The sequence below is a fragment of the Rhizomicrobium sp. genome, assembly GCA_037200985.1.
Classification (GTDB): domain Bacteria; phylum Pseudomonadota; class Alphaproteobacteria; order Micropepsales; family Micropepsaceae; genus Rhizomicrobium.
Window position 1 is genome coordinate 1,408,109 of record JBBCGJ010000001.1, and the last position, 57,671, is coordinate 1,465,779.

General features: G+C 66.0%; 48 protein-coding genes (2 of these 48 running past the window's edge). 26 read left to right on the forward strand and 22 right to left on the reverse strand.

Annotation, left to right across the window (positions count from 1 at the left end; genetic code table 11):
* Both WDN01_06830 and WDN01_06835 read left to right on the forward strand, forming a co-directional pair.
* Positions 1–142, forward strand: the final stretch of a protein-coding gene (locus WDN01_06830; GenBank protein ID MEJ0025723.1) for an XdhC family protein. 188 nt of this gene lie to the left of the window's left edge; only the last 142 of its 330 coding nucleotides appear in the window; its start codon lies off the left edge, out of view; its stop codon occupies positions 140–142.
* Positions 139–819: an XdhC family protein gene (locus WDN01_06835; GenBank protein ID MEJ0025724.1), complete on the forward strand. Its 681-nt coding sequence runs from the start codon at positions 139–141 to the stop codon at positions 817–819. Before WDN01_06830 ends, WDN01_06835 begins: the two co-directional genes overlap by 4 nt.
* A gap of 42 nt (positions 820–861) precedes the next feature.
* Here WDN01_06835 and WDN01_06840 read toward each other — a convergent pair whose 3' ends face one another.
* Positions 862–1,827, reverse strand: a complete 966-nt coding sequence (locus tag WDN01_06840; GenBank protein ID MEJ0025725.1) for a hypothetical protein — start codon at positions 1,825–1,827, stop codon at positions 862–864.
* Between the two features lie 70 nt (positions 1,828–1,897).
* Between WDN01_06840 and WDN01_06845 the strand changes: the two genes are divergently transcribed.
* From WDN01_06845 to WDN01_06860, 4 genes are read left to right on the forward strand one after another with little or no spacing between them, the layout of a single operon-like run.
* Positions 1,898–2,719 (forward strand): response regulator, encoded by an 822-nt coding sequence (locus tag WDN01_06845; GenBank protein MEJ0025726.1) that lies wholly within the window; start codon positions 1,898–1,900, stop codon positions 2,717–2,719.
* Positions 2,716–4,101 carry an ATP-binding protein gene (locus WDN01_06850; protein MEJ0025727.1) on the forward strand — a complete coding sequence of 462 codons (1,386 nt, stop codon included), beginning with the start codon at positions 2,716–2,718 and terminating at the stop codon, positions 4,099–4,101. The genes WDN01_06845 and WDN01_06850 overlap by 4 nt, the downstream gene beginning before the upstream one ends.
* Before the next feature lie 9 nt (positions 4,102–4,110).
* Positions 4,111–5,739 carry a molybdopterin-binding/glycosyltransferase family 2 protein gene (locus WDN01_06855; GenBank protein MEJ0025728.1) on the forward strand — a complete coding sequence of 543 codons (1,629 nt, stop codon included), beginning with the start codon at positions 4,111–4,113 and terminating at the stop codon, positions 5,737–5,739.
* Complete coding sequence (locus WDN01_06860) at positions 5,736–6,173, forward strand: iron-sulfur cluster assembly scaffold protein (protein MEJ0025729.1); 438 nt, start codon at positions 5,736–5,738, stop codon at positions 6,171–6,173. Before WDN01_06855 ends, WDN01_06860 begins: the two co-directional genes overlap by 4 nt.
* Here WDN01_06860 and WDN01_06865 read toward each other — a convergent pair.
* The 6 genes from WDN01_06865 to WDN01_06890 all read right to left on the reverse strand — a co-directional run bounded on the left by WDN01_06865 (position 6,147) and on the right by WDN01_06890 (position 11,354).
* A complete protein-coding gene (locus WDN01_06865) occupies positions 6,147–7,748 on the reverse strand; it encodes an alpha-amylase family glycosyl hydrolase (GenBank protein ID MEJ0025730.1) in 1,602 nt (533 codons plus the stop codon). The genes WDN01_06860 and WDN01_06865 overlap by 27 nt on opposite strands.
* 148 nt (positions 7,749–7,896) lie before the next feature.
* Entirely contained in the window at positions 7,897–8,499 is a 603-nt protein-coding gene (locus WDN01_06870; protein MEJ0025731.1) for an ATP-dependent Clp protease proteolytic subunit, read from the reverse strand.
* A gap of 136 nt (positions 8,500–8,635) precedes the next feature.
* Positions 8,636–9,394 (reverse strand): Sir2 family NAD-dependent protein deacetylase, encoded by a 759-nt coding sequence (locus tag WDN01_06875; protein MEJ0025732.1) that lies wholly within the window; start codon positions 9,392–9,394, stop codon positions 8,636–8,638.
* Positions 9,395–9,472: 78 nt separating this feature from the next.
* Positions 9,473–9,901 (reverse strand): DUF3617 domain-containing protein, encoded by a 429-nt coding sequence (locus WDN01_06880; GenBank protein ID MEJ0025733.1) that lies wholly within the window; start codon positions 9,899–9,901, stop codon positions 9,473–9,475.
* 141 nt (positions 9,902–10,042) lie between these two features.
* Complete coding sequence (locus WDN01_06885; GenBank protein ID MEJ0025734.1) at positions 10,043–10,765, reverse strand: alpha/beta fold hydrolase; 723 nt, start codon at positions 10,763–10,765, stop codon at positions 10,043–10,045.
* A 49-nt stretch (positions 10,766–10,814) separates the two neighbouring features.
* Entirely contained in the window at positions 10,815–11,354 is a 540-nt protein-coding gene (locus tag WDN01_06890; GenBank protein MEJ0025735.1) for an SET domain-containing protein, read from the reverse strand.
* Positions 11,355–11,459: 105 nt separating this feature from the next.
* On the opposite strand from WDN01_06890, the gene WDN01_06895 reads away from it, so the two are divergent.
* Entirely contained in the window at positions 11,460–11,879 is a 420-nt protein-coding gene (locus WDN01_06895) for a PaaI family thioesterase (GenBank protein MEJ0025736.1), read from the forward strand.
* Here the strand turns inward: WDN01_06895 and recJ are convergent.
* From recJ to WDN01_06925, 6 genes are all read right to left on the reverse strand, one after another.
* Entirely contained in the window at positions 11,876–13,663 is a 1,788-nt protein-coding gene (gene recJ / locus WDN01_06900) for a single-stranded-DNA-specific exonuclease RecJ (GenBank protein MEJ0025737.1), read from the reverse strand. The two genes, WDN01_06895 and recJ, sit on opposite strands and share 4 nt — an antisense overlap.
* Entirely contained in the window at positions 13,653–14,657 is a 1,005-nt protein-coding gene (glpX, locus tag WDN01_06905; protein ID MEJ0025738.1) for a class II fructose-bisphosphatase, read from the reverse strand. The genes recJ and glpX overlap by 11 nt, the downstream gene beginning before the upstream one ends.
* Positions 14,654–15,934 carry a homoserine dehydrogenase gene (locus tag WDN01_06910; GenBank protein MEJ0025739.1) on the reverse strand — a complete coding sequence of 427 codons (1,281 nt, stop codon included), beginning with the start codon at positions 15,932–15,934 and terminating at the stop codon, positions 14,654–14,656. The genes glpX and WDN01_06910 overlap by 4 nt, the downstream gene beginning before the upstream one ends.
* Complete coding sequence (locus WDN01_06915; GenBank protein MEJ0025740.1) at positions 15,931–17,139, reverse strand: LL-diaminopimelate aminotransferase; 1,209 nt, start codon at positions 17,137–17,139, stop codon at positions 15,931–15,933. Before WDN01_06915 ends, WDN01_06910 begins: the two co-directional genes overlap by 4 nt.
* A 95-nt stretch (positions 17,140–17,234) precedes the next feature.
* Complete coding sequence (locus WDN01_06920) at positions 17,235–18,944, reverse strand: hypothetical protein (GenBank protein MEJ0025741.1); 1,710 nt, start codon at positions 18,942–18,944, stop codon at positions 17,235–17,237.
* Positions 18,945–18,957: 13 nt separating this feature from the next.
* Complete coding sequence (locus tag WDN01_06925; protein ID MEJ0025742.1) at positions 18,958–20,229, reverse strand: OmpA family protein; 1,272 nt, start codon at positions 20,227–20,229, stop codon at positions 18,958–18,960.
* A gap of 192 nt (positions 20,230–20,421) precedes the next feature.
* Here WDN01_06925 and phaC point away from each other — a divergent pair, with 192 nt between their 5' ends.
* The 4 genes from phaC to WDN01_06945 all read left to right on the forward strand — a co-directional run bounded on the left by phaC (position 20,422) and on the right by WDN01_06945 (position 25,450).
* Positions 20,422–22,260, forward strand: a complete 1,839-nt coding sequence (gene phaC, locus WDN01_06930; GenBank protein ID MEJ0025743.1) for a class I poly(R)-hydroxyalkanoic acid synthase — start codon at positions 20,422–20,424, stop codon at positions 22,258–22,260.
* 256 nt (positions 22,261–22,516) lie between these two features.
* Positions 22,517–22,858: a hypothetical protein gene (locus tag WDN01_06935; protein MEJ0025744.1), complete on the forward strand. Its 342-nt coding sequence runs from the start codon at positions 22,517–22,519 to the stop codon at positions 22,856–22,858.
* 397 nt (positions 22,859–23,255) lie between these two features.
* Complete coding sequence (locus tag WDN01_06940) at positions 23,256–24,191, forward strand: hypothetical protein (protein MEJ0025745.1); 936 nt, start codon at positions 23,256–23,258, stop codon at positions 24,189–24,191.
* A gap of 17 nt (positions 24,192–24,208) precedes the next feature.
* Positions 24,209–25,450, forward strand: coding sequence for an aldo/keto reductase (locus tag WDN01_06945; GenBank protein MEJ0025746.1), 1,242 nt, complete (start codon positions 24,209–24,211; stop codon positions 25,448–25,450).
* On the opposite strand, the gene WDN01_06950 is transcribed toward WDN01_06945, so the two are convergent.
* From WDN01_06950 to argC, 3 genes are read right to left on the reverse strand one after another with little or no spacing between them, the layout of a single operon-like run.
* Positions 25,442–26,053, reverse strand: coding sequence for an FMN-binding negative transcriptional regulator (locus WDN01_06950; GenBank protein ID MEJ0025747.1), 612 nt, complete (start codon positions 26,051–26,053; stop codon positions 25,442–25,444). The genes WDN01_06945 and WDN01_06950 overlap by 9 nt on opposite strands.
* Positions 26,053–26,781, reverse strand: a complete 729-nt coding sequence (locus WDN01_06955) for a phytanoyl-CoA dioxygenase family protein (protein ID MEJ0025748.1) — start codon at positions 26,779–26,781, stop codon at positions 26,053–26,055. Before WDN01_06955 ends, WDN01_06950 begins: the two co-directional genes overlap by 1 nt.
* Before the next feature lie 7 nt (positions 26,782–26,788).
* On the reverse strand, positions 26,789–27,739 hold the full coding sequence (gene argC, locus WDN01_06960) for an N-acetyl-gamma-glutamyl-phosphate reductase (GenBank protein ID MEJ0025749.1): 951 nt from the start codon (positions 27,737–27,739) through the stop codon (positions 26,789–26,791).
* Positions 27,740–27,958: 219 nt separating this feature from the next.
* Here argC and WDN01_06965 point away from each other — a divergent pair, with 219 nt between their 5' ends.
* Entirely contained in the window at positions 27,959–28,330 is a 372-nt protein-coding gene (locus tag WDN01_06965; protein ID MEJ0025750.1) for a DUF805 domain-containing protein, read from the forward strand.
* Between the two features lie 137 nt (positions 28,331–28,467).
* Here the strand turns inward: WDN01_06965 and WDN01_06970 are convergent, their stop codons facing one another.
* Positions 28,468–29,523, reverse strand: coding sequence for an Ig-like domain-containing protein (locus tag WDN01_06970; GenBank protein MEJ0025751.1), 1,056 nt, complete (start codon positions 29,521–29,523; stop codon positions 28,468–28,470).
* Between the two features lie 212 nt (positions 29,524–29,735).
* On the opposite strand from WDN01_06970, the gene WDN01_06975 reads away from it, so the two are divergent.
* The 10 genes from WDN01_06975 to WDN01_07020 all read left to right on the forward strand — a co-directional run bounded on the left by WDN01_06975 (position 29,736) and on the right by WDN01_07020 (position 50,799).
* Complete coding sequence (locus WDN01_06975; GenBank protein MEJ0025752.1) at positions 29,736–36,290, forward strand: RHS repeat-associated core domain-containing protein; 6,555 nt, start codon at positions 29,736–29,738, stop codon at positions 36,288–36,290.
* Positions 36,287–36,625: a DUF1493 family protein gene (locus WDN01_06980; GenBank protein MEJ0025753.1), complete on the forward strand. Its 339-nt coding sequence runs from the start codon at positions 36,287–36,289 to the stop codon at positions 36,623–36,625. The genes WDN01_06975 and WDN01_06980 overlap by 4 nt, the downstream gene beginning before the upstream one ends.
* A 179-nt stretch (positions 36,626–36,804) precedes the next feature.
* Entirely contained in the window at positions 36,805–39,558 is a 2,754-nt protein-coding gene (locus WDN01_06985) for an RHS repeat-associated core domain-containing protein (GenBank protein ID MEJ0025754.1), read from the forward strand.
* Between the two features lie 349 nt (positions 39,559–39,907).
* Entirely contained in the window at positions 39,908–40,162 is a 255-nt protein-coding gene (locus WDN01_06990; protein MEJ0025755.1) for a hypothetical protein, read from the forward strand.
* 111 nt (positions 40,163–40,273) lie between these two features.
* Entirely contained in the window at positions 40,274–40,630 is a 357-nt protein-coding gene (locus WDN01_06995; protein MEJ0025756.1) for a transposase, read from the forward strand.
* Positions 40,627–40,974, forward strand: coding sequence for an IS66 family insertion sequence element accessory protein TnpB (gene tnpB, locus WDN01_07000; GenBank protein ID MEJ0025757.1), 348 nt, complete (start codon positions 40,627–40,629; stop codon positions 40,972–40,974). Before WDN01_06995 ends, tnpB (WDN01_07000) begins: the two co-directional genes overlap by 4 nt.
* A gap of 87 nt (positions 40,975–41,061) precedes the next feature.
* Positions 41,062–42,612 carry an IS66 family transposase gene (locus WDN01_07005; protein ID MEJ0025758.1) on the forward strand — a complete coding sequence of 517 codons (1,551 nt, stop codon included), beginning with the start codon at positions 41,062–41,064 and terminating at the stop codon, positions 42,610–42,612.
* Between the two features lie 37 nt (positions 42,613–42,649).
* Positions 42,650–45,853: an RHS repeat-associated core domain-containing protein gene (locus WDN01_07010; GenBank protein ID MEJ0025759.1), complete on the forward strand. Its 3,204-nt coding sequence runs from the start codon at positions 42,650–42,652 to the stop codon at positions 45,851–45,853.
* A gap of 630 nt (positions 45,854–46,483) precedes the next feature.
* Complete coding sequence (locus WDN01_07015) at positions 46,484–50,332, forward strand: RHS repeat-associated core domain-containing protein (GenBank protein MEJ0025760.1); 3,849 nt, start codon at positions 46,484–46,486, stop codon at positions 50,330–50,332.
* Between the two features lie 137 nt (positions 50,333–50,469).
* Positions 50,470–50,799, forward strand: coding sequence for a hypothetical protein (locus tag WDN01_07020; GenBank protein ID MEJ0025761.1), 330 nt, complete (start codon positions 50,470–50,472; stop codon positions 50,797–50,799).
* Here the strand turns inward: WDN01_07020 and WDN01_07025 are convergent.
* The gene (locus WDN01_07025) at positions 50,796–50,987 is read right to left on the reverse strand and encodes a hypothetical protein (GenBank protein ID MEJ0025762.1); all 192 of its coding nucleotides are present in this window, start codon (positions 50,985–50,987) and stop codon (positions 50,796–50,798) included. The genes WDN01_07020 and WDN01_07025 overlap by 4 nt on opposite strands.
* A 24-nt stretch (positions 50,988–51,011) precedes the next feature.
* Between WDN01_07025 and WDN01_07030 the strand changes: the two genes are divergently transcribed.
* The 4 genes from WDN01_07030 (at position 51,012) to WDN01_07045 (ending at position 53,567) form a co-directional block, all read left to right on the forward strand.
* Entirely contained in the window at positions 51,012–51,155 is a 144-nt protein-coding gene (locus WDN01_07030) for a hypothetical protein (protein ID MEJ0025763.1), read from the forward strand.
* 73 nt (positions 51,156–51,228) lie between these two features.
* Positions 51,229–51,585: a transposase gene (locus WDN01_07035; protein ID MEJ0025764.1), complete on the forward strand. Its 357-nt coding sequence runs from the start codon at positions 51,229–51,231 to the stop codon at positions 51,583–51,585.
* Entirely contained in the window at positions 51,582–51,929 is a 348-nt protein-coding gene (tnpB, locus tag WDN01_07040; protein ID MEJ0025765.1) for an IS66 family insertion sequence element accessory protein TnpB, read from the forward strand. The genes WDN01_07035 and tnpB (WDN01_07040) overlap by 4 nt, the downstream gene beginning before the upstream one ends.
* 87 nt (positions 51,930–52,016) lie before the next feature.
* Positions 52,017–53,567, forward strand: coding sequence for an IS66 family transposase (locus WDN01_07045; GenBank protein ID MEJ0025766.1), 1,551 nt, complete (start codon positions 52,017–52,019; stop codon positions 53,565–53,567).
* A gap of 748 nt (positions 53,568–54,315) precedes the next feature.
* Here WDN01_07045 and WDN01_07050 read toward each other — a convergent pair.
* From WDN01_07050 to WDN01_07065, 4 genes are all read right to left on the reverse strand, one after another.
* Entirely contained in the window at positions 54,316–55,434 is a 1,119-nt protein-coding gene (locus WDN01_07050; protein MEJ0025767.1) for a tail fiber domain-containing protein, read from the reverse strand.
* A gap of 645 nt (positions 55,435–56,079) precedes the next feature.
* Positions 56,080–56,517: a 30S ribosomal protein S9 gene (gene rpsI, locus WDN01_07055; protein ID MEJ0025768.1), complete on the reverse strand. Its 438-nt coding sequence runs from the start codon at positions 56,515–56,517 to the stop codon at positions 56,080–56,082.
* Positions 56,518–56,577: 60 nt separating this feature from the next.
* Positions 56,578–57,051 (reverse strand): 50S ribosomal protein L13, encoded by a 474-nt coding sequence (gene rplM / locus WDN01_07060; GenBank protein ID MEJ0025769.1) that lies wholly within the window; start codon positions 57,049–57,051, stop codon positions 56,578–56,580.
* A gap of 139 nt (positions 57,052–57,190) precedes the next feature.
* Positions 57,191–57,671, reverse strand: partial view of an alpha/beta hydrolase fold domain-containing protein gene (locus tag WDN01_07065; GenBank protein MEJ0025770.1) — the final stretch only. Its footprint extends 554 nt past the window's final position; only the last 481 of its 1,035 coding nucleotides appear in the window; its start codon lies off the right edge, out of view; the stop codon is at positions 57,191–57,193.

Here is a 57,671-nt window from a genome sequence, read left to right on the forward strand (position 1 = left end):
CGCGGTGATCGCGGAGGCGCTGGAGGCGATGACCGACGGCAAGGTGCGCAATCTCGAATTCGGCGTCAGCGACGAGACGGCCTGGTCGGTCGGCCTCGCCTGCGGCGGCCGCATCGAGATCTTCGTCGAACCGGTGCAGTGAAGCGCGAAACGCTGCAGGCCATCAACGACGCCCGCCGCGCGGGCCGCGCCATCGTGCGCGCCATCGACCTCGAAAGCGGCGAGGAGACTCTGATCGATCCGGCGACCGACGCCTCGCCGCTCGGGCTGGCCGCCGCCGGCGCGGCGCGGGCCGACACCTCCGGTCCGGCGCAGATCGAGGGGCGGAGCTGGTTTCTCGCCGTGTTCAATCCGCCGCTCGATCTCGTCATCGTCGGCGCGGCGCATATCGCCCAGCCGCTGGTCGTCATGGCGCGGGAGGCGGGCTATGGCGTGCGGATCGTCGATCCGCGTACGGCGTTCGCGACGCCGGCACGCTTTCCGGGCGTCGCGATCAGCCATGACTGGCCGGACGAGGCGCTGGCGAAGACGCCGCTCGGGCCGCGCAGCGCCATCGTCTTCCTGAGCCACGATCCCAAGATCGACGATCCCGGCCTGATCGCGGCGCTGAATTCGGATTGTTTCTACATCGGCACGCTGGGGTCCAAGAAGACCCAGGCCGCGCGCGCGGCGCGGATGACGGCGGCCGGCTTCGACGACGCGGCGCTCGCACGCATCCACGGGCCGGTGGGATTGAACATCGGCGCCAAGAGCCCGGCCGAAATCGCGGTGTCGATATTGGCGGAGATGACGCTGGTGCTGCGGGGAGAGCGGCACTGATATTTCCTCCCCCGCTGTTGCGGGGGAGGAAAAAAGAAGCCTTTACTCGTCCCCGTGCGGCGGGGTGCGATCGTTGTCGCGGCCCCTGCCCCAGCTGCCATGGCCGTGGAAATGCGGGCGCATCTCGTCGGCCGTGATCACGCCGTCATGGTTGCGGTCCATCCGGTCGAACATCTTGAGCGGCGGCGCGGCGAATTCGGCCATCGTCAGCTTGCCGTCGCCGTCCTTGTCGAGCCGCTTGAACATCTTGTCGTTCATCGCGCGATAGCGCACCGACAGATCGGCGGTGAACGCCGCCAGCGTCATAAAGGACGCGCCATTGGTCGCGCTCTGGAAGTGCTTCGACATGATGGTGTCGAATTCCGCCCGCGTGACCTTGCCGTCGCGGCTCGTATCGCTCTCGCCGCAGAACGCGGCCCGACCGAAGCCGCCGCCGAAACCATGCCCGCCGAAGCCGCGATGCCCGAAGCCATGGCCGCGCTCGCCGAAGCGGCCCCAGCCGCCATGGCCGCGCCTGTCGTCGTCCCCCGACGGCGGAGGCGGCGCATCGGGCCGGAAATCGGCATGCATCACGGGATTGCAGGTCACCGTGCCGGTGCCCTCGCGGTCCATCATCTGGAAATGCGCCCTCTGCGGCGCCTCGAACTCGTCGAGCGTGAGCTTGCCGTCGCCGTTCCAGTCCAGGCGGCGGAACATATCGGCGGTGTGCTGCTGGAATTCGCCCTGATGGATGGCGATGAACTGGTCCTCGGTCATCGTCTTGGCGCCATGCGTGGCGGCGGCGAAGCGCGTGCCGATCTGGTTGTTGAACTCGGCCCTGGTGATCTTGCCGTCCTTGTTGCCGTCGAATTCGCCGAGCAGCCGGTCGGACAGCTTGTTGCGGTGAAGCAGGCCCTGCATCGGACCGTCCGGCGGCACGGGGCCGTCCATATGGGCGAAGGCGAGGGTCGAGCCGCCGATCACGACGGCCGCACCCAGAAGAAGGGCAATCTTGGTGTTCCTGGTCATGTCGGTTCCCTCCGAAACGAGCACCCGCAGCTAACGCCGGGCGCTTCCCGAAACTATGCCGGAACAAAACGTGATCGTCGCAAAGTATACCGCCGCCGTGACACCTGCAAACTTTGCCAAGACCCGGTTTGCAGGCGCCCGCCCGAAGGACCAGATTGCCGCCATGATCAAGGAAGAGACCAAACCGCACATTCTTGTGGTGGAGGACGCGCGCGACATCCGCGAGCCGCTGGCGCGCTATCTGCGCGACCAGGGCTACCGCGCGACGACCGCTGCCGACGCCGTCGCGGCGCGCAAGGTGATGAAGGGCTCGGCCATCGATCTCGTCGTGCTCGACATCATGATGCCGGGCGAGGACGGGCTGTCGCTCTGCCGCTCCATCCGGGAGACCTCGCAGATCCCGGTGATCCTGCTGACCGCCCGCGGCGAGGAGGTCGACCGCATCATCGGGCTCGAAATGGGCGCCGACGACTACATCCCGAAGCCTTTTTCGCCCCGCGAGCTGATCGCCCGGGTCGCCGCCGTGCTGCGCCGCACCCAGGCGCTGCCGCCGCGCCAGAAGCCGCCGGCCGCCGAGCGCATCCGCTTCGGCGAGTGGCTGCTCGACACCGGCCAGCGCGAGCTGATCGGCGGCGACGGCGTCGCCCTGCCGCTCTCCAGCGGCGAATTCCGGCTGCTCACGGCGCTCCTGGAGCGGCCCAAGATCGCGCTCACCCGCAACCAGCTTCTCGACCTGACCAAGGGCCGCGACGCCGACCTGTTCGACCGCTCGATCGACAATCACGTCAGCCGGCTGCGCAAGAAGATCGAGCCGGACCCCAAGAATCCGCGCTATATTAAGACCGTATGGGGTGGCGGATACATTTTCGCGTTGGATCCGGAAGTGCAATGACGTTGTGGCCGCGTACGCTGGGTGTCCAGCTCATCGTCGTCACCGCCGCGGCGGTGCTGATCTCCAATATTGCCGTCGCGGCCTGGTTCCAGCTCGGCAGCGAACGGATGAGCGAGCGCGATCTCAACGAGCGCCTGCTCGACCGGTCGGCGTCGACATCCACCTTGCTCGCCGCGATCCCCGCCAAGTCGCGCGAGAGCGCGGCCAATGCGATGAGCTCCGGCTTCTGGACGTTCACGCTGCACCACGGCAAGGCCGCGCAGCTTCCGATGGACGACGAAGAGATCAAGCTCGCCAATCGGCTGCGGGAGCTCCTGCCGGACGACAAGGCGAAGCTGCCCGTTTCGGTCAAGCGCGTCGTCGGCGCGCCGCCGGAGGACGGGCGGGCGCGGCCGCACAGCACACCCGGTCCCGCGACCCAGTTCGTCCTGCCGGTGGTCCGCGGCACCCAGCTTATCGCGACCTTCTATCACCAGCCCGCGCCGCCCTGGCCGACCGAGATCATCATCGCCGCTTGCATGGCGATCTTCGTGGCGTCCGCGGCGGCCGCCTATATTTCCAGCCGCGTCGCCCGTCCGCTGACCGCGCTGGCGGCCGCCGCCTCGGTCGCGGCCGGCGGCGGCACGGCGCCACGCGTGCCGGAGGAAGGTCCCGACGATGTGCGCAACGCGGCCGTCGCGTTCAACGCCATGACCGACCGCGTCTCGCGCACGATGGAGAGCCAGCGGCAATTGCTCTCCGCCGTCGGACACGACCTGCGCACCCCGATCACCGCGATGCGGATCAACCTGGAATTCATCGCCGACGACGAGCTGCGCGAGCGGCTGGAGACCAATCTGGCGGAGCTGCAGGCGCTGACCGAGTCGGTGCTGTCCGCGGCGCGCGGGGCCGGCGGCGAGTCCAAGCGCAATATCGACCTGTCGGCCCTGATCGAGAGCCTGTGCGCCGATCTCGACGATCTGGGCGAACCGGTGACCTGGCGGGCCCACGGACCGGCACCGATGGCCTGCCGGCCGGACGAAATCCGCCGGGCGGTGCGCAACCTGGTCGAGAATGCCGTCGCCTATGGACGCCGCGCCGACGTGCAGCTTCGCGAAACGCCGGCCGCCTATGAGATCGTCGTCGAGGACGAAGGTCCGGGCATTCCCGACGGCGAGCAGGCGCGGGTGTTCGAGCCCTTCGTGCGGCTGGAGAGTTCGCGCAACTCCGACACCGGCGGAACCGGGCTCGGCCTGACCCTCGTCAAGGCCATCGCGCACGGCCATGGCGGCGGCGTGTCGCTTGAAAATCGTCCGGAAGGCGGTCTTCGCGCGCGCCTCAGCCTGCCGCGGGAAGGCTTGTCGGCCGGCCTGCCCTCGCCCATGAAGAGCGAGAAGAGCTAAACTCGCGCGATGCAATTCGCGTTCATCCCCGTGGCCGAGGCCGAGGGCGCCATTCTCGCGCATGGCGTGCGCGCGGGCGGCAGGCGCTTGCGGAAGGGGCGCGTCCTCGCCGCGACCGATCTTGCCGACATTGCCGCGGCCGGGACCGCGACGGTCGCCATCGCCCGGCTCGAGCGCGGCGATATCGGCGAGGACGAAGCGGCGACGCGGATCGCGGCACGGATCGGCGGCGCCGGCGTGCGGACCGGCGCTGCCTTTACCGGCCGGGTGAACCTCTATGCCCTGAGCGACGGCCTCGCGGCGGTGGATGCTGCGGCGGTGGAGGCGCTCAACGCGATCGACGAGGCGGTGACGCTCGCCACCGTCGCGCCCTTCTCGCGGGTCGCCAAGGGCCAGATGGTGGCGACGGTCAAGATCATCCCCTTCGCCGCTCCGGGCGTGGCCGTCACCGCCGCCGAACGGCTCCTCGGGGCCGGCGGGGCGCCGGTGCGGGTTCATCCCTTCGCCGCCCACCGGGCTGCGCTGATCTCGACCATCCTGCCGGGCACCGGGCCGTCCCTGCTCGACAGGAACCGGACCGCCATCGCCGAGCGGCTCGCGGCGCTCGGTTCGGCGCTGGTCTCGGAACATCGGGTGGCGCATGAGGTGGAGGCGCTGTCGGCCGCCATCGCTGCCGCGGCGGATGCCGACCCGATCCTGGTCTTCGGCGCCAGCGCCATCACCGACCGGCGCGACGTCATCCCGGCCGCGATCGAGGCCGCCGGGGGAACGGTCACCCATTTCGGGATGCCGGTGGACCCGGGCAACCTGCTGCTCCTCGGCAGCCTCGAGGGACGCACGGTGATCGGCCTGCCGAGCTGCGCGCGCTCGCCCAAGCTCAACGGCTTCGACTTCGTCCTGTGGCGGGTTCTGGCCGGGCAGCCGGTCGGCCGGCGCGAGCTGGCCGGGATGGGGGTCGGCGGCCTCCTGACCGAGATCCCGTCGCGGCCGCAGCCGCGCGACGAGACGCCCGCCGAGGTCCCGCGCCTGCCGAAAATCGCGGCCATCGTGCTGGCGGCCGGGCTGTCGTCGCGCATGGGCTCCAACAAGCTTCTGGCAGAAGTGGACGGCAAGCCCTTGATCCGCCACGCGGTCGAGGCGGCGCTGAGCAGCGCCGCGGCATCCGTTGTGGTCGTGACCGGCAACGCCGGCGACGAGGTCCGCGAGGCGCTCTCCCCTCTCGCTCCCCTGTTCGTCGATAATCCCGATTTTTCAAAGGGTTTGAGCGCCTCGCTCAAGTGCGGCCTGAGGGCGCTGCCGGACGATTGCGACGGCGCCATCATTCTTCTGGGCGACATGCCGTGCACCTCTGCGGCGCTGATCGACAAGCTGATCGCGTCCTTCGATCCCTCGGAGGACCGCGCCATCTGCGTCGCGACGCGGCACGGCAAGCGGGGCAATCCGGTGCTGTGGGCGCGGCGGTTTTTCCCGGAAATGCTGGCGCTGGAGGGCGATGTTGGCGCCCGTCAACTCATCGGGCAGAACGCCGAACTGGTCTGCGAGGTCGAGGCCGGCGACGACGCGCCGCTCACCGATATCGATACGCCCGAGGCCCTTTCGGCCTATCGTGCCGCCAGAGAAGCCGTGAGCGTGAAATGAGCGACCCCCTCTACAAGCGCGAACTGCTCCGCCTCGCCGCGAACGCGACCGGCTCGGGCCGCCTGCCGGACCCCTGCGGCACCGGGACGGCCCACAACCCGACCTGCGGCGACAAGGTGGTGATGGATGTCGTCCTGGACGATGGCCGCATCCTGGCGCTGGCGCACCACACCATGGCCTGCGTGCTGACCCAGGCATCGGCGGCGGTCCTGGGCGCCTACGCCGCCGGCATGAGCCGGGACGAGGTCGAAACCTTGCATGCCGCGGTCAGCACCATGCTGGAGGGCGGCCCCACCCCGCACGCCCCGTTCGACTCCTATGCGGTGTTCGACGGCGTGGCCGATCACCCGGCCCGCCACAAATGCGTGCTCCTGCCGATCGAGGCGGCGCTGGCGGCATTCGACGTGTCAGAGGACGGCGAAGCGGCAGGCTAACGGACCGAGACGGAGGGTGTCGCCGCGGTCCAGCGTATTGCCGCAGCCGAGCCCGATCACCCTGCCCCGGCCGACCAGCGGATGGGTGAACGCCGCGTCCTCGCGGCCGAGATTGAAGATGCACAGGACGCGCGCGTCCCCGTGCGCGCGCGTAAAGGCCAGGACGGGCTTTTCGGCATCCAGGAAGGCGAGCTCGCCGAGCCGGAGGGCGCCATGCTTCTTCCGCTCGTGCAGGAAGTGCCGGGCGAATTCCAGCGGCGAGTCGGCATTGCCGGCCTGTTCGGACACGGCCAGGGCCCGGTGCGCCGGACCCATCGGCAGCCAGGGCGTGCCGCCGGAGAAGCCGAGATTCTTCGCGCCCGCCTCCCAGGGCATCGGCGTGCGGCAGCCGTCGCGGCCCTTGGCGATGGGATAGTAGAGGTCGCCGACCGGATCCTTGAGCTGGTCGCGGCGCAGATCGACTTCCGGCAGGCCCAGTTCCTCGCCCTGGTAGATCAGGGTCGTACCGCGCAGCGAACAGAGCAGCGCGAAAAGCAGCTTCGCGAGCGCCGGATCGCCGTCCGCGCCGCCGCCGAAGCGGGTTACGGTCCGGGTCACGTCGTGGTTGGAAAGCGAAACGCAGGGCCAATGGCGCGGAAATCGCGCCAGGTCCTCGAAGTATTTCCGGAAATAGGTCGGGGACAGCTTGCTCGCGATCAGGAGGCCGAACGTATAGCCGGCATGCAGTCCCTCGTCCGGGGCGAGATACGCACCCGAGCGCTCGAACTCTTCGGAGAATTCGCCGAAGACGAAGCGGTCGTCGAACGCGTCCACCGTACGGCGGATAACGTCGAGTTCACCGCGGTTCTCGAACAGGTTCGAGTCGTGCAGGTGATGCTGCATGTTCGCCGCATGCGACCAGTTATAGGCCGTGCGTTCGGCCGGGAGCACGGGCGGATTGTCGGTCAGGGCGGCGTCGTGGAGATAGGCATTGGCGACATCGAGGCGGAAGCCGTCGACGCCGCGGCTCAGCCACAGCTCCAGCACGTCGAGCGCGGCGCGTTTCGCGGCCGGCTCGGTCCAGCTCAGCTTGGGCTGCTGGCGCAGGAATTTGTGGTGATAGTATTGCCGCCGCTCCGGCCGGTAGGCCCAGGCCGGCCCGCCGAACACCGCCAGCCAGTTGTTCGGCACCGTGCCGTCGTCCTTCGGATCGGCCCAGACGTACCAGTCCTTCTTGGGACCGGCGGCATCGAGGCTGGCCTGGAACCAGGCATGCTCGTCGGAGGTGTGGCAGAGCACCTCGTCCAGGATGATCTTGAGCCCGCGGTCGTGCGCCGCCTTCAGCAGCGCCTCGAACTCGGCCAGCGTGCCGTAATCGGGGTGCACGCCCTCATAGTCCGAAACGTCGTAGCCCCAGTCGCGGTTGGGCGAAGGATGGATCGGCGACAGCCAGATCGCATCGACGCCGAGGCCCTGGATGTAGTCGAGTTTCGATTCGAGCCCGGCGAAATCGCCATGGCCGTCGCCATTGCCGTCGCAGAAGCTGCGGATATAGACTTGATAGACGACGGCGCCGCGCCACCAGGGGATATTCACGTTTCCTCCCCCGCTACGGCGGGGGAGGTGCTGAGCGAGCCCTTCGCGAGCGAAGCGGAGGGGGGCCGCCCAGTCGTGCCCCCTCCACCGCTTCGCGGTCCCCCTCCCCCGCTACGGCGGGGGAGGAAAGGGGTCGGCAACATTGCCCTTAAACCTCGCTCGCGCGGGCGACGACCTTGTGCACCAGGCCGTATTTCACGGCATCTTCCGCGCCCATCCAGAAATTGCGCTCGGTGTCCTTGACCACGCGCTCATAGGGCTGGCCGGTCTCGGAGGCGATCTCGCGGATCAGGCGCTCGCGCATCTTGATGATCTCTTCCGCCTCGATCGAGATGTCCGACGCCTGGCCGCGCACGCCGCCCAGCGGCTGGTGCAGCAGGAAGCGGGTGAACGGCAGGCAGAAGCGGTTCTCCTTCTTGGCGCCCAGGAAGATGTGCGCGCCGGCGGATGCGACCCAGCCCGTGCCGATCATCTTCACGCGCGGTCCGACGAAGCGGATCATGTCGTGGATCGTGTCGCCGGATTCGACATGGCCGCCCGGCGAGTTGACGATCACGCGGATGTCGCCGTCGCCTTCCGCCGCATAGGCGAGAAGCTGCGCGCTGACGCGCTCGGCCATCTTCATGTCGACTTCGCCGAAGATCAGCACCGTGCGCGACTTGAACAGCGCGTTCATCACCGGCGTCGACTGCGGGTCGGGCGCCTTCTTGTCGTTCTTTTCGTCTTCGTCTTCTTCGTCGAGGCGGCGCAATTGAGCTACTCCTGAAACGGTGGGGGAATCCGGGGCGCATACTACCCCCTCGAAGGCCAGCGTCCACGTCCTTTCGCGGCGTTAACGGCGGCAAAAAGCCTTATTTTTCCAGAGGTTTTCGCAAGCGGAACCCTAGTCAAGCCGGCGGCAGGGCGGCCATCGCGGCGCTCAAGGTGGGGCCGATCTCGTCGTGCAAGACCAGATCGGCATAGGGGTCCTGGTCGGTCGCCTCCCGGTTCAGGATGGCGAGCCTGGCGCCGGCGCGCTTGGCGAGCAGCGGAAATCCGGCGGCCGGGTAAACGACCAGCGAGGAACCGAGCACCAGCATCAGGTCGCAGGCCAGCGTCGCGCGCCGCGCCAGATCCATCTCCTTCTCCGGCATGGCCTGGCCGAAGGAGATCGTCGCGGTCTTCACGATGCCGCCGCAGAAGGGACAGGTGGGCGGCTCGCCGGCGCGGTCGAAATGGGCCCGGATGTCGGCAATCTCCATCCGGGCGCCGCAGGTCAGGCATTTGGCATAGCGCGTATTGCCGTGCAGCTCGATCACGCGATCCTCCGGCACGCCGGAATCCTGGTGCAGATTGTCGATGTTCTGGGTGATGACATGGGTAACCTTGCCGCGCCGCACCAGCTCGGCGACGGCCGCGTGGCCGGCGTTCGGCTTCACCGCGTTCCAGGTCTCCTCCATCTCGAACCGGCGGCGCCAGCTCTCGCGCCGCGCCTCGGCCGAAGCGACGAATTCGTCGAAATCGATCGGCATCATCTTGGTCCAGATGCCGCCGGGCGAGCGGAAATCCGGAATCCCCGATTCGGTCGAAATGCCCGCGCCGGTGAAAACCACGGCACGCCGCGCGGCGCCGAGCAGCGCCGCCAAATCGTCCGCACCCACGCTCATTCCCGCACCCTTGTCCCTGCGCCGCTCATATAGGAGGGGGGGGGACGGTCTTCCAGCATTGACCGCGATCAGTCACGCCTAGTGCGTCGCGCCGGCGCAATCGGCCTTGAGCCATTTGCCCTCGATGGCGCTGTTCATGGTCATGCCGCTCATCGCCATGGAGAACTGCGCCTTGTAGTGGGTGTCGCTGTCATAGGTCGTGCTGAAATGCCCGGTGCCTTCCATCTGGCCGTGACAGACCATGTCGGCGCTGACCGTTTGGCCGTCGTGACGGACATTCTGCATCTTGCAGGACGGGTTCTCGGAGGGCGGCGGCGCGTCGGAGTTCACCTGCTCGGCCGTCATGCAGAACGTGGCCGAATGGGTCTGTGGCGCCATATTGGCCATCCCGGGCATGTCCATCGTCACGGTGCTGGTGGTGGACCACAGTCCCACCTTTCCGTGACCTGCCAGCGCGGCGGACGGAACCAGGATGGCCGCCCCGATCCACGCGAAGTGCCTGCGCATTGCCGAATCCTCCCCAGAATCGCCGCGCGATTGTGCCACGGCCACGCCGTCCGCCGGAAGCGCGAAGGCGGCCAAGCCGATTCCATTTACGCGTGCATGGCCACCGAAGCATGGAAACGGTCGGCATGCTCGCTTTGGCCGTCACGGCGTGGCCCTCGCCAGGAACTGGCGGGCGTCGGCCGCCGATCGGACCGGCGCTTCCAATTGAACGAAATGGCCAGGCCCACGATAAACAACGATTTTCGGGTCTTGAAGGGCGTGTGCATAGTAACCCGCTCCCGCCGTCCGGTATGACGGATCGTCGGCGCCCCAGAGAATGAGAACCGGCATCTTGAGCGTCCCGATATGCCGTTCGATGGATTTGTCGTATTTCGCGGCCAGGAACATCCGCAAGGCACGCCGCTCGCGCTGCATCCGCGAAAAATCAAGGCGCCGGTCGATCATCCGGTCCGCCAATACCGCCTTGTTCGCGACGGCGGCGTTCAAGCCTCGCAAAATCGTCCGCCTCGGCATAAGCCAAGCCTTTGTCCGATCGGCAAAGGCCGCCGCCGTGTCGAAGACAGACATCGGCCGATCGTTCGTTTCGGACGGGCCGACGACGTCCACCGGAATCAATTTCGTTACACGCGCGGGGTTGCTCTCGGCAAATCGCACCGCAACGGCGCCGCCCAAGGAATTCCTGGCTATGGCGAACCGGCTTGTCCCCAGCTTGTCCATGAAGCAGCCCACAAAGGACGCCATGCCGCCAATCGAATAGTCGCCGTTCAAGGCGGTCGGTCCCGTCAGTCCATGGCCGGACAGGCGCCTACGGCGCAGGGATACGCGACCGCCCGCCAAGCCGCCGCCGCGCTCCGGGACCCGCAAGCCGCGATCGTACTCGTCTTGGGAGGCTGACGCCGGCCGCGATTGCTCGCTAAGCGGCCGCGGCCTTGCTTGTATCGATCATCGCCTGCACCAGGGGATGGAAGTGGCCGCGATAGCGCTTCTGCACCTCGCCGAGCCTCCAGTCGTTCTCGGTCAGGCGGACGCGGCAGATCGGGGAGCCGCAGGTGCAGTCCTCGGCATCGACCGTGTATTCGGACTCGTCGAAGTTCCAGGTGCCCTGGTCGAGCGTGATCTCCTCGCCCGTCGCGATGTCGCGTTTCGCCACCAGCACGACCTCGTCGGCCAGCCAGCTATTGGCGTCGCAGGAATGGTTGAGATTCTCGTCCAGGCTGGGCGCCGTGTCGCTTTCCGGCAGCGCCAGATAGGCATCTTCGCCGACCGCCCAGATCGAGCGCACGCGATAGGGGCCGTCGTCGGCTTCCGCCCGCGAGATCAGCGCGCCGCCGAATTCCATCAGCCGCTCGCCCTTCTTGAAGGGCTGCGCCGCGAACACGCCGTCATAGTGGATTTTCGACTCGCCATGGACCAGCTTGGGACTGACCCAGGTGCGGGAGAGATAGGTTTTCATGCGGGCCGTGCGACTCAGGAATCCCGCGGAGATGATAATCGGAGGCGGCGTTCCTGCCACGCCTTGTCAGGACGAGACGCGCAGAGTGCTCCGAAGGAGTGCGCTATGTTCCCCACGATCCTCGACTGCTTCGACGCGCCGCCCTGCGCCAGACATCTATCGCTCGACATCCTGGACGCGCGGCCGATCGACGGCTGGGTGCGCGTCCGCTTCGAGGCCCGCCCCGAATTCGCCAACGGCGCGGGCAATGTACAGGGCGGCTTTCTGACCGCCATGCTGGACGACACGATGGGCCCGGCCGTCCTCCTCATGACGGACGCCAAATTCCATCCGGTCACCATCGCGCTGACCGTGAACTTCCTCGGCCCCGCCAGGACCGGCCCGCTGATCGGCGAGGCCCAGGTGATTCAGCTCGGCAAGACGATTGCCTTCGTGGAGGCATGCCTGGGCGACGAGAGCGGCCGCGCCGTCGCGCGCGCCAGCGCGAGCGTCAAGCTCGTGCCATTCGAGAAGACCCGGCCTTAGCCGCCGGCCAAAGCAGCGTCCTCGAGATGCAGCTGCACACGCTTCTGGCCCTGCCATTCCTCGGCGCGCAGGCGGCCGGCGGCGTGGATGCGCTTGCCCCGACTGGCCAGAAGCGCCTTGCCGAGCGGCAGATCGGCGATGCGGAAGGCAATGGCGTCGAGCCGCGCGCCGTCGCCGCCCATCAGCCGCAGCCGGACATGGTCCTTGCCGACCGTGTCGGCGAACATGACCTGCGCGTCGGGGACGACCACGACGGGCTCCGCATTGCCCGCGCCATAGGGACCGGCCTGCGCCATCTCCTCTACCAGCGCGACCGTCGCGCCGGAGGGCGATATCGCGACGTCCAGTTCGAGCTCGCCCGCGAGATCGTGCGACGCATCGGCGAATTGCGCGGCGAGAAAGGCGCGGAAGCCCTCGACCTGTTCCGGCTTGAGACCGAAGCCCGCCGCCATGGCGTGGCCGCCGCCGCTCTCGATCAATCCGGCGTCGCGGGCGGCGCGGATCACGGCCCCGACATCCACGCCCGGCACCGAGCGCGCCGAGCCCCGGCCATAGCCGCCCTCGAAGCCGGCGACGAAGGCGGGCTTGCCGGTGCGCTCCTTGAGCCGTCCCGCCACGATGCCGACCACGCCGGCATGCCAGCCTTCCTGCGACGCGAAGACGAATGGCACGGCGGTGTCGGCCTCGGCATGCGCGACCGCCTCGTCGAGCATCATCTTTTCGAGTGCCTGGCGCTCGCGGTTGTGGGTGTCCAGCGCCAGTGCCAGTTCCTGCGCCGACGCCATGTCCCTGGCGGTCAGCAGCTCGACGCCGAGGCTCGAGCGCCCGACCCGGCCGCCCGCATTGATGCGCGGACCGAACAGAAAACCCAGCGTGTAAGACGTGAAAGGCGGCTGGATCTTGGCGACCTGCGACAGCGCGGCGAAGCCCGGCCGTTCGAGCTTGTTCAGGCGGGCGAGCCCGGCCCGCACGAAGGCGCGGTTGACGCCCGTCAGCGGCACGACGTCGGCGACGGTCGCGAGGCCGACCAGATCGGCGAACGCGCGAAGATCGGGCTCGGCGACGGCCTTTCGCGCATAGAAGCCGCTCTCGCGCAAAGCGCGGTTCAGCGCGACGACGAACAGGAAGGTGATGCCGGCGGCGCAGACATGGCCGAGTCCGGAGCTGTCGCCCGGCCGGTTCGGGTTGACATGGGCGAGCGCCGGCGGCGGCGTCTCCACCGCGTGGTGATCGAGCACCACGACGTCGAGCCCGGCGTCGCGCGCCACCGCCAGCGGCGCCGCCGCGCCGGCGCCGCAATCGACGGTGAGAACGAGGCCGATACCTTCCTCTTTCAGTCTGAGCAGGCCGGCCGCATTGGGGCCATAGCCCTCCGTCATGCGGTCGGGGATGTAGATCCGCGCCGCGACGCCGAGCGCCGCGAGGAATTCGCTCAAAAGGGCCGCCGAGGCCGAGCCGTCGACATCGTAGTCGCCCCACACCGCGATCTTCTCGCCGCCTTCGAGCGCGCGGAGGGCCCGCGCGACCGCCTTGTCCATGTCCTTCAGCGTGAGAGGCTCAGGCAGGAAGCGTTTCAGCGTCGGCGCGAGATAGTCGGCGGCGTCGCCCGCCGCGACGTGGCGCGCCAGGAGAAGCCGCGCCAGCGCCGGCGAGATATCGGCGCCGCGCGCGAAAGCCTGCACCACCGCCTCGTCGCCGGCGGCCAGGCGCCAGCGCCGGCCTGTGAAGGAGCGCGCGACCCCGAACGCCGCGTCGGGCGTCAGCGCGAGGGGCTCAGCGTTCATCCTTGATATGGCGGGCACGGATATGGCGCGCCTTGATCCAGCGCACGGTGCGCGTGGCCGAGCGCATCACCACGCTGTGCGTCGTGATGAATTCGCCGTCGTAATGCACGCCATCGAGCATCGAGCCGTCGGTCACGCCGGTCGCCGCGAACACGCAGTCGCCCGATGCCATGTCCGTCAGCGAGTATTTCCGCTTGAGGTCGGTGATGCCCCATTTCGCGGCGCGCTCGCGCTCGGAATCGTTGCGGAACACCAGCCGCGACTGCATCTGGCCGCCGACGCAGCGCAGCGCCGCCGCCGCCAGCACGCCTTCCGGGGCGCCGCCGGTGCCGAGATAGATGTCGATTCCCGTCGACGGATCGGTGCAGGCGATCACGCCCGCGACGTCGCCGTCGGTGATCAGCCGGATCGCGGCGCCGGTCTCGCGGATCTTGGCGATCAGCGCCTCGTGCCGCGGCCGGTCCATGACGCAGGCGGTGATCTCCTTGGCCGGCACGCCCTTCGCCTTGGCGAGGCGGTGGATGTTCTCCGCCGGTTCGGCATCGAGATCGATGGTGCCCTCGGGATAGCCGCCGCCGATCGCGATCTTGTCCATGTAGGTGTCGGGCGCGTTGAGCAGCGTGCCGGGCTCGGCCATCGCCATCACGGCCAGCGCATTGGCCATCGCCTTGGCGGTCAGCGTGGTGCCTTCCAGGGGATCGAGCGCAATGTCGACGGCCAAGCCGCCGGTGCCGACCTGCTCGCCGATATAGAGCATCGGCGCCTCGTCGCGCTCGCCCTCGCCGATCCGCACCGTACCCGAAATGGGTAGGGAGTTGAAGGCGATCCGCATGGCCTCGACAGCGGCATGGTCGGCGGCGTGTTCGTCGCCGCGGCCGATCTGCTGCGCGGCGGCAATCGCCGCGGCTTCGGTGACTCGGACCGCCTCGAGCGAGAAGGCGCGGTCGAGCGGACTGTGCTTGCCGGGCGAAATCGGCGCGTTTCGGGGATTCAAGCTGCCTCCATCGGAATCATGCACGGTCGCGCGCGCACCTTGTCGGAGGTGGCTATCGCCTTCAAGGCGCGTTCGACCGCAGCCTGCGAGGTTTCGTGGGTAATCATAACGATGGACACCGACCCGCCCGGGCTTCTGGCGCGCTGCACCATGCTGCCGATCGAGACCCGGGCCTCGGCCAGATGCCCGGCGATTTCGGCCAGGACGCCCGGCACGTCCAGGACCTCGAAACGCAGGTAATAGGCCGAGACCGCGGCGCCGGGGTCGGACGGCGTCAGCGGCTTGAGGGTCGCGGCCGGGCGGCCGAAGGCCGGGCCGTAGCTGCCGCGCGCGATGTCGACGAGGTCGGCGACCACCGACAGCGCGGTCGGCGCCTCGCCCGCGCCCCGGCCTTCGAAGAAATATCGCCCGGCCGGGCCGGCATTGGCCATCACCGCGTTGAACACGCCGTCGACATCGGCGAGCGGAGTCCCCGCCTTGACCATGGAAGGCTGCACGCGCTGGTCGATCCCCTGCGCCGTGCGGCGGGCGATGCCGAGCAGCTTGATGCGGAAGCCGAAGTCGCGCGCGAAGCCGATATCCTCCGGCGTGATGCCCTCGATACCCTCGACGGCGATGTTCTTCTGGTCGGGCACGGTGCCGAAGGCGAGGCTCGCCAGCAGCACCAGCTTGTGCGCCGTGTCGCCGCCACCGACGTCGAGCTTGGGATCGGCCTCGGCATAGCCGAGCGCCTGCGCCTCGGTCAGCACATCGGCGAAGCTGCGCCCCGTCGCTTCCATCTGGGTGAGGATGTAGTTGCAGGTGCCGTTCAGGATGCCGCGCACGGTCTCGACGCCATAGGCGACGAGGCTTTCGCGCAGCGCCTTGACGATCGGGATGCCGCCGGCGACCGCCGCCTCGAATTTGAGCGCGACGCCGTTCTTCTCCGCCAGCGCCGCCAGCCGCGCGCCGTGCTTGGCGAGAAGCGCCTTGTTGCCCGTGACGACATGCTTTCCGGCGCCGAGCGCGGCTTCCACCAGCGCCAGCGCGACGCCGTCTTCGCCGCCGATCAGCTCGACGACGACATCGGCATCCGAGCGGGCGAGCGCCGACGCATCGGCAATCCACGCAAACCTGGAGGCATCGAAGCCGCGATCCTTGGCCCGGTCGCGCGCCGAGACGGCGACGATCTCGAGCCTGCGGCCGACCCGCTCGGCGAGCTCGGGATCGGCCAGCGCCTTGACGACGCCGCCGCCGACCGTGCCCAGGCCGGCCATCGCGATCTTCAGGGGCTTCACTTCGCGGCTTCCAGGACGGAAGGCTCGTTGACGCGCAGCGAGAGGAACTTCTTCACATTGCGCGCCGCCTGGCGGATGCGATGCTCGTTCTCGACCAAAGCCACCCGTACGAAACCCTCGCCATATTCGCCGAAGCCGGTTCCCGGCAGGACGGCGACCTTGGCATGAATGAGCAACTGTTTTGCGAACTCCATGGAGCCCTTGTCGCGGTAGCTCTCCGGCACCGGCGCCCAGGCGAACATCGAGGCCGGCGGCGACGGGATGTCCCACCCTGCCCGCTTCATGCTCTCGACCAGCACATCGCGGCGCGACTTGTAGATGGCGCGGATCTCGTCGGCACAGTCCTGCGGCCCGTTCAGCGCGGCCGCCGCCGCGACCTGGATCGGCGTATAGGCGCCGTAGTCGAGATAGGATTTGATGCGGCCCAGCGCGTGGATCAGATGCTTGTTGCCGGCCGCGAAGCCCATGCGCCAGCCGGGCATGGCATAGGTCTTGGACAGCGACTGGAATTCGATCGCGATGTCCTTGGCGCCGTCGACTTCGAGGATCGAGGGTGGCGGGTCGCCGAAATAGATGTCGGCATAGGCCAGATCGCTGAGCACCCAGATCTCGTGCTTCTTCGCGAAGGCGACGATCTCCTTGTAGAAGTCCAGCCCCACCACCTGCGCCGTCGGGTTCGACGGATAGTTCACCACCAGCGCCAGCGGCGACGGCACGGAGTGCTTCACGGCGCGGCCCAGATTGCTCAGATATTCCTCCGGCGTGCGCGCCGGCACATGGCGGATGGCGGCGCCGGCCAGGATGAAGCCGAAGGCGTGGATCGGATAGGCCGGGTTGGGCACCAGCACCACGTCGCCCGGCGCGGTGATCGCCTGGGCGAGGTTCGCGAAGCCTTCCTTGGAGCCGATATTGGCGATGACCTCGCTCTCGGGATCGAGTTTCACGCCGAAGCGCCGCGCGTAGAAAGCGGTGTAAGCCTTGCGCAGGCCCTTGATGCCGCGGCTGGCGGAATAGCGGTTGGAGCGCGGGTCCCTGGCCGTCTCGATCAGCTTGTCGACGATGTGCTGCGGCGTGGGCATGTCGGGATTGCCCATCGAGAAGTCGATGATGTCCTCGCCCGCCCCGCGCGCCCGCGCCTTGAGGATGTTCACTTCCTCGATGACGTAGGGCGGCAGCCGCTTGATGCGGTAGAAGTCGGTTTGCATGGCCTTGGAACCTGATATCGCACGCGACGCAACGCTTCGCGAGGGGAGCATCACGGCAAAAAGGCCGCGCCGTCAATGTGGTTAGAGGGCTTTCTTCATCTGACGGCGGCCGCGCCGGCCGCCATGCGGGAGACGCAGAGCTTGCGCTTCCGATCGTCCATTTCCGGCGCCAGCACCACCTCCTGCAGAGTCAGCCTGCCGGTCCCCGCCGGGAGCCAGGAGATGTCGCGCTCGCCACCGGAATCGGCGATCCGGTAGCCCAGCGGCACGCGCGAGTCGCCGTCGGTGCCGCCGATGCGCTTGATCCGCTTCATGCCGTCGCGCAGCCCCGCCGCGTAGGCCGGACCGTTCGGATCGACGCCGGCGATGATGCCGTCCGCCGCACTCTTTTCGCGGTCGAAACCGGGATCGAAGGTGGCGATCTCCGTCGTCCGGACGGCGGCGCAGTCGCCGAACAAGTCCGTCGGCAGCAGGACCGTCTCGCCATCCTCGACAAAGTGCTTGAGGTCCGGGCCGAGGTCGGGACCGACATGCTCGTAGCTGGCGATGAAGTTCTCCGCCGCGTTCGGCTTGGCGCCGGCCGGGGCGCGCAGGAATCGGTCGCGTGCATCGAACATCACGGCATCGATATCGCTCCTCCCTGCCTTGCGCAGGCGTCCGTCCCAGAGCAGCGCCAGGAACATGCCGCGCTGATAAGGCAAGGTCTCGACGGCGGAATCCGTCCAGAACGCCTCCACGATCCGGCTGTTGGGCGCGTTGCGGACGGGCGAGTTGGCATAGGCGGCGAGCTTGTCGTTCAGGTCCGCGACGTAATCCTCCAGCGACCAGAGGCCGGCGCCCAGCAGGGTGCGGCCGGTATAGAATTCCGTGAACCCTTCGCTGAACCAGTAGTCGGCCGGCTCGCCGGGACCGTCGTGCATCGTGCCGATGCGGCTGGGAATCCAGCTATGCAGATGCTCATGGGCGATGATGCGCCGCAAGACCGCTTCGGTGGTGTCGGGCGTGCCATAGAGCGCAAAGCCGTCGCCGCGCCCGGTGCCGCCGCTGGAGCCCATGCCCAGCATCGGAAACAGCGTGACGAGATAGGGGCCCTTCAGGTCGCTGTGCCAGAACCCGCGCTGCACGGTCACGGTGCGGGCCAGCGTATCGGCGAATGCCGCCGTATCGAACGGCCAGGCGCCGCGCACCGCAAAGCCGAGCGTGCCGCCCGCCACGGGACGCCGATAGACCGTGACATCGGTGCCGCCAAGGAGGGTGCTCTCGACGATGTCGGTCACGGTTTTGGCGCCCGGCCGGTCGAGATCGGTGGCGACGGTCCAGCCTTTTCTTATCGCGCCCCATTTGAAGGCCGCGGGCCATAGATCGCCGCCCCGCGGCGTCGCGAAGATGAAATCACCCAGCGCGGCGAACCAGTTCGGGCGAACGACCGCACCCTTGTAGGGATTGCCGTCCTTGCCGTCGGGCTCGCCCGCATAGGCCGAATGGGCGATGTAGCGCAGCGTCACGGCCGCGCCCGGCGCGAAGGTCAGCACGCGGGTTTTCGGATCTGGCGCCGTCATCGTGGCGCCGTTCACAGCGAAGTCCGACAGAAACCGCCAGCGGTCCTTTTCCCCCATCGCCTTGTCGGGCAGATCGAGGGTGAGGCTTTTGCGTCGGTCACCCCGGAAGCGCAGCGTGACGGCGAGCCCGTCGGCGCTGGGCGTCAGCCGATAGGTCAGCGGCAGAGGCTCGTCGGCGGCGAGCGCGGACGGCGCCGGCCAGATCAGCAGGCCGGCAATCAGCAATCCCGCGAACGGCCGCAGCATCGCAGGCAGACCACTAGCCCTGGATGAAGATCTCCGCGCGGCGGTTGCCGGCTTCGCCTTCCGGCATCGATTCGAAATAGACCGGCTGGCTGTCGCCGACCGCCTCGACCAGGACGCGGCTGGCGGGCACGCCGTCACGGATGATCTCGGCCGCGACCGCGTTCGCGCGCTGCTGCGACTTCTCGAAGATCGCCACCAGGTGCTTTTCGACCGGCATGTTGGGCGTGCGGCTGGACGAATGGCCGATCACCTTGATGAAGCCGGTGGCGCCGCGCTGCTGGAATTGCGCGACCGCCGCCCGCACCTGCTCGCGGCCCGCGGCGGTCAGCCTGGTGCCATCGCCGGGGAACATCACGACCGCGGCCGGCGGCATGCCGGAGGCGTTGGCGTAGACGCTGGGCGTCGCAGGCGTGTTCAGCGCGTCGAGATTGGCGACCACCGATCCGCCCATGGTCTCGGGGCCGCCCATGGCGCGCGCCCTGCCGTGACGTAGCGGCGCGGCGGCCGCGACCGCGTCGCCGCCGGCGGGCGCCATAGGCCCGGTCGCGACGCCGGCATTGGCGGCGGTCTGCTGGTAGCGGGCGATGATCGGCTGCGCCACGAATTGCGAGACGGACCTGTCCAGCGCGGGGGCGGTGGACGGCTTGAAGCCGAGCTGAGCGTCCGACGCCAGGGTCGGCGCGGCGCCGGGGACACCGCCCGCGGACGCCACGGCCGGTACCGCCGGCTGCGTGCCGGGCGGCGGCGCGATGGGGGCCGAGGCCACAGCCGTCGCGGGCGCCGGAGTCGGTACGGCGCCACTATCCGACGGCGGCGGCGCCGCCGCGGACTGTACGGGCGCAGGTGTCGATGCGGGCGTCGTATCGCCGGCCGAAGGCGGCGCCGCGGGCGCGGGCTGCGGCGGAGACGCGTCGGCCACGGTCGCCGTTTCGGCGGCGGGCCCGGGCGGCGCGGCCGCCGGCTCGGTGCCGCCGCGCAGAGCATCGGCGCTGTAATTGGCGCGCGCGCGGTCGGCGGCGAGCGAATCGGCGACGTCCTTCTGCTCGTCGGGCGTGGTCGTGCCGCTCGGCTTGTCCGGCACGCTGGCCAGATCGGGCGTCGTCGGCGTCGCGGCGTCGGATGTGGCCCCCGGCGGCGTTGCGTCGGGCGGGAAACCGTTCTGGTCGGCGGGCGCCGATGCATCGCCGCCCACGACATCGTCATAAGCCGAATTGAGCGTCGAACACGCGCTTGTACCCAGCGCGAACACAAACACAGCCGCAAATCGCAATGCCGCTCTGGTCATGCCGTTCAACCTCAACCCAATCGGAATCCGTCAGGCTTCGGGTATACAGGCGCCGGCCCCACCTTCCAAGCGATACCGCCCGACAAATCCATGAAATCTTGTGGCAAATTCGCTCCTGGAGACCGATTCCGCTGCCTTGCCTGTGTGCAACGCCACGGGCTATCACACCGTCGACGCGAGCCGGTGACGACCATGCAGAAGAAGCTCGACGATTCGGGGAAGAGCGCCAAGCCTGACGAGCCCGCTATGGCGGCCGCCAGTCCCTATTCCATCGGCGATACCGGCGCGTTCGCCCGCAACATGATGCGCGTCGGGCAGCAATCGCAGAAGCTGCTGGGCGATTTCCTGAAACGGCAGGTCGACGGGGCCCGCGATCCGGTCGATCCGCTCAACATCGCCGAGCCGTTCCTGCTGCTGGTCAAGGCGATGGCGGCGCATCCGACGGCAATGGTCGAAGCCCAGTTCGAACTCTGGCGCGGCTTCCTGGGCCTGTGGGAGACCACGGCGCGGAAGATGCTGGGCGGCGAGGTCGAGCCGGTGGTGTCGCCCAAGCCCGGCGACAAGCGCTTCCGGGACAAGGACTGGCAGGAAAACCAGATCTTCGACTTCATCAAGCAATCCTACCTGCTGACCGCGAACTGGATGCAGGACACCGTCGCCAAGGTCGAAGGGATCGACGACGATACGAGGAAGCGCGTCGGCTTCTATACGCGGCAGTTCGCCGACGCGATCGCGCCCACCAATTTCATCCTGACCAATCCCGAAGTGTTGCGCGCGACGCTGCAATCCAACGGCGAGAACCTGGTCAAGGGCCTCGACAACCTCCTGGAGGACATCGAGCGGGGCAAGGGCCAGCTTTCCATCCGCCAGTCCGCCGACACGTTCGAGGTCGGCCGCAACATCGCGACCACGCCGGGCAAGGTGATCTTCCGCAACGAATTGCTCGAATTGCTGCAATACGAACCGACCACGGCGGAGGTCTATGAGCGGCCGCTGGTGATCTTCCCGCCCTGGATCAACAAGTTCTATATCCTCGATCTGCGGCCCGAGAACTCGTTCATCAAATGGCTGGTCGGCCAGGGCTACACGGTGTTCGTCGCCTCCTGGGTCAATCCCGACCGCCGCCTCGCGCAGGAGACGTTCGAAGATTACATGCGCAAGGGCATCTTCGCGGCGTTCGACGCGGTCGAACAGGCGACCGGCGTGAAGGACCCCAATGTGGTCGGCTATTGCATCGGCGGCACGCTCCTGACCGCGACTCTCGGCTACATGGCGGCGACGAAGGACAGCCGCGTCAACTCCGCGACCTTCTGGGCGGCGCAGGCCGATTTCAGCGAGGCGGGCGATCTCAAGATCTTCGTCGACGAGGCCCAACTCGAGGCCTTGCGCGAGCAGATGGAGAACGCGGGCGGCGTGCTCGAAGGCTCCAAGATGGCGACCACCTTCAACATGCTGCGCGCCAACGACCTCATCTGGTCCTTCGTCATCAACAACTACATGCTCGGCCGGCAGCCGATGCCGTTCGACCTGCTCTACTGGAATTCCGACACCACGCGCATGCCGGAGAAGACGCATCTTTTCTACCTGCGCGAGTGCTACAAGGAGAACAACCTCGCCCTGGGCAAGATGGTGCTCGGCGGCAAGACGATCGACCTCTCCAAGGTGAAGGTGCCGGTCTATCTGCAATCGGCGAAGGAAGACCACATCGCGCCCTACCGCTCGATCTTCAAGACGACGAAGCTGTTCAAGGGGCCGATCCGCTTCATCCTGGCGGGCAGCGGCCATATCGCGGGCGTGATCAACGCGCCGGCCGCCAAGAAGTACCAGTACTGGACCAACGACAAGATCCCCGACACGGTCGAGAAATGGATCGAAGGCGCCAAGGAGCATGCCGGCTCCTGGTGGCCCGATTGGGACAGGTGGCTGTCCAAGCTGTCGGGCAAGAAAATCCCCGCGCGCAAGCCCGGCGACGGCAAGCTCCCCGTCCTGGGCGACGCGCCGGGCGAATATGTGAAGATCAAGGCGCAGTAGCAAACTGTGCAGAAACGCCGGCGCGTGCGGCTTGCAAGCCGCGCGGTCGGGATCGCGCGCGACGTCTTCGACGTCCGCGTCGGGCCATGGCATTCGCAGATGCAAAGCACATTCAAATTCCGATCAAGTATTTGAAGATACTGATCAATCAATATTTGAAACATATTTCGGAGTATAAATACTATATTTGAACACTTAGACCTTTATTGCAATATCGATTTTGATAGACTGGAACTCCATTGAAGGAGGATTTGCCATGACCAATTCTGACGACAATAATTCCGAATCCCGCCGCGGTACCTTGAAAGCGCTCGGCGCGGGCGCCCTGGCCGTCGCGACAGCCGGCGTTGCCGGCGCCGGCCCCGCCGAGGCGGCGACCTTCGGCAGAGCGCGAAACATGAAGCTGAGCGAATTCCTGGCGCAGAAGCTGTCGCCCGATATCGAAGCCGTCTTGTCGAAGCTGAACGGCGGCTCGCTTATGGATTGCCACCGCCGGTTCTACGAGGCGACGGGCATCTGGTTTCCCGAACTGACGCCCGTGTTCGAACGGATGGACGCCGCCCTTGCGTTCAGGAGTCTCCCCGAGGGCGTGCACTGAGGCAGCGGCGAGTCCGGACGAGAGGCCGGGCTTGCCTGGCCGCTCGTCCTGCCGCCGGCCGGAAAGATGTCTTGTGGACCGCGAACCGTCGCAGCCGCCTCCCGGCCGCCGTGACAGCGCTACCGCCTGCGACGAGCTTCTCGCTTTCATGCAGCGGCGCTATCCGGCGGGATGCGAGCATTTCGAAAGTCTCGGGCGGCTGCTTTTGAACCACGCCGCGCCCGGCCTCGAGCGGGAGCTCGGACGGGGCGCCGAACGGTTTTGCCGCGAGCCGCTGCTTTTTTCGCACGGCATGGCGCGCGGGTCGGAACCGGAGCTTCGGCAAATCGCCTTTGGCGCATTGTTGCCGTCGCGACGGCCGGCCGCTCTTGCGGTGCGAACCGACAATTGCGGCCGTGTGCGCCTGCCAGGTCTCGGCGCGCTCGCCACGGCGGTGCCCGATGCCGAACTGCGTCTCGCCTGGAACAAGGCCGACGACAGCTACCGGCTGTCGCGCGAGGGTCGCGCTGTGTCCGGCCGGATGGAGAAGCTCCGGCGTCTTCACGGCGGCATCGACGTCGACTTCGGCCCGCATCCGGTGTTTTCGCGGCTCTGGCCCGGGGCGAGCGAAGCTGCCGGACCACCGCTCGGAGTGCCTCTGGCGTCATACGGCGCAGCGCTCGGCCGCGCGTGGCGGCTTATCGCGACCGTCTTCCCCGCGTATTGGCGGATGATTGCCGCGGTCACCCGCCGCGTCGTTCTCCTGGAAAATGTCGCGGTCAATTCCTTCGCGAGCAATGCGGCTTTCGGCGCGGTCTTCCTCAACATCACGGAGCACGGCGCCGACGAGGTCTTTTTCATCGAGGATCTCGTCCACCAATGCGGGCATGTCCTGTTCAACGCCGCCACCCATGATGTGGGCGACTATCTCGCCGTGGCGCCGGATGCCGTCCTGCCGCACGATCCCGGCGACGGCAGCGAATCCCGCACGGTTTACGGCGCGCTGCACGGCCTGTTCACCGAAGCGGTCATGAATGCCTGCTTCGAGCGCTGCGTCGCCGCCGGCCTCTTCGCAGGCCGGCAAGCCCACGAACTGATGGGCCGCTATGCCCTGATCTATCGCCGCTTCAACTACGACCTCATCGCCCTGCGCCAGCCGGCGCTGTATACGACCCAGGGCGCGCAGATCTACGATCACTGCCGCCGGGTGTTCGAGGAGATCTATCGCGGCCGCGGCGATGCCCTGCTCGGTCACGATTACTCCGGCCAACCCTACAGCTTCAACTACCGGATCTACCGCGCCAACAATCCGCCCGCCCGCCGGCAGCCGGCGCGCCGGGCGGCGATCGCGTAGCAGCGGCGCGCACGGCCATGCGGGAGCTTCACACCCTCAGCGCGATCGGCTTCGGCGGCTATCGAATTACCCAACGGTCCGCCGAGCACCGCGCCGCGCTGATCGGCGCCTTGCGCAGCGGCTGCACGCTGATCGACACCGCCTCGAACTACGCCGCCGGCGAGTCCGAGCAGTTGATCGGCGCCGTCCTGGACGACTTTCCCGATTTCGATCCCTTCGTCGTCACCAAGGCAGGGTATGTCGGTGCCGAAAATCTCGACTATTTCCATGGGCCCGGCTCGCGGCTTGCCGCGTCCGAGATCGTGAAAGTCAGCGACGATTCCTATCATTGCCTGCATCCGGATTTTCTCCGTGCGCAAATCGACCGGTCGCTGGCAAATCTTCGGCGCAAGACCGTGGACGGCTTCCTGCTTCACAACCCCGAGTACCACTTCCGCACGGATGCTTCGGTCTACGATCGGATCGAGCGCGCATTCTGCCTGCTTGAAGAAAAGGTGGCCGCGGGGACGGTGCGGTACTACGGCGTCAGCTCGAACACGCTCGCGCCGCGCGATCGACCCGATGCGCTGCAGATCGACGAGCTGCTGAAGATCGCCGCGCGCGTGGCGGCCAATCACCATTTTCGGCTTGTCCAGTTTCCCTTCAATCTCCTGGAATTCCAGCCCGCCACGGAAAGTGGAGGTCGAGAGAGCCTGATCGGCTACGCGCGCCGCAACGGGCTGAGGACGTTCGCCAATCGTCCTTTGAACGCGCGCATCGGAGCAAGGCGGGTGCGTCTGGCGCGAACGGACGCCTCGGGATTTGCGCTTGACCGAGATGTGGCGATCGAGGGTCTCGTCGCAACGCTCGACGCCCGCTTGGCAGCGATGGAAATCGACGGCAGCGCTGCGGACATTCCTGCCATCCGCCACCTGCGGGAACGCTGGGCGGATCTGGACACAAGCGAGATCGTCGCCGACGTCTTCGAAAAAGCCGTGTATCCGGCGGTCGCGCTTTTGTTCGACGGCGATCTGCCCGACCATGTCCGGCAATCGGTGCGCGCGGTGGAGGCGAGCGCCCTGCGCTCGGCGCAATCATCGATGAACGCGGCGACTCTTCAAATGCGCGACGCGCTCGCCGCGCAAGGCGTCATTCGCACGAACGACGATCGCGCTCTGGACGTCATCGCCTGCGACAGCCTCCTCAAGGCCAAGGTCGATCATGTCCTCGTCGGGATGCGCCGACCCGCTTATGTGGATTCCCTGAGCGGCCTATTCTGACCGGGTCCGGTCGAGCCGACGCATCGCGCCTGCGACCGCCACGCTTGCCGCGTCGCCGCGCTCTTCGAGGCCGCGGACCGCGCCAGCGAAATCCTCCGGCTTCGCGTTCTGCGAGAGCTTGAACTTGCCTTCCAATGTCTCGAAGCGCAGCGAGAAACCGACGATGGCCCTCAGCAGCATCGCCATGCGCTCCGCGGGCACTTTGTCGACGGTCCAGGGCTTCTTCGGTGCGAGTTTCGCCTCCTCTGCCGCCGACAGATCGACCAGCAGCGCAGTCAGCGCCGGCTCGTCGAGGCGGCGTGCAACGCCCTCCCCCTCCACGGCGCTGTAATTCCAGGTCGGCACCATCGTCTTGGTCTCGTACCAACCCGGCGAGATGTAAGCGTGCGCGCCCAGGAAGGAGAGCCTGAGCCGAGCGCCGTCGGCCCGCGCCATCGGATTGTTCGCCGCGAGATGGAAGCGTACGCCCTCCGCATCCAGGACGACGGGCGCATAGGCGAGTTGCACCGCGCCGTCCCGCGTCAGCGCAATCGTCGCGAAGGGCTGGGCGCGGATGAAAGCATCGAGCGCTTGCCGCTCGTCGACGGCGGCCGGGCGGTACATCAATCGGCTCCCATCCAATAACGATCGAGCGGCGACGCGGCGGACAGATCGCGCGTCTCGCGGACCGTGGCGATGGAGGAATGGCACTGCCAGCAGACCTGCAGCGTGCGCCGGGGCGCGCCGCTCTCATTGCGCAGGCCCGAATGCACCAGCCTTCCGTGAAAGATCAGCACATCGCCCGGATCGCCCTCGGCCACGATCTCGCGCGGATGCATGACGTGCCGGCTGTAGTCGTTCATCTCGCCCGCCTCGAAATGCGTGCCCGGGACGAGCCGCGTCGCGCCATTCGCCGCGCCGAAGGGATCTAGAAATCCCAGCCCCACGACGATGCCCGGCACCGCGCCGTCGTCCGGCCAGTCGCGATGCAATAGCTGATAGCCGCCGCCCGGGCTCGGGTCGCGACCCTGCACGCCCTTGAAGAAGAAGCGCTCTTTCAGCACATGGAACGCCGCCGCCAGAAGCGGCGGCGAGAGGCAGACGCGGCGCACCGCCGCGTCGTTCTCGAGCATCGCATGGCGCGTGCCGTGCTCGCGCGGAGCCGGCCATCGATCGGGCGCCAGCACCGCCGCTTCGAACCGCGCGCGCAGATCGTCCAGGCACTCCGCCGGGATGGCGCCGCGCAGCACGACATAGCCGTCGTCGTCGAGCGCGCGGGCGTCGGCCGGGGAGAGCGTCGCCGCCGTCACGCCGGCCTGCGCCAGGGCCTCCTCGACGGAGCCGATCGCCATGGCCGCCTCAGACCAGTCCCGTGGTCTCAGCGAGGCCGAGCATCAGATTGAGGTTTTGCACCGCAGCGCCGGACGCGCCCTTGCCGAGATTGTCGAACACGGCGCTGAGCCGGGCCTGCCCCGTCGTCTCGTTCGAGAAGACGTAGAGCTTGAGCCGGCTGGTGTGCTTGAGCGCTTCGGCATCGAGCGTCTTGACGGCGGCCGCTTCCGCGAGGGTTGCAACCTCCACGAGCTGCCGGCCGCCATAGGTGTCGGCGAGCACGCCATGCAGGTCGGCGGCCTTCGGGGCGCCCTTGAGCGACCAGAGCTGCAGCGGAACCTCCACGATCATGCCGCGATAGAAGCGGCCGACATAAGGCGAGAAGACCGGTGCATGGCGGAGCCCGGCGCGCTCGGTCATCTCCGGAACGTGTTTGTGCGCGAGCTGCATCGCATAGGCGCGCGCCACCGTCTCGACATAGGCCGGCGAGTCGGTGTTCTCGAATTCCGCGATCATCGCCTTGCCGCCGCCGGAATAGCCGGAGATGCCGTGAGCCGCGAGCGGCGCATCGGCCGGGATCAGCCCGGCGCGGACCAGCGGCCGTATCAGGGCCAGAAAACCGGTAGACCAGCAGCCGGGATTGGTCACCCGCTTGGCACCCGCGATCGCCTCATAGTTGCCGGGCTCGAATTCGGGAAAGCCGAACACCCAGCCCGGCGCGACCCGATGGGCGGTCGAGGCGTCGATCACGCGCACGTCCGGGTTCTCGATCAGCGCGACCGCCTCGCGCGCGGCTTCATCCGGCAGGCACAGGATGACGAGATCGGCGCTGTTGAGAGCGGCGGCGCGGGCGCGCGCGTCTTTCCGCTCGGCATCGCCCAGCTGGACGACGGCGAGGTCGCCGCGCCCGGCCAGCCTTTCGCGGATTTCGAGCCCCGTGGTGCCCGCGGCGCCGTCGACGAAAACTTTCTTGCTCATGACCGTGACTTGCCCACCGGATTTCGCGCGCCTTTCCTTGACAGGAACCGAGCCCCCTCCTTAGCTCAATCGGGCCGGAGATGCCTGCGGGAAATATTCCCTATGGCGGGGGAGTGCGGGTACCGGCTCCATTGCGCGCCATGCATGGCTCGCCTTGGGCGTTCGACTCCTTCGCCTCAACCTTTTGGCGGCGTCCGCCGCGCTCCACGGAGACGAAGAATGGAACCCATCAATTGGTTCATGAGTGTGGTCACGCAGCACTATTTCGATTTCAACGGGCGCGCCCGCCGGGCGGAGTTCTGGTGGTTCATGCTGGTCTATATCATCATCGACGTGGTCCTCGCCGTCATCCAGAACATCCTCGGCGTGGGCACCGTGCTGACGGGCCTTTTGGCCCTCGCATTGCTGTTGCCCAGCCTCGGCGTCGGCGTCCGGCGCCTGCATGATATCGGCCGCAGCGGCTGGTGGATCCTCATCGGCTTTGTCCCGATCGTGGGCTGGATACTGATCATCTATTGGTATGCGCAGCCGGGCACCGTGGGCGCCAACGAGTTCGGTGCCGACCCCAAGGCCGGCGTGGCAGCAGCCTAGACGTTCATCCGTTTCCTCCCGGCGGCACGAGCCGCCGGGAGGATTCGCGCCAGCCGCCCGCGATCGACTTGCGACGCCTCCTGCGCGATGGCGTTTTGCCGATCGCTCGCCAGGCACGCTCAAGTCGCATAGGACCGTCAACAGGTCGGGCCGGAACATTGGCCATTGATGGCGACGGTCGCCGTCGCCGTGTGGCCGTGGCCGTCCGAGATCGTGTAAGTGAATTGCTGCACGGCTCCGTCGGCAATGCCGCCCAGCCCCAAATGGGACGTTAGCGACGTGCCGCTGTTGATCGTCACGGTACCCAGCGTCGGCGACGAAACGGCGGTGATCGTGAGCGCATCGTCGTCGACATCGCTGTCGTTTGTCCTGGGATCGTAGGTGTAGTCCTTCGTGCCGGCCGCGACCGTATATCCGTCATCGACGGCAACCGGCGGCTGGTTGATCGCCGTGACGGTCACGGAAACCGTCGCCGTCGCAGCATGGGCGTGGCCATCGGAAATTGTGTAGGTGAAGCTGTCGGAGCCGGAGTAGCCATGGGTCGGATTGTAGGTGACGCTGGTGCCGCCATTGATCATCACCGTGCCATGCGATCCGTTGGTCTTCGCGGTTATGGTGATGGGGTCGTTTTCCGGATCGCCGTCGTTCGTCCGCGGGTCGAACGTATAGGGCGTGTTGTGGTTGGTCGTGATGGAGTCGTTCGCGGCCGCGGGCGGCTGGTTCACGAAATTCACCGTCATCGCGACGGTACCGACGGCCGCGTTAGCGTGGCCGTCCGAAATCGTATAGGTGAAGCTGTCGGGGCCGTTGTAGTAGCCGGTCGGCGTGTAGGTAAGACTCGTTCCGCCGTTGAGCGTCACCGTACCGTGGGCCCCGTTCGTCTTGGCGCTGATGGTCAGCGTATCGCCCTCCGGATCCTGGTCGTTGATGCGCGGATCGAAGGTGATCGCGACCGTTTCGTCGGTGCCGACCAAATCAGGAAATGCCAGCGGCGCGTAGTTGGTCGACGCGGTCGAGACCTGCGTTCGGTTTCCGGCCGCATCGTAGACGTAGTGTATTGTGTTACCGCCCGCGCGATGGACAAAAACGAGCCGGCCGAGAAGATCGTAAGTGTAAGTGACATCCGTCGCGCCGGAAGCCGTGAGAGTAATCGCAAGTACAATCGCCACATAGAGAACCGGTCGTTTCGTCACTCTGCCGTCCCGAGGAAAATTTTCAACTTCTGACGAAGAACGTGTCTCGACAATCATAGAACCTTGCCCGACAATCGCAAGACAGATGCAGTCTTCTATTTCTGTTCTTGAAGGATGATCGGGTGCTGGCGCGAAATCGTTTGGCGATTGCTTGGATTTTAGCGTCTCTCGTCTTTTGCTTTGCGGTACGCCCGGTCTCGGCCGCGGTCTCGTTGCCGTCCATCACCGTCGGCGCCGGCACGCTCATCAGTCCGGCGAGCGCGCTGACCTACTACCAGGCGCAGGGATTGACGAGCAATCCGCGCACGACGACCGATCCGGAAATCGTCAATCTCGCCCGCGCGCTGGGCAACGATCCGGACAAGATCTACTGGTGGGTCCGCAACAATGTCCGGCTGACGCCGACCTTCGGGTTGAGCAAGGGGGCGCGGGGCGCCGCGATCGATCGCGCCGGTACGGCCTTCGACCAGGCCCATCTCATGGTCGAGATGCTGCGCGCCTCCGGCTTTGCGGCGCAGTACAAGCTGGGCACCATCACGCTCACAGGCGCGCAATTCTCGAGCTGGTTCGGCGTCAGCGATGCGACGGCCGCGACGCGATTGCTCGCCGATGGCGGAATTCCGGCGACGGTTTCGGCAACCGGGGCGACGATCAACTCCGTCGTCATGATGCATATCTGGGTGACGGCGACGCTGGGAGGGACGAGCTACGCGTTCGATCCGAGCTACAAGGCCTCGACGGTCACGCCGGGCATCGCCCTGTCGAGCGCCATCGGCTTCAACGGCACGACCTTCCTGTCGGGCGCTCTGACCGGGGCCCAGACGGATACGACCGGCGGCGTGGCCAAGATCCGCCATCTCAACATCGCCAATATCGCGAGCGCGATGCAGGGCTATTCGACGACGCTGCTGACCTATCTGAAGACGAACCAGCCGACGGCGGACATGGACGCGGTGATGGGGGCGACGGACATCGTCACGGTGGCGGAGATTCCGCTGCGCCAGACCTCGCTGAGCTATCAGACGACGGTCGGCGCGACGTTCTCCAACGACATCCCGAACGCGCTGCGCACGTCGCTGCGCATCCACATGGACGACATCGACGTCACGTTTTACGGCGACGAGATCTACGCCAAGCCCCTGATCGTGCAGTACAGCAGGGCCAATGCCTATTATACGGGCTGGCAGATCAATCTGGACGGCGTGACGGTGGCGCATGGCGCGTATGTCACGGAGCTGCTCACGTTCAAGTGCCTCATCAACGTCGACATCAACCATCCCTATGCGGCGTCGTCCGGCGCGTATATGGACGACACCTTCACCCAGAACGCCTATGCGCGCGAGGTGCCGGTGGTGATCCTGCTGGGCCTGGGCGAAACCTCGGCCGAGTACCGCCAGCGCATCGCGCTGCGCGTCGGCGGCGCCAAGGGCAATATCCTGCAGGACCAATGCACGAGCAGCGTGACCGATCCGGACCTGAACACCTGCGTGGTGTCGGGCACGTTCGACTATGCGCCGGGGCAGCGCGCGCTCCTTGGCGCCGCCTGGCTGGCGCAGTTCTGGCGGCTCGCCGACCTGTCGTCGCGCATGGACGGCACGATGACGCTGCATCACCACTCGATCGTGATGACCTCGCTGCTGCCGCAACTCCAGGACGGCGCCCACACCGCGCTCGTGATCGGCTCGTCGGACAAGATGAACATCGACACCGGCCTCAGCCTCGAGAGCCTCAGCAACGACGCCGGCATGCGCAAGACCGCGCTGGCGACGCTCGCCAGCCTCGCCAACACGCTGGAGGCCAGCGTGGCGGAACAGTCGGCGCAGTCGACCTACCCGACCTCGGTCGCCTCCTCCCTGGACTGGGTGAACCGGGCGACGGTGCCGACGGGCTCCGACTGGATCGAATACGCCACGCCCGCGAACTGGACGACGGCGAAGGCCAACCTGCTGGCCGACTATGTCGGAGAATGGGCCGACGTCACCTCCAACAAGGACCCGCCGCCGGTCGCCGGATCGCAGGTCGCGCTGGTCTCGGCGCAGGCCGATGCGTTCATCCAGGCCGGCTATTCCCTCGTCCTGCCCGTCAGCTCGTTCCTCGGGCCGGGCGCGCAACGCAATGTCTTACTGCCCGGCGGGCCGACGACCTTCCAGTACTACGATCCGAGCGTCGACCGCGGCGGCGCCTTCATCGGCTATCTGCCCGACGATTCGCACATCGCCTACGACGTGGTGCGCGGCGACGGGACGGACAAGGGCGGCGGCGGCTCGGTCACGACCAATCCCGACGAGCTGTTCAAGCCGGAAGCCAATGTCCTCGACAAGAACGGCGGCGTGCACGGCATCGCCCGCGACGTCGACATGCGCAGCGGCACGCTCAGCCTCACAATGCCGCCCGACATCGTGGCCGGCAGCGGGCCGGCGCCGTTCAGCCTCTCCTACCAGCGCACCTTCCGCGCCGGGTTCGACGCCGGCTGGACGAGCAATTGGGACAGCGGGATCTCGGTCTCGGGCGACGGGCTGGCGGCGATGGGCGGGAGCAGCCCGCGGGCCGCCGCCGAGCTTCTGGTGACGCTGACGGCGCTCAACTGGCTGGCGCCCACCGCGCAGGGCACCGACCTCGACACGCTCGAGCACCATGTCATCGCCGGTCTGGTCAACATGTGGTGGGCCGAGCGGGTGGCGTCGAACACCGTGGAAGTCACCATGGGCGCCAGCCAGAAGGCCTTCACGCTCCTGGCCGACAACAGCCTCGCCGCGCCGCCGGGCGACGCCTCGACCTTGTCGGGCACGGTGGTGCGCCAGTTCGGCAGCGATCCCGTGGGCAACACGACGATCGGCCCCGGCTGGTACACCCTGCCGGCCTCGGTCGCGCCGCGGATCGGCAACGGCTCGGGCACAACCGGGTTCTATCGCGGGGTGCCGAACGGTTCGCGCAAGCTTCCCGGCAACGCCTGCAATCCCTATGGCGACCTCTCGCAATACGCCTTCACCCTGACCGAGCCGGACCGCACGGTCGCGACCTTCGCGTTCTTCTGCACCGAGCGGCGGGCCAATGCCGACGACCTCGGCGCCATCCCGCAATACCAGGTCGCGCGCACGGGCTGGAACCTGACCCACATCGCCTATCCGGCGGGGACGAGCGTGGACCTGACCTATACGGTGCCGCCGACGGCGGACGGCGTCGAATCGTCCTGGTGGCCGCTGCTCACGGACGTCGCCAATTCGCTGGGCCGCCACCTGACGCTCGCCTACGCGGCCGCGCCCGGCGCCGGGGTGATGACGGTGAGCGACGCCACCGATCCGGCCCATCCGCGGACCGCGACCTTCGACGGGGTCGCTTGCAAAGCCTCGCCCTGGCTCAAGCAGAGCGACTACACCGCCCCCTGCTCGACCCTGTTCGGCGCCGTGCACGATCCGGAAGGCAACACCACCACCTACGACTACATCCGCCAATGGGACGGCGGCCAGGCGACCGACATGCTGGCCGCTTCCGGCCAGTTCTCGCAGTTCGTCGGCGATAACCTGCCCTGGCAGATGCCGGCGCACCTGGCGGCGATCCACCTGCCGGCGAGCACGGCGGCGGCCGACTACGCCTTCGCCTATGACGAGATCGGCCGGCTCCGGAGCGCCACCGACGCCGAGGGCCATGTCTGGCAATACCGCATCGCCAACGGGCGGCGCGGCGAGATCGTCGATCCCTTAAGCGGCCACACCGTCAGCCTGTTCGATCCGAACGCGCGCGAGGTCGCCGATATCGACGCGCTCGGCCGTCTCTCCACCATGGCCTATGACGGCCTCGGCCGGGTGACGGCCAAGACCGGTCCGGAGGGCATCCGCGAGGACACGCTCTACGACGCCCGCAGCAACCCGATCCGCACCACCCGCCACGCCAAGCCGGGCTCGGGCCTCGCCGACCTCGCGACCTCGGCGACCTATCACGCCACCTGCAACGTGCCCCTGACCGAGACCGACGCGCGCGGCGCCACCGTCACCCACGCCATCGACAACGCCACCTGCCTGGAGACCGCCCGCACCGATCCGGCAGTGGCGGGCGGCGCGCCGGTCACGTCCTGGACCTATAACGGCCTGGGCCAGGTGCTGACGGAGACCGACCCCACGGGCCTGCGCACCCGCTACACCTACAACGGATCGCACTATCTGGCCTCCGTCATCGCCTCGGACGGGGCGCTGAACCTGACGACGTCCTTCGGCTATGACGCGGCCGGCAACGTGACGAGCCTGACCGATCCCAGGGGCAACAGCCACACCGCCACATACGACCGCAACCGGCGCATCACCGAATGGGACGCGCCGCTGGGGGCCGTCACGCAGTGGACCTACGACCCCACGGGCCTGCTGCTGACCCTGAAGCGCGCCACCGGCAATGGCGGGGCGCCCTGGGCGACCACCGGCTTCACCTATTGGCCGACCGGCAAGGTGCACACCAGCACCGACCCCGACGGGTCGGTGACGGTGACCGAGCACGACGCCCTGGGCCGCGCCTCCAGGGTGACCGATCCGATGGGCCGGGCGGTCTCCACCACCTACGATCTCATCGGCGAGGTTCTGCAGGAGCGCCATGCGGCGGGCACGGCGTCCGAGATCGTCTATGCCACCCACACCTGGTCGCCGGACGGCAAGGAGCTCTCGGTCGCCGACGCCAACGGCAACCTCACCGCTTACGCCTATGACGGCTTCGACCGCATGGCGCGGCAGACCTATCCCTCGCCGACCACGGCGGGCCTGACCAACCCTTCGGACTACGAGGCCTTCGTCTACGACGCCAACGGCAACGTCACCGGCCACCGCATCCGCGGCGGGGTCACCATCACTTCGACCTACGATGCGCTCGACCGCCTGATCCGGCGGCTGGTCCCGGCCTTCGGCGCGCAGGGCGCCGACGTGACCACCGCCACCGCCTACGACCGCGCCGGCCGCGAGACCGCCGTCTCCGACACGCTGGGCAACACCATCGTCTCGGCCTACGACACGGCGGGGCGGCTCTCCGCCACCACCCGCACCACCCCGGCGCTCGCGGCCAGGACCGTCTCCTACCAGTACGACGCCGCCTCCAACCGCACCCGGCTGACCTGGCCGGACGGCTATTACGTGCAATATGCCTTCGATGCGCTCGACCGCATGAGCACGGCGAGCGAGAACGGCGCCACGACGCTCGGCACCTACAGCTACGATCCGATGTCGCGGCGCACCGGCCTCGCCTATGGCAATGGGACGGCGATCACGTACGGCTACACCCCTGCCAGCGACCTGGTCTCGCTGGTACACGATCTCGCCGGGACCGCCAACGACGCCACGACGACGCTCACCCACAACCTGGCGCACCAGCTCTCCGGCGAGAGCGTCACCAACCCCGCCTGGCGGCTGGCCTCGCCCGCGACGGGCTCGACGACCTATGTCCCGAACGGTTTGAATCAGTATGCCAGCGTCGGCGGATCAGGCCTGACCTACGACGCCGACGGCAACCTGACCACGGACGGCGCCTGGACCTACGGCTATGACGGCGAGAACCGCCTGCTCGTCGCCAAGACCGCCGGCACGCTGGCCGTCTATGCCTACGATCCGCGCGGCCGGCGCACGACCAAGGGCATCACTATCCCCGCGGCGCCCTTGTGGGGCACTGCCGTCTGGGGCGCCTTTACCTGGACCGCCGCCGCCACCACGACCACCAGCTTCCTCCACGACGGCGACAACGAGATCGCCGAATACGACGGCGCCGGCGCGCTCATCCGCCGCTTCGTCCCCGGACCGGCCATCGACCAGCCCATCGCCATGGTCGCGGCGGCGGGGACCCGCACCTATGTCCACACCAACCGCCAGGGCAGCGTGGTCACGATGTCCAACGCGTCGGGAGCGCCGGCAGAGGGGCCATACGCCTATGATGCTTATGGCACGTGCACCGTCTCCGGCGCTCCCTGCGCGATGCCGACGTCCACGACCATCCCCTTCCGCTACACCGGCCGCTACCTCGACGCCGAGACCGGGCTCTATTACTACCGCGCACGGTACTACTCGTCCGTACACGGACGATTCTTGCAAACCGATCCCGTCGGGTACAAGGACGACTTCAATCTCTACACATATGTCGGAAATGATCCGGCGGATATGACCGATCCGATGGGACTCGACCCGTGCGTAGTTGGTGATGACGGAATTGAGCATTGCGACGTCAGTCGTAAACGCGATGATCCTCCACCTATAATACCAACCTCTGGGCGTCCCAAGCCGACGATGCCACCTCCGTCGCCGCCGCCATCTTCTCCTTCACCAGCCAATCCAAAGTCGCCGGATCAGCCCGGATCTGACGCGCCTGCAACCGGACCAGCAGATAGTGGCGACGTAGACGGATACTGTAAACTTCCAGACGGCAGCGTACACGCCTACAAGAATATTGGGGGTAGTGGCTTCGTTGCAGTGTACGGCGGAGGCGGTTCGAATGCGACAGGTCAAGCAGGACTCGGATACGGGATGTCCAATTCAGCAATGCCGACTATGGATAAACCAGGAGGCATCGGAGGAGGCGGGCCAAGTGGACGGGTGACGTCTCCGGCGTCTGCGGCGGCGAGAGGGTTGACCGGCGGTGCTAGAGTTGGGGGGGTGAAGAGCCTCACTGGCACGGCAAGCGTCGGCGGATCAATTGGGCGTGCGCTCCCTGTACTAGGTGCATTGTCCATGTTCGCGGAGTTCGAATCGTATTGGGATGCTCCAACGTGCACCGACATTCCGACAAGAAGAGAAGCAAGTAGATGAATAGATCGGCTGGACTGTCCCGGGATCGCATAAGAGAGGAATTGCAAGCGATTTTGCGTCGGATTGTCGCGTCAAATATAGATATTTCAGAGTTAACTGAAATATTTGGTGATCTTGGAATAGCCGGCGACGATGCATGGGATTTTATTAGCGAAATTAGAAATAGTTTCGGAACGCGCTTCGATGGGTTTAATTTTAATGATTATTTCCAGAACGAAGAGGAAGCTCTCATGGCGCACATTGGAAGGCTATTGGGATTTTGCAGACGCTCAAAAAAGAAGCTCACTATATGTCATTTGATTGATGTAGTTCAAAATGGTGCATGGTTCGAGTAGGCGTCTGCACTTCGCATGCCATCGATCCCGCGCATCGAGAGTGTCAGAAGAAGAATACCTGCGTCGAGTAAGATCGAGGTCTCTTGGAACGGAATGTGTGCCTACAATCTGGAAGTACAGGGTTGATTGCATTTTCCGCCAACCATCCGTCTCATCGCGCTTCTCGAAAACAATACGATGTGGCCGGATCATCCGTACACCTACCATATCCGCGACGGCGCGGAGCACCGCCGCGCCGGCGCGGGACGGTCTGCAACCGGCGATTTCCTTCGACGCGAACCCTTCGCGGCTCCTGGACCTATAACGGCCTGGGCCAGGTCTTGAGCGAGACCGACCCCACGGGCCTGCGCACCCGCTACACCTACAACGGATCGCACTATCTCGCGTCCGTCATCGCCTCGGACGGGGCGCTGAACCTGACCACATCCTTCGGCTATGACGCGGCCGGCAACGTGACGAGCCTGACCGATCCCAGGGGCAACAGCCACACCGCCACATACGACCGCAACCGGCGCATCACCGAATGGGACGCGCCGCTGGGGGCCGTCACGCAGTGGACCTACGACCCCACGGGCCTGCTGCTGACCCTGAAGCGCGCCACCGGCAATGGCGGGGCGCCCTGGGCGACCACCGGCTTCACCTATTGGCCGACCGGCAAGGTGCACACCAGCACCGACCCCGACGGGGCGGTGACGGTGACCGAGCACGACGCCCTGGGCCGCGCCTCCAAGGTGACCGATCCGATGGGCCGGGCGGTCTCCACCACCTACGATCTCATCGGCGAGGTTCTGCAGGAGCGCCATGCGGCGGGCACGGCGTCCGAGATCGTCTATGCCACCCACACCTGGTCGCCGGACGGCAAGGAGCTCTCGGTCGCCGACGCCAACGGCAACCTCACCGCTTACGCCTATGACGGCTTCGACCGCATGGCGCGGCAGACCTATCCCTCGCCGACCACGGCGGGCCTGACCAACCCTTCGGACTACGAGGCCTTCGTCTACGACGCCAACGGCAACGTCACCGGCCACCGCATCCGCGGCGGGGTCACCATCACTTCGACCTACGATGCGCTCGACCGCCTGATCCGGCGGCTGGTCCCGGCCTTCGGCGCGCAGGGCGCCGACGTGACCACCGCCACCGCCTACGACCGCGCCGGCCGCGAGACCGCCGTCTCCGACACGCTGGGCAACACCATCGTCTCGGCCTACGACACGGCGGGGCGGCTCTCCGCCACCACCCGCACCACCCCGGCGCTCGCGGCCAGGACCGTCTCCTACCAGTACGACGCCGCCTCCAACCGCACCCGGCTGACCTGGCCGGACGGCTATTACGTGCAATATGCCTTCGATGCGCTCGACCGCATGAGCACGGCGAGCGAGAACGGCGCCACGACGCTCGGCACCTACAGCTACGATCCGATGTCGCGGCGCACCGGCCTCGCCTATGGCAATGGGACGGCGATCACGTACGGCTACACCCCTGCCGGCGACCTGGTCTCGCTGGTACACGATCTCGCCGGGACCGCCAACGACGCCACGACGACGCTCACCCACAACCTGGCGCACCAGCTCTCCGGCGAGAGCGTCACCAACCCCGCCTGGCGGCTGGCCTCGCCCGCGACGGGCTCGACGACCTATGTCCCGAACGGTTTGAATCAGTATGCCAGCGTCGGCGGATCAGGCCTGACCTACGACGCCGACGGCAACCTGACCACGGACGGCGCCTGGACCTACGGCTATGACGGCGAGAACCGCCTGCTCGTCGCCAAGACCGCCGGCACGCTGGCCGTCTATGCCTACGATCCGCGCGGCCGGCGCACGACCAAGGGCATCACTATCCCCGCGGCGCCCTTGTGGGGCACTGCCGTCTGGGGCGCCTTTACCTGGACCGCCGCCGCCACCACGACCACCAGCTTCCTCCACGACGGCGACAACGAGATCGCCGAATACGACGGCGCCGGCGCGCTCATCCGCCGCTTCATCCCCGGACCGGCCATCGACCAGCCCATCGCCATGGTCGCGGCGGCGGGGACCCGCACCTATGTCCACACCAACCGCCAGGGCAGCGTGGTCACGATGTCCAACGCGTCGGGAGCGCCGGCAGAGGGGCCATACGCCTATGATGCTTATGGCACGTGCACCGTCTCCGGCGCTCCCTGCGCGATGCCGACGTCCACGACCATCCCCTTCCGCTACACCGGCCGCTACCTCGATGCCGAGACCGGCCTCTATTACTACCGGGCCCGATACTACTCGTCCGTACACGGACGCTTCCTCCAGACCGATCCCGTCGGGTATGAGGATGACTTCAACCTCTATCTCTACGTGAAGAATGATCCGACGGATAAGGGAGATCCGACGGGAAAGTGTTATCCGGTTTGCACAGTAGCTATTGGAGCTGCCATCGGCGGCGCCGTCGGACTGGGGGTATATCTTGCGACAAGCGACCATCCGACTTTTACCGGCGCGTTAGCCAACACAGCAGAAGGCGCCGTCGTAGGTGCAGTTGCCGGCTCTGGTGCTGGGTTGTTGACAATAGCGGCAGTCGGCGGTGGCGCTCATGCTGTGCAAAGCGTCGTTACAGCGGCGTCAGAAGGGAATTTGGGGCGCTATGGCGATACACCCGGAAAAAATGCTGCTGTAGTCGTAACCGATGTGGCAACCGGCGCAGCGGCGGCGGTCGTGGGCGGAAAGATCGCAGACGTTGGCGCGCGAGGAGCGGCGGCTCTTGCCGGCCGGATACTCAGCCCAGCGGCACAAGCAGAAGCCCGGGCCGCGGCTATTCCACTTGCCGAAGCCGGCGGTCGTCGCGCGTCTGAGGTCGGCACTGGTTTGCTTCAAGGAAAAGCTGAAGGTGCATTGAATTCACTTATTAATGGTTCGCCTCAAAAAAAACTCGCACCGGAGAAAGAACCCGAAAGCTTACGGCGCTAGGTAGGACACATGAACTTTCTATATCGACTTATCGTGCTCGTCGCGAAAAAAAACTTGAACCTTGTTCTGACCCTTATCCTCGGAACAGCACTGTTGATCGTTCTAAATTCTTTGGGACAGACGGTGTTTAATTTTGAATTGGCGCTGAGGATAGGCCCTTTTGCTTTGATAGCAGGTCTTGTTGTCACGTTTATTGTAATTTGGCCCATTTGGATACTCCGAGTACGGCAAGCCGCTCACCGCAAGAATCAGACCTTTGGACGGTTTGTCCGGAGTTCTGCCTACCTGGATTTGCTCGCCGATCATAAAAGGAAGCTAGACGAACCCTGATCACGTAGCGGGGACGAGCGTGGACCTGACCTATACGGTGCCGCCGACGGCGGACGGCGTCGAATCGTCCTGGTGGCCGCTGCTCACCGACGTCTCCAACTCGCTCGGCCGGCACCTGACGCTCGCCTACGCGGCCGCGCCCGGCGCCGGGGTGATGACGGTGAGCGACGCCACCGATCCGGCCCATCCGCGGACCGCGACCTTCGACGGGGTCGCTTGCAAAGCCTCGCCCTGGCTCAAGCAGAGCGACTACACCGCCCCCTGCTCGACGTAAGCGTCCGGCCTGGCACGCCTTGCGCGTTGTTGCGGTGACTTGAGGATAGGTCATTGGAGCGTCGCTGATTGAGCGGCTCAAGTCACCGGGACCGTCCCTATGTCTGGACAGATGACCAGGGTGTTCGTTGCGGATGCGCGTCGGCGTTGGGGCGATGAAGAGAAGCAGGCGATTATCGAGGAGAGCAAGACGAGCCCGGTGGCGCGGGTGGCGAAGAAGCACGGGGTGGCGACGAGCCTGCTGTTCCGCTGGCGCAAGCAGCAAGGTATCTGGTCCGGACGCCCGCCTGTGCAACCGCCGAGCGGTGAGGGCTTTGTCCGCGTTGGGCTGGCGGCGCCCGCTGTGGCGCCGGTAAAATCCAGCCCTGGCAGCATCGAGATCGTGCTGGGCTCGGGCCGCCGCGTGGTGGTGAACGGAGATGTCGATGCGGTCGCGCTGCGGCGGGTGATCGAGGCGCTTGAGTCTTGATCCCGGTTCCGGCCGGCACGCAGGTATGGCTTTGCGCGGGCCACACCGACATGCGCAAGGGCTTCAACGGTCTGGCGCTGCGGGTGCAGGAAGTCCTCAAGCACGATCCGCATGGCGGGCACCTGTTCGTGTTCCGCGGCAAGCGGGGCGACCTCATCAAGCTGCTGTGGCATGACGGCCAGGGCCTGTGCCTGTTCGCCAAACGGCTGGAGCGCGGTCGCTTCATTTGGCCGGCAACGGCCGGCGAGGCGGTAACCATCTCGTCGGCACAACTTGGCTATCTGCTCGAAGGCATCGACTGGCGTGCGCCGCAGCGGACGTATCGTCCGGAACTTGCCGGATAGAGATATCCACGGCTCCCGTGCGGCACGCTGACTCGTGGGAAGTGCGCAGCAATCGCCTTGGGAAGCTTGCTGTGGTGGCATTGCGCCATGACGGTTGCTCCCGATTCGCTGCCCGACGATCCCCAGGCCCTGAAGGCGCTGGTGCGCGAGCAGGCGGCGCTGATCGAAGCCAAGGACGCCGAGTTGCGCGCGAAGGATTTGCGCATCGAACAGGTTTTGGCGCAACTGCATCGGCTCAAGCGCATGCAGTTCGGCCGTTCGTCGGAAAAGCTCGACCAGCAGATCGAGCAGCTCGAGTTGCTGCTGGACGATCTGCAGGAAAGCAGTGCCGCCGCCCCGGCCGCGCCTTCGCCAGCCTCGCCGGACACGCTGCAAAAGCCCGTGCGGCGGCCGTTGCCGGATCATCTGCCCCGCGAGACGATCCTGCATGCTACGCAATGCGCCTGTCCCCGTTGCGGCGGCGACTTGCGCCGTCTGGGCGAAGACGTCACCGAGCTGCTGGAGTATGTGCCGTCGTCGTTCAAGGTCATCCGGCATGTGCGGCCGAAGTTCTCGTGCCGCAGGTGCGAGGCGATCACCCAGGCGCCGTTGCCGTCGCTGCCGATCGAACGCGGCCGCCCAGGGCCTGGCCTGCTCGCCCATGTGCTGGTTGCCAAATACGCCGATCACTTGCCGCTCTATCGCCAGAGCGGGATTTACGAACGCCGCGGCATCGATCTGGAACGCTCGACCTTGGCGGACTGGGTGGGACGTGCGAGCGCGCTGCTTGCGCCTTTGGTCGATGCCCTGCGCAAAGACGTGATGGCATCCGATGTTCTCTTCGGTGACGACACGCCGGTGCCGGTGCTGGCGCCGGGAACCGGAAAGGCCAAAACCGGGCGGCTGTGGACCTATGTGCGTGATGAGCGGCCTCATAACGGCAAGCTCGCACCGGCAGCCGTCTACTTCTACTCGCCCGACCGCAAGGGTGAGCATCCGGCCTTGCATCTAAAGGCTTTTAAGGGGGTGCTGCATGCCGACGGCTATGCCGGCTTCAATGCCATCTTCGAGAAGGGCCAAATCGCCGAAGCCGCCTGCTGGGCGCATGTCCGGCGCAAGTTCTTCGACGTGCATGCCGCGAATGGCTCGCCCATCGCCAAGGAAGCGCTTGGCCGCATCGGCGCGCTCTATCGCGTCGAAGAAGAAGCCCGCGGCAGACCGCCCGACGAACGGCAAAGAGTGCGGCGGGAAAAGGCCAAGCCGTTGCTCGACGCGCTCCATGCCTGGCTTGCCGCGACGAAGCAAAAGCTGTCGCCAAAGACCGATCTTGCCGCGGCAATCCGCTATGCGCTCGGGCGATGGACGGCGCTCGCGCGATACCTCGACGACGGCCGGCTGGAGATCGACAACAATGCCGCCGAGCGATCCATCCGCCCGCTCGCCCTCGGCCGCAAGAACTACCTCTTCGCCGGTTCCGACGCTGGCGGCGAACGTGCCGCCGCCATCTACTCCCTCATCGAGACCGCCAAGCTCAACGGCCTCGATCCCGAAGCCTGGCTGCGCGACGTGACCGCCCGAATCGCCGACCATCCCATCAACCGCATCACCGAAATCCTCCCCTGGAACTGGGCCGCCATTCCGCTCGCCAAAGCCGCGTAGATCACCGGACGCTTACTGCTCGACCCTGTTCGGCGCCGTGCACGATCCGGAAGGCAACACCACCACCTACGACTACATCCGCCAATGGGACGGCGGCCAGGCGACCGACATGCTGGCCGCTTCCGGCCAGTTCTCGCAGTTCGTCGGCGATAACCTGCCCTGGCAGATGCCGGCGCACCTGGCGGCGATCCACCTGCCGGCGAGCACGGCGGCGGCCGACTACGCCTTCGCCTATGACGAGATCGGCCGGCTCCGGAGCGCCACCGACGCCGAGGGCCATGTCTGGCAATACCGCATCGCCAACGGGCGGCGCGGCGAGATCGTCGATCCCTTAAGCGGCCACACGGTCAGCCTGTTCGATCCGAACGCGCGCGAGGTCGCCGATATCGACGCGCTCGGCCGTCTCTCCACCATGGCCTATGACGGCCTCGGACGCCTGACGGCCAAGACCGGTCCGGAGGGCATCCGCGAGGACACGCTCTACGACGCCCGCAACAACCCGATCCGCACCACCCGCCACGCCAAGCCGGGCTCGGGCCTCGCCGACCTCGCGACCTCGGCGACCTATCACGCCACCTGCAACGTGCCCCTGACCGAGACCGATGCGCGCGGCGCCACCGTCACGCATACCATCGACAACGCCACCTGCCTGGAGACCGCCCGCACCGATCCGGCGGTGGCGGGCGGCGCGCCGGTGACGTCCTGGACCTATAACGGCCTGGGCCAGGTGCTGACGGAGACCGACCCCACGGGCCTGCGCACCCGCTACACCTACAACGGATCGCATTATCTGGCCTCGGTGATCGCCTCGGACGGGGCGCTGAACCTGACCACGTCCTTCGGCTACGACGCGGCGGGTAACGTCACCGGCCTGACCGATCCGCGCGGCAACAGCCACACCGCCACATACGACCGCAACCGGCGCATCACCGAATGGGACGCGCCGCTGGGGGCCGTCACGCAGTGGACCTACGACCCCACGGGCCTGCTGCTGACCCTGAAGCGCGCCACCGGCAATGGCGGGGCGCCCTGGGCGACCACCGGCTTCACCTATTGGCCGACCGGCAAGGTGCACACCGTCACCGACCCCGACGGGTCGGTGACGGTGACCGAGCACGACGCCCTGGGCCGCGCCTCCAGGGTGACCGATCCGATGGGCCGGGCGGTCTCCACCACCTACGATCTCATCGGCGAGGTCCTGCAGGAGCGCCATGCCGCCGGCACGGCGTCCGAGATCGTCTATGCCACCCACACCTGGTCGCCCGACGGCAAGGAGCTCTCGGTCGCCGACGCCAACGGCAACCTCACCGCTTACGCCTATGACGGCTTCGACCGCATGGCGCGGCAGACCTATCCCTCGCCGACCACGGCGGGCCTGACCAACCCTTCGGACTACGAGGCCTTCGTCTACGACGCCAACGGCAACGTCACCGGCCACCGCATCCGCGGCGGAGTCACCATCACTTCGACCTACGATGCGCTCGACCGCCTGATCCGGCGGCTGGTCCCGGCCTTCGGCGCGCAGGGCGCCGACGTGACCACCGCCACCGCCTACGACCGCGCCGGCCGCGAGACCGCGGTCTCCGACACGCTGGGCAACACCATCGTCTCGACCTACGACACGGCGGGACGCCTCGCCACCGTGGCCACCACCGTCCCCGGCGTCGCCGGCACCAGGACGGTCTCGTATCAATACGACGCCGCCTCCAACCCCACCCGCCTGACCTGGCCCGACGGCTATTACGTGCAATACGCCTTCGACGCGCTCGACCGCATGAGCACGGCGAGCGAGAACGGCGCCACCACGCTCGGCACCTACAGCTACGATCCGATGTCGCGCCGCACCGGCCTCGCCTATGGCAACGGGACAAGCGTGGGCTACGGCTATTCCCCCGCCGGCGACCTCGCCTCGCTGGTGCACGACCTCGCCGGCACGTCCAACGACGCCACCACCACGCTCGCCCACAATCTGGCGCATCAACTGAGCGGCGAGAGCGTCACCAACCCCGCCTGGCGGCTTGCCTCGCCCGCCACGGGCTCGACGACCTACGTCCCGAACGGTTTGAATCAGTATGCCAGCGTCGGCGGATCAGGCCTGACCTACGACGCCGACGGCAACCTCGCCACGGACGGCGCCTGGACCTATGGCTATGACGGCGAGAACCGCCTGCTCGTCGCCAAGACCGCCGGCACGCTGGCCGTCTATGCCTACGATCCGCGCGGCCGGCGCACGACCAAGGGCATCACTATCCCCGCGGCGCCCTTGTGGGGCACTGCCGTCTGGGGCGCCTTTACCTGGACCGCCGCCGCCACCACGACCACCAGCTTCCTCCACGACGGCGACAACGAGATCGCCGAGTACGACGGCGCCGGCGCCCTGATCCGCCGCTTCGTCCCCGGACCGGCCATCGACCAGCCCATCGCCATGGTCGCGGCGGCGGGGACCCGCACCTATGTCCACACCAACCGCCAGGGCAGCGTGGTCACGATGTCCAACGCGTCGGGAGCGCCGGCAGAGGGGCCATACGCCTATGATGCTTATGGCACGTGCACCGTCTCCGGCGCTCCCTGCGCCGTGCCGACGTCCACGACCATCCCCTTCCGCTACACCGGCCGCTACCTCGACGCCGAGACCGGGCTCTACTACTACCGCGCCCGATACTACTCGTCCGTACACGGACGCTTCCTCCAGACCGATCCCGTCGGGTATGAGGATGACTTCAATCTCTACACCTATGCCGGAAACGATCCGACGGATATGACCGATCCTTTCGGGGCAGATGTCTGCGTTACGGGTCCAGATGGAATTGAAGTTTGCACGGTTGAAACGAAGCGCATTTCACCCACGATAGAAATGCCTGTATTCGTAAGAATGGGGCTTGCGGTCGCTCGGGGTAGTCCCGCCGGCATCATCTTATGCGGCATTCTCTGTGCGTCGTCCACGACGTCCGGTGATACCGCTTGCAATCTGCCGGGTTGCTCGTATCCGAGCGTAAATATAAAGGAGAGCAAAAGGCACACACCAGAACAAGAAGCTGTAACTAGCGACGCCAAGGACGCAAAAAAACGAGGCGACCAAGGAAATCCAATAAGTGACGCGGACGCCGACAGTCTACTAGATCGCGCGCGAGCAGCGGGTATAACACCAGTCGACGACCACCGGTCGGCAGATCAAGCATCTCACTGGGTCGGCGGAAAACATATTCGCATTGGCTCTCAGAACCATATCAGAGTAAAATAAATATGCCGACAAAAAATGCCCAGACGGATCGGCTTGTCGTACTCGCAAAAAATCGCCTAAGCGCCGAGTGGCTAAATGGCATAAACGACCCGGCTGTACGAAAAATTGCCTGGGAATTTCAGGGGTTGGACGGCAGCGCTTGGGTTGACGCTCCGCAGCGAATAAGAAGGCGGATCGACAGCGGAGGATACACGGGTAGTTTCGGGAACCTCAAAGCTTATATCTCAGAGTTAGTCTTGCATAACTACGCAGTTCGCGTAGTGAGAGGGAGCTTTGTGCCGCTCGCCGATGATACGCATGGATTTAATATAGAAAATATATCCTTGGGATTTGATGTCGTATTTTCCGAGAACAACGACGAATATTATTCCATAGTCCTGCATTCGCTCGCGGGATCTGATATAATTGCGAATTATATTCGGTCATCCATTAATGAGAAGTGTTTGTTAAACAGTATTGAAGCCGCTCGAGCAGTTGCGGCAATGTTACACAAGTCAACACACACGCCAAAATGGCTGGAGGCATCCTATTTGAAGGACGCTGGTATTCGGCTCCTCGTTTTCAGAGTTGATAGCGTACTAGTCGATACTGCTGTCTCCTAAATCGCCTGATTGCACGATTCAAAGCGGCGTGCCGAACGGTTCGCGCAAGCTTCCCGGCAACGCCTGCGATCCCTATGGCGACCTCTCGCAATACGCCTTCACCCTGACCGAGCCGGACCGCACGGTCGCCAGCTTCGCGTTCTTCTGCACCGAGCGGCTGGGCAATGCCGACGACATCGGCGCCATCCCGCAATACCAGGTCGCGCGCACGGGCTGGAACCTGACCCACATCGCCTATCCGGCGGGGACGAGCGTGGACCTGACCTATACGGTGCCGCCGACGGCGGACGGCGTCGAATCGTCCTGGTGGCCGCTGCTCACCGACGTCTCCAACTCGCTCGGCCGGCACCTGACGCTCGCCTACGCGGCCGCGCCCGGCGCCGGGGTGATGACGGTGAGCGACGCCACCGATCCGGCCCATCCGCGGACCGCGACCTTCGACGGGGTCGCTTGCAAAGCCTCGCCCTGGCTCAAGCAGAGCGACTACACCGCGCCCTGCTCGACCCTGTTCGGCGCCGTGCACGATCCGGAAGGCAACACCACCACCTACGACTACATCCGCCAATGGGACGGCGGCCAGGCGACCGACATGCTGGCCGCTTCCGGCCAGTTCTCGCAGTTCGTCGGCGATAACCTGCCCTGGCAGATGCCGGCGCACCTGGCGGCGATCCACCTGCCGGCGAGCACGGCGGCGGCCGACTACGCCTTCGCCTATGACGAGATCGGCCGGCTCCGGAGCGCCACCGACGCCGAGGGCCATGTCTGGCAATACCGCATCGCCAACGGGCGGCGCGGCGAGATCGTCGATCCCTTAAGCGGCCACACGGTCAGCCTGTTCGATCCGAACGCGCGCGAGGTCGCCGATATCGACGCGCTCGGCCGTCTCTCCACCATGGCCTATGACGGCCTCGGACGCCTGACGGCCAAGACCGGTCCCGAGGGCATCCGCGAGGACACGCTCTACGACGCCCGCAACAACCCGATCCGCACCACCCGCCACGCCAAGCCGGGCTCGGGCCTCGCCGACCTCGCGACCTCCGCGACCTATCACGCCACCTGCAACGTGCCCCTGACCGAGACCGACGCGCGCGGCGCCACCGTCACGCATACCATCGACAACGCCACCTGCCTGGAGACCGCCCGCACCGATCCGGCGGTGGCGGGCGGCGCGCCGGTCACGTCCTGGACCTATAACGGCCTGGGCCAGGTGCTGACGGAGACCGACCCCACGGGCCTGCGCACCCGCTACACCTACAACGGATCGCACTATCTGGCCTCCGTCATCGCCTCGGACGGGGCGCTGAACCTGACGACGTCCTTCGGCTATGACGCGGCGGGCAACGTGACGAGCCTGACCGATCCCAGGAGCAACACCCACACCGCCGCCTATGACAGGAACCGGCGCATCGCCGAATGGGACGCGCCGCTGGGGGCCGTCACGCAGTGGACCTACGACCCCACCGGCCTGCTGCTGACCCTGAAGCGCGCCACGGGCAATGGCGGGGCGCCCTGGGCGACGACCGGCTTCACCTATTGGCCGACCGGCAAGGTGCACACCAGCACCGACCCCGACGGGGCGGTGACGGTGACCGAGCACGACGCCCTGGGCCGCGCCTCCAAGGTCACCGATCCGATGGGCCGGGCGGTCTCCACCACCTACGATCTCATCGGCGAGGTCCTGCAGGAGCGCCATGCGGCGGGCACGGCATCGGAGATCGTCTATGCCACCCATACCTGGTCGCCGGACGGCAAGGAGCTCTCGGTCGCCGACGCCAACGGCAACCTCACGGCCTACGCCTATGACGGCTTCGACCGCATGGCGCGGCAGACCTATCCGTCGCCGACCACGGCGGGCCTGACCGATCCGGCCGATTACGAGAGCTTCGTCTACGACGCCAACGGCAACGTCACCGGCCACCGCATCCGCGGCGGAGTCACCATCACTTCGACCTACGATGCGCTCGACCGCCTGATCCGGCGGCTGGTCCCCGCCTTCGGCGCGCAGGGCGCCGACGTGACCACCGCCACCGCCTACGACCGCGCCGGCCGCGAGACCGCCGTCTCCGACACGCTCGGCAACACCATCGTCTCCACTTACGACACGGCGGGGCGGCTCGCCACCGTGGCCACCACCGTCCCCGGCGTCGCCGGCACCAGGACGGTCTCGTATCAATACGACGCCGCCTCCAACCCCACCCGCCTGACCTGGCCCGACGGCTATTACGTGCAATACGGCTTCGACGCGCAGAACCGCATGAGCACCGCGAGCGAGAACGGCATGAGCACCCTCGCCACCTACAGCTACGATCCGCTGTCCCAGCCTACGGGGATCGCCTATGGCAACGGCACGAACATAAGCTACGGCTACTCTCCTGCCGGCGACCTCGCCTCGCTGGTCCACGACCTCGCCGGCACCGCCAACGATGCCATCACCACGCTGACCTACAATCTGGCGCATCAGCTCGCCGGCGAGAGCGTCACCAATCCCGCCTGGCGGCTCGCCTCGCCCGCCACGGGCTCGACGACCTATGTCCCCAACGGCCTCAACCAATATGCCAGCGTCGGCGGCGCGGGCCTGACCTACGACGCCGACGGCAACCTGACCACGGACGGCGCCTGGACCTATGGCTATGACGGCGAGAACCGCCTGCTCGTCGCCAAGACCGCGGGCACGCTGGCCGTCTATGCCTACGACCCGCGCGGCCGGCGCACCGCCAAGGCGATCACCGTCCCCGCGGCGCCCTTGTGGGGCACCGCCGTCTGGGGCGCCTTTACCTGGACCGCCGCCGCCACCACGACCACCAGCTTCCTCCACGACGGCGACAACGAGATCGCCGAGTACGATGGTGCCGGCGCCCTGATCCGCCGCTTCGTCCCCGGCCCGGCCGTCGACCAGCCGATTGCCATGGTCGCGGCGGCGGGGACCCGCACCTATGTCCATGCCAACCGGCAAGGCAGCGTCGTCACGATGTCGGATGCCTCCGGCGCGCCGGCGGAAGGGCCATACGCCTACGACGCCTATGGCACCTGCATGACGGCGGCCGGCGCTCCCTGCGCGACGCCGACGTCCACGACCATCCCCTTCCGCTACACCGGCCGCTACCTCGACGCCGAAACCGGGCTCTATTACTACCGCGCCCGATACTACTCGTCCGCACACGGACGGTTCTTGCAGACGGATTCCATTGGATACCAGGCTGACTTCAACCTTTACGCTTATGTCCGAAACGATCCTAGCGATAAAGCGGATCCGAGCGGCAAGGATCCGTTCGGCAATCATTTACCTGAAAATTACGGCTGCTGGGGAAGTATGTTCTGTGCCTCGACTGGGGAAGTCTACGGCATCGAGCATCCGCATCTAGCCAAAGAACGACGCCAGGAAATCGCAACCGCAATAGATGTTCTCCTCTTTCTCGCAACGCTGCCCCAAGGAGGAGAAGGCGCTGTAGGCCGAATTGTTGGGGAAAAAGTTGTTGTCTCGCTGGGTCATTTTCCGACTTACTTGAAGGTCGCTGAACGCTATGGCTACAAAGCATTTAGCATCCCGCCAGAGGCCTGGGATGCGCTAGGAAACGATGCAGCGAGATGGGCGGTCAATCGGGCGTATCTAGACGCCGAGATCGCGGCAGGTGCTCGCTTTCGGTTGTCGACTACTCTTAGAGACTCTGACAATTTTTATAGGCAGGAATTAGAATACTTGAATGAAAAGGGATATACACCTAGTGCAGATGGCGAATGGTTGGACCCACCGAAACCGGGCAAGGGCAAAGGAGTCGGCGGTGCGAATTCCCAGGAGTCAGGAGCCGGGTGGTCCATAGGGGATGGCTTCGTAGTCGGAACCTATTGCACCGGTCGTCTAAACTGCCCCATCAAATAGAACGCCGAACGGATCGCTGTTACCGGCTTCTAATTTGAGGTCTGCGGTGGGTTCGAAACCGTCTTGGTTCGGTGCTTACGAGTTTAGTTTTTATTCTTCGCTAAACCTTAATTCTGAATAGAAGTAGGAGAGACGCCATGTCGGACTTGAAGATTAAGGCGCTCGGAGCATTCTCCCCTGACGACCCTCCAATGCTTATTATCGATCACTATGACGATCTACATTTTGGTAGCGGTATGGTCGAATATATTTTTCACGGTCTTGTTGTTAGGATTACAAATGATCGTTCTGATATCTATGGGGATATAGGTCTTGTAGGTGAAGGGTTGGTGTCAATTGAGAAAGTCATTGCCAAGACGCATCCGGATGCTCGTACTGCACCTGAGGTTCGTAGCGCGGTCGGCATCAGTAGATATGTCCAAGCCAATTTCTCTAGAATTTTGGAGTTGCTGAACAGCAACCGCTAGCCATCAAGCTTCCCGGCAATGCCTGCGATCCCTATGGCGACCTCTCGCAATACGCCTTCACCCTGACCGAGCCGGACCGCACGGTCGCGACCTTCGCGTTCTTCTGCACCGAGCGGCTGGGCAATGCCGACGACCTCGGCGCCATCCCGCAATACCAGGTCGCGCGCACCGGGTGGAACCTGACCCACATCGCCTATCCGGCGGGGACGAGCGTGGACCTGACCTATACGGTGCCGCCGACGGCGGGCGGCGTCGAGTCGTCCTGGTGGCCGCTGCTCACGGACGTCTCCAACTCGCTCGGCCGCCACCTGACGGTAAGCGTCCGGCCTGGCACGCCTTGCGCGTTGTTGCGGTGACTTGAGGATAGGTCATTGGAGCGTCGCTGATTGAGCGGCTCAAGTCACCGGGACCGTCCCTATGTCTGGACAGATGACCAGGGTGTTCGTTGCGGATGCGCGTCGGCGTTGGGGCGATGAAGAGAAGCAGGCGATTATCGAGGAGAGCAAGACGAGCCCGGTGGCGCGGGTGGCGAAGAAGCACGGGGTGGCGACGAGCCTGCTGTTCCGCTGGCGCAAGCAGCAAGGTATCTGGTCCGGACGCCCGCCTGTGCAACCGCCGAGCGGTGAGGGCTTTGTCCGCGTTGGGCTGGCGGCGCCCGCTGTGGCGCCGGTAAAATCCAGCCCTGGCAGCATCGAGATCGTGCTGGGCTCGGGCCGCCGCGTGGTGGTGAACGGAGATGTCGATGCGGTCGCGCTGCGGCGGGTGATCGAGGCGCTTGAGTCTTGATCCCGGTTCCGGCCGGCACGCAGGTATGGCTTTGCGCGGGCCACACCGACATGCGCAAGGGCTTCAACGGTCTGGCGCTGCGGGTGCAGGAAGTCCTCAAGCACGATCCGCATGGCGGGCACCTGTTCGTGTTCCGCGGCAAGCGGGGCGACCTCATCAAGCTGCTGTGGCATGACGGCCAGGGCCTGTGCCTGTTCGCCAAACGGCTGGAGCGCGGTCGCTTCATTTGGCCGGCAACGGCCGGCGAGGCGGTAACCATCTCGTCGGCACAACTTGGCTATCTGCTCGAAGGCATCGACTGGCGTGCGCCGCAGCGGACGTATCGTCCGGAACTTGCCGGATAGAGATATCCACGGCTCCCGTGCGGCACGCTGACTCGTGGGAAGTGCGCAGCAATCGCCTTGGGAAGCTTGCTGTGGTGGCATTGCGCCATGACGGTTGCTCCCGATTCGCTGCCCGACGATCCCCAGGCCCTGAAGGCGCTGGTGCGCGAGCAGGCGGCGCTGATCGAAGCCAAGGACGCCGAGTTGCGCGCGAAGGATTTGCGCATCGAACAGGTTTTGGCGCAACTGCATCGGCTCAAGCGCATGCAGTTCGGCCGTTCGTCGGAAAAGCTCGACCAGCAGATCGAGCAGCTCGAGTTGCTGCTGGACGATCTGCAGGAAAGCAGTGCCGCCGCCCCGGCCGCGCCTTCGCCAGCCTCGCCGGACACGCTGCAAAAGCCCGTGCGGCGGCCGTTGCCGGATCATCTGCCCCGCGAGACGATCCTGCATGCTACGCAATGCGCCTGTCCCCGTTGCGGCGGCGACTTGCGCCGTCTGGGCGAAGACGTCACCGAGCTGCTGGAGTATGTGCCGTCGTCGTTCAAGGTCATCCGGCATGTGCGGCCGAAGTTCTCGTGCCGCAGGTGCGAGGCGATCACCCAGGCGCCGTTGCCGTCGCTGCCGATCGAACGCGGCCGCCCAGGGCCTGGCCTGCTCGCCCATGTGCTGGTTGCCAAATACGCCGATCACTTGCCGCTCTATCGCCAGAGCGGGATTTACGAACGCCGCGGCATCGATCTGGAACGCTCGACCTTGGCGGACTGGGTGGGACGTGCGAGCGCGCTGCTTGCGCCTTTGGTCGATGCCCTGCGCAAAGACGTGATGGCATCCGATGTTCTCTTCGGTGACGACACGCCGGTGCCGGTGCTGGCGCCGGGAACCGGAAAGGCCAAAACCGGGCGGCTGTGGACCTATGTGCGTGATGAGCGGCCTCATAACGGCAAGCTCGCACCGGCAGCCGTCTACTTCTACTCGCCCGACCGCAAGGGTGAGCATCCGGCCTTGCATCTAAAGGCTTTTAAGGGGGTGCTGCATGCCGACGGCTATGCCGGCTTCAATGCCATCTTCGAGAAGGGCCAAATCGCCGAAGCCGCCTGCTGGGCGCATGTCCGGCGCAAGTTCTTCGACGTGCATGCCGCGAATGGCTCGCCCATCGCCAAGGAAGCGCTTGGCCGCATCGGCGCGCTCTATCGCGTCGAAGAAGAAGCCCGCGGCAGACCGCCCGACGAACGGCAAAGAGTGCGGCGGGAAAAGGCCAAGCCGTTGCTCGACGCGCTCCATGCCTGGCTTGCCGCGACGAAGCAAAAGCTGTCGCCAAAGACCGATCTTGCCGCGGCAATCCGCTATGCGCTCGGGCGATGGACGGCGCTCGCGCGATACCTCGACGACGGCCGGCTGGAGATCGACAACAATGCCGCCGAGCGATCCATCCGCCCGCTCGCCCTCGGCCGCAAGAACTACCTCTTCGCCGGTTCCGACGCTGGCGGCGAACGTGCCGCCGCCATCTACTCCCTCATCGAGACCGCCAAGCTCAACGGCCTCGATCCCGAAGCCTGGCTGCGCGACGTGACCGCCCGAATCGCCGACCATCCCATCAACCGCATCACCGAGATCCTCCCCTGGAACTGGGCCGCCATTCCGCTCGCCAAAGCCGCGTAGATCACCGGACGCTTACTTTGGGTGCCGAATGCCGGCGTTCCCGGATAGCGATATTTCAGCATATAGCCCGAGTTCGTCGCGATGGAGAGAATCGGGCTCGGGGTCCAGCTATCCGATGTAGAGAACGAGCCATAGTAGTAGTACGTAGCGATCCGCCCGTCGGGATAGCTGATGCCGATGATATTGTTGCTTAGGCAAAGCGGATTGCCGCTTTCGTGGAACGCCGCGAAAACGATCTTGGTGCCGTCGCGCTTGGTCCAAGTGCAGGTGCTGCCGTTATCAACGAATGTTGAGCCGTCAGCCGCTGTAGGCACATATTGTGTGCTCGATAATTGGAAGGTCGCTCGCTCTTCGCCATAGATCGGAGCAGCAAGAGTGACCAAACTTAAGGAGCTCCCCTTGTGGTCGATGCATTTTTTCGGTTTCCGGCCGGATCGTGGGTATAAGTAGATTGCTGGCCATTGTTCACGCTTCCAGCATGAACAGTATGAACCAGCCTGCCTAGCGCATCGTACGTGTATGTGATCGTTTCTGCTGCGCTAGCCGGCGAAGCCAGTAGAATGCCGAGCCACATAATCTTTAGATTGCGCATCAATATCTCCCATTCTTCAAGCCGCAGTTTTCATGCAACCATGACCTATCAGCCAGCTTGTAAGTATGCGTCGCGTCGGCAGCAGATCTGAACGCCGCGGTTTCCCCAATCTGAGCCCCGCCGAAAATATACGATTGCACGTAGCGAGTTCTGGGCTCACCGCGATGCTGTCTTGAGTTGACTCGCATGCCTTATTTCCGCGATCTCGACTCGCAACTCTTCGATGGCTGATGCCTGCTTTAGATGGGCGTCCGTGAGACGACGATCAGCTTCGACAAGTTTTGCTTTGAGAACTGTGATTTCTTTAGCTTGCTTGTCGGCGATGGCTTTCAGCTCCTTCACCGCGTTGACCGTCGCGGCGAGAATTGCGGTGGTGTCGAGCGAGTAATAGCCGTCGCGCTGGAGGGCCGATGCCTGCGGGATGACCGACATGACATCCTGCGCAAGGAAGCCGGCATGCACGAAAGTCTCGTTCGGATCGCCGCGGGTCGGCCTGTAGGTGAAGAGCTTGGGCGACAGATGGACGACTGCGGCCAGGCCGCCGGCGTAGTCGCCAAGCACGTTCTTCAGACGGGCATCCGACGAACAGATGATGTCGCCGGACCCATTGACCGCGAGCGTGCCGGCGGTGACGCAGCCGCTCTGGCGGATGGTTCCGACGACATCGAGCGACACCGCGGGGGATGTCGTCCCGATGCCGATGTTGCCGTTTGCTTTCAGCACCAACGCGGTCGTGGCAGCGGTGCTGGGACCGAAAACCATGTCGCTGCCGGAGCTCGAGCTGCCCCATACAAGATTCTTGACAGCAAGCCCAGCAATGGACGTGCTGTTGGCGGTCGCGCCGAAAACGACGCTGTTCACGCTGCGGTCTTGGAGATCAAAGACGCCAGTGTTGTCGGTGGCGACCCCGATGCTGAGCCTTGAGCTGGCGCCAGGCGCGCCGATGCTGACGTTTCCGTTGTCGACTGCGGTAATGAGAGGCGTGTGCGAGGCGTTCGTCGTCTGGAAGTTCACGCCCGAGCCGGTGCCCGCGCCTTGTATCGTAAGTGTGGCGGATGGCGAAGCCGTCCCGATGCCGACATTGCCCGTGAAGGACGGACCCGTGAGCGGCGCAAAGTTACCGTTGATGCAACTGAATACACCGAGGATGTCGTTGGCGTTGGCCGTCTGGCCATTTGCCAGCGTGGGTGGCGCCGGACAGCTTGCCGCTTGTGCGGTCGAGGCGCATGCGCCGCACGCATAGACAAGAAACGCAAATACGATGCCGCGACGCATGTCAGCCCCCAAAATTCTAAGTGCCACAAGCCGTTCGCATCGCCGCGGTGCGGGCCCGCCGAAGCGGCTAGTAAACTCTGGATTTGAGCGATAGCACTCACGCCAGGACGCAGCGCTCACGAAACGCGACGAATTTCAATTCAGAACGGCCAAAACCAGGCGAGCTGAACGAGCCGCAAGAAGTAGACGGTACGAACTCGCGCTCGGGCTTGCAAGACGTCCATCGCACGAATATTTGCTCGAGCCATTTGTGCAAAAATTATCCAGCTTGTTGACGCAAGCCATGTGCAGCGATTGGACGACATCCATCGATCAACGGCCTCAAATCGATGCCGCGGTTTGGCAGGCTGAGCATGTCTTCGACGTCCGACGTCGGCTGGAAATCGCGGGCCGGACAGGACGAGTCTGCCCTGTCTTCCTCTTGCGGCTCGGTCGCGTGTACAAGAAGAGCGCGCCGTTCCCGATCGAGTGACAGTTCTCGTATGCGACCGTCGCTCTCCTCCGCGCCGTTTTTGTGCACGAATGGTGCAAAGCGATAGCTGGAAGCGGCTTGTCAAACCCGCGATGCGGGGTGGGCGCCTGACGAAACAGCGGCTCACATTTCTGTAAGCCGCTGTTTCTGAACGACGGAGTGAAGCTGCCGGATCAGCGCTTGCTGAACTGGAACGAACGACGCGCCTTGGGGCGGCCGTATTTCTTGCGCTCCACGGCGCGCGGATCGCGCGTCAGGAAGCCGCCCGGCTTCAGCGCCGCGCGCAGCGTCGGCTCATAGCGAACCAGGGCGCGGGAAATGCCGTGGCGCACCGCGCCCGCCTGCCCCGACAGGCCGCCGCCGACAACGGTGACGATCACGTCGAACTGGCCGTCGCGGTTGGTCGCGATCAGGGGCTGACGCAGGATCATGCGCAGCACGGGCCGCGCGAAATAGACCTTCTCGTCGCGGCCGTTGACCGTGATCGTGCCGCGGCCTGGCTTGATCCATACCCGCGCCACCGCGTTCTTTCGGCGGCCGGTGGCATAGGCGCGGCCCTTGGAGTCGCGGTTGGACTTGGGCTGCTCGCCGGGTTCCGCCTTCTCCGGCACCTTGGCCTTGATCAGCGTGGACTTGAGTTCGCCGAAGCTCTTGACGTCTTCCGCCATGGCTTAGCCTGCCTTCTTGTAGTTGGTGTTCTTGGGATTGAGTTTCGCCACGTCGAACGGCTCGGGCTGCTGCGCCGCGTGCGGATGCTCCGCCCCGGCATAGACGCGCAGATTGGAGAGCTGGCGCCGGCCGAGCGGCCCGCGCGGCAGCATGCGTTCCACCGCCTTGTGCAGCACGCGCTCGGGGAATTTGCCGCGCATGATCTGGCCCGCGGTGCGCTCCTTGATGCCGCCGATGTAACCGGTGTGGTGGTAGTAGGTCTTGTCCTTCATCTTGTTGCCGGTGAGGACGATCTTGGCGGCGTTGATCACGACGATATTGTCGCCGCAGTCCATATGGGGCGTGAAGGTCGTCTTGTGCTTGCCGCGCAGGCGCAGCGCGAGGATCGAGGCAAGCCGGCCGACGACGAGCCCTTCGGCATCGACGAGGATCCATTTCTTCTCGATCTCGGACGCCTTGGCCGAGTAGGTTTTCATCGGGTTACCTGTGAGGAATTTCGGTTCAGGGCGCCGCTATTACGCGGCGCGAAGCCACAGGTCAAGACAAAGCGCCGGGAAACCGGCACTTTTTTGATGCGGTATCATGATACCGCATTGTCCGGGCCGCGCCCCGGACTTAGGCCCTGGCGAAATCCGCGATGGCGACGGCCGCTTCGCGGCTGATGTCAGGACAGGTGACGGCAAAGATTTCCGTGCCGTGCACCGTGCCGAGCGCCACATGGGCGCGCGCCGGCACGCCGGCCCTCAAGAGCAGGCGATAGAACGCGATGCCTTCGTCGCGCAGCGGATCGCATTCGTTGACGCTGATCACGGTCGGCGGCAGGCCCTTCACGTCGTCTTCCGTCGCGAAGGCCGGCCAGGCCAGCGGATTGCGCGCTTCGTATGCCTCGATCCCGTAGCCCATGGCGCCGCGGTTGTTGTGCAGTTCGAGCAGGATGCCGTTGTTCTCGATCGACGAGGGATATTGCGGCTGCGGCCAAATCCCGGCGATGTAGGGGCAGAGCGCGTAGAGCCCCTTGACGAGGCCGGCATCGCCCTCCTTCGTCAGCTTCATGCCGGTGGCGAGCGTCAGGTTGCCGCCGCCGCTCTCGCCCGCG

Bases quoted from the DNA above. Each gene is read 5' to 3' on its own strand.
- WDN01_06840 (MEJ0025725.1), bottom strand. From the start codon at position 1,827: ATGACCAGGAACACCAAGATTGCCCTTCTTCTGGGTGCGGCCGTCGTG.
- WDN01_06850 (MEJ0025727.1), top strand. From the start codon at position 2,716: ATGACGTTGTGGCCGCGTACGCTGGGTGTCCAGCTCATCGTCGTCACC.
- WDN01_06855 (MEJ0025728.1), top strand. From the start codon at position 4,111: ATGCAATTCGCGTTCATCCCCGTGGCCGAGGCCGAGGGCGCCATTCTC.
- WDN01_06860 (MEJ0025729.1), top strand. From the start codon at position 5,736: ATGAGCGACCCCCTCTACAAGCGCGAACTGCTCCGCCTCGCCGCGAAC.
- WDN01_06875 (MEJ0025732.1), bottom strand. From the start codon at position 9,394: ATGAGCGTGGGTGCGGACGATTTGGCGGCGCTGCTCGGCGCCGCGCGG.
- WDN01_06880 (MEJ0025733.1), bottom strand. From the start codon at position 9,901: ATGCGCAGGCACTTCGCGTGGATCGGGGCGGCCATCCTGGTTCCGTCC.
- WDN01_06890 (MEJ0025735.1), bottom strand. From the start codon at position 11,354: ATGAAAACCTATCTCTCCCGCACCTGGGTCAGTCCCAAGCTGGTCCAT.
- WDN01_06895 (MEJ0025736.1), top strand. From the start codon at position 11,460: ATGTTCCCCACGATCCTCGACTGCTTCGACGCGCCGCCCTGCGCCAGA.
- recJ (MEJ0025737.1), bottom strand. From the start codon at position 13,663: ATGAACGCTGAGCCCCTCGCGCTGACGCCCGACGCGGCGTTCGGGGTC.
- WDN01_06915 (MEJ0025740.1), bottom strand. From the start codon at position 17,139: ATGCAAACCGACTTCTACCGCATCAAGCGGCTGCCGCCCTACGTCATC.
- WDN01_06920 (MEJ0025741.1), bottom strand. From the start codon at position 18,944: ATGCTGCGGCCGTTCGCGGGATTGCTGATTGCCGGCCTGCTGATCTGG.
- WDN01_06925 (MEJ0025742.1), bottom strand. From the start codon at position 20,229: ATGACCAGAGCGGCATTGCGATTTGCGGCTGTGTTTGTGTTCGCGCTG.
- phaC (MEJ0025743.1), top strand. From the start codon at position 20,422: ATGCAGAAGAAGCTCGACGATTCGGGGAAGAGCGCCAAGCCTGACGAG.
- WDN01_06935 (MEJ0025744.1), top strand. From the start codon at position 22,517: ATGACCAATTCTGACGACAATAATTCCGAATCCCGCCGCGGTACCTTG.
- WDN01_06945 (MEJ0025746.1), top strand. From the start codon at position 24,209: ATGCGGGAGCTTCACACCCTCAGCGCGATCGGCTTCGGCGGCTATCGA.
- WDN01_06950 (MEJ0025747.1), bottom strand. From the start codon at position 26,053: ATGTACCGCCCGGCCGCCGTCGACGAGCGGCAAGCGCTCGATGCTTTC.
- WDN01_06955 (MEJ0025748.1), bottom strand. From the start codon at position 26,781: ATGGCGATCGGCTCCGTCGAGGAGGCCCTGGCGCAGGCCGGCGTGACG.
- argC (MEJ0025749.1), bottom strand. From the start codon at position 27,739: ATGAGCAAGAAAGTTTTCGTCGACGGCGCCGCGGGCACCACGGGGCTC.
- WDN01_06965 (MEJ0025750.1), top strand. From the start codon at position 27,959: ATGGAACCCATCAATTGGTTCATGAGTGTGGTCACGCAGCACTATTTC.
- WDN01_06980 (MEJ0025753.1), top strand. From the start codon at position 36,287: ATGAATAGATCGGCTGGACTGTCCCGGGATCGCATAAGAGAGGAATTG.
- WDN01_06995 (MEJ0025756.1), top strand. From the start codon at position 40,274: ATGACCAGGGTGTTCGTTGCGGATGCGCGTCGGCGTTGGGGCGATGAA.
- WDN01_07005 (MEJ0025758.1), top strand. From the start codon at position 41,062: ATGACGGTTGCTCCCGATTCGCTGCCCGACGATCCCCAGGCCCTGAAG.
- WDN01_07020 (MEJ0025761.1), top strand. From the start codon at position 50,470: ATGTCGGACTTGAAGATTAAGGCGCTCGGAGCATTCTCCCCTGACGAC.
- WDN01_07035 (MEJ0025764.1), top strand. From the start codon at position 51,229: ATGACCAGGGTGTTCGTTGCGGATGCGCGTCGGCGTTGGGGCGATGAA.
- WDN01_07045 (MEJ0025766.1), top strand. From the start codon at position 52,017: ATGACGGTTGCTCCCGATTCGCTGCCCGACGATCCCCAGGCCCTGAAG.
- WDN01_07050 (MEJ0025767.1), bottom strand. From the start codon at position 55,434: ATGCGTCGCGGCATCGTATTTGCGTTTCTTGTCTATGCGTGCGGCGCA.
- rplM (MEJ0025769.1), bottom strand. From the start codon at position 57,051: ATGAAAACCTACTCGGCCAAGGCGTCCGAGATCGAGAAGAAATGGATC.